Below are 50255 nucleotides of genomic sequence, written 5' to 3'. Positions count from 1 at the left end.
GTCCAACTCCGTCTGCTACGTCAAAGACGGCATGACCATCGGCGTCGGTGCCGGACAGCAGTCCCGTGTACACTGCACCCGCCTGGCCGGCAACAAAGCGGACATCTGGTGGCTCCGCCAGAACCCGAAAGTCCTGGCCCTGCCCTTCCGCGACGACGTGCGCCGTCCGAACCGGGACAATGCCATCGACGTCTACATTTCCGATGACTACGAAGACGTCCTGGCCGACGGCATCTGGCAGGATCTGTTCACGGAAAAACCGGAACCGCTCACACGGGAAGAAAAGAAAGCCTGGATTGCCCAGCTTCACGGTGTAGCCCTGGGCAGCGACGCCTTCTTCCCCTTTGGCGACAACATCGAACGGGCCCATCGTAGCGGTGTAGACTACATCGCCCAGGCCGGCGGCTCCATCCGTGACGACAACGTCATCGAAACCTGCGACAAATACGGCATAGCCATGGCCATGACCCACCTGCGCCTGTTCCATCACTAATATATATCATCTATGTAACATCGACACAGAACTCACGACTGGAAACGCTTCCAGCCGTGAGTTTTTTTGCATGCGGGAAAGGGATAGTTTCAAGTTTAAAGAAAAAGCCGCAGGGCCGGGATGGGTAGTAAAAAATGGAGCATTTCACTGATAAAAAGCTGACACTAACGCAGTGTTCTTAGTGTTGAGTAGAGAAATCCGTAATGATATAATAAATATAACTATTATATAGAAATGACTATATCGCATTTATGATGCAATGAGATACGGATATATACCGTTTTATACAAACATATTTCAGGTGATGTATATGACAGATACAATGGATATACAGAAAACAGGACTCAGTGAAGAATTAATAAAAGAAATAGGTACCATTGCCAGCAAATGGGGAGTGCAAAAAGTTATTCTTTTTGGGTCCCGGTCACGGGGAGATTATGGACGTGCCAGTGACATAGACCTTGCTGTCTCTGGGGGGGATTTCACACAATTCTGCCTGGATGTGGAGGAAAACACATGGACATTATTGAAATTTGATATCATTAATCTGGATAATCCATTGGAACCAGAATTTCGGACTATGATTCAGAAAGAAGGTGTCACGCTTTATGAAAAAATATGAAAATTTTTGTTCCAATCTGGCCGTACTGGCCAGTGCCGGAAAGGAAGATTTAGATAACGAATTTATACTCAGCGGCATTATCAACAAATTCTCCCTGCAATTTGAATTGACGTGGAAATTATTAAAGGAATTATTGAAATATGAAGGCCGTAATGCAGCTCATAGTGGTTCACCGCGGGAAATCATTAAGGAAGCGTACGCCGTCTATGATTTTGTCGATCCGGACATTTTCCTGGTGATGCTCAGAGATCGAAATGACATGACACATCTTTATGATGGTAAAGCAGCTAAGCGCCTGGTAACGAAGATTATCCAAGTATATATTCCTGCTTTCCAGAATCTAAAAAAACACATTGATGAACAATACGGAGACATACTTCCAGGCCTTTAATATCAGCTCTGGTACTGCTGACATGCCCACGAAGCTCATTATGGAGAGCTTTGTGGGTATTTTTTATGAAGCTGGAAAAATCAGCCTTGTACAAGAGTTTGCATGCAACTTAGTTGAACTATCAACCAAGTTACATGCAGCAAGGGAGTGGTGCTTGCAGGGATACTGTATGAAGGAAAAGCGGCGTACCCTTTTGAAGCTGGATGTGGTATAATAAAAACGAATTTTCAGGAAAAATGGAAAATCCGCCCCGCTGTGACAACCATGCGGGATAGCGGAAATTCTGAAGATGAGTATCACTGAAAATGCTATAAAATCAAGAAAATCAGAATCCGCCCCGCAAACCGCCTCGTAAACCTGCATAAATACAGGCTTCGTAAGGGGTGCTGTACATTACCTTAATCCCCGCAAGGGGACGGAAACGGAAATTGCGATTTGACTCTTGCCAATCATTGACCCTAATGTACATTACCTTCATCCCCGTAAGGGGACGAATATGTTATAATGAATAGAAACGGGGTCCATCTGGTATCATAGCGATTGTCAGAGCTTCGGATTACTTTAGTGACAGAGACTATAACTGGGAAACAGGGGAATTTGAAGATTTCCCTACGGTATGTGAATTAGGAAAAGAGGATTGGTAGAAGTGGGAAAGAAACTTTCTTTAGCCGTTGAAGTAGCTGAAAAATATCATGCTGATATGACTGATAAGGCGGGGAAAACTTATATGTGCCATTTAACGTCTGTTTCTAACGCGGTATTGCCTCTGGGAGAAGACTATGCTGTAGTCGGCATGTTGCATGACACGTTAGAGGATACGGAGATGACGAAGGAAACTCTTTTTTCCTTATTCGGAAAAGAGATAGCTGATGCCGTTTCTCTTTTGACCCATGATGATGCGGTCCCGTATCTGGACTATGTGCGGGGAGTAAAAAAATCCGGGAACGCACTGGCCATTGCTGTAAAAAAAGCAGATTTAAGAAATAATATGGATTTATCGCGTCTGCCGAAAGTGACAGACAAGGATTTGAAACGGGTAGAAAAATATAAGAAAGCCTATGCAATTCTGACAGGGGATGCGGTCTGATGATGACTGTAGAAGATATAAAAAACGCTGATATAGAGTCATTGGAAACGTGGTATGAAGACGATACCTGGAAACGTTTTCCTGAAGATGCTCAAAGAGAATTACTAGCTAGAATATGTGATTACAGGGTACGTAATTCGGGTGAATGGGATACCCCTATTGAAGAAGTGTTTAAAACTCCCAGGGTTCAGAAGATGATCAGGGAAGGCTTTTTTGATGGTATGGACGAGTACCTGATCGATAAGTAGAGGTATACCGGTTAACGGTTCAGAAATTCTACCGGTCAGAAAATAAACAGCCTAAAGAATATTAATAAATGTAGTAAAGTTTTACTAAAACAAGCATCTGTGAGAAATTGCAGGTGCTTGTTTACGTCCGTACCACTGAACGCCAGCTGCCAGCCGCTATCTGAGGCTCTTCCCCCTTCGATGAACGACCTACGAACTACGATCAACGGTCCTTCCCGGCCTACGGCCCTTTCCGCCTGCCAATTCCACTTCTTTCTCTGGCCTTACTATGGTACAATTATTTACATAATATGTTATGGGCATGGAGGAAATGATATGAAAGACATGTGGAGGAAACTGCCACTCAGGAAGAAAGTTGTTGTGCTGCTGACGTTGCTTTGCATTGGCCTGACCATCGGGTATCTGCCGGAGCCGTATCCCCATGTCCTGACGAAGGAGGAAATCAAGGAGGCCGAAGCGGTATCCCGCTCGCAGACGGAGGTGCTGGCCCACAATGTGTCCCTGACCGACCAGGCCGGTCATTCCGTGTCGATCCAGTCGCTATATAATAAGAAGCCCGTATTCCTGTATTTCTGGATGAGCTGGAGCGATATGGCCGCAAAAGAGCTGCCGGTTCTGGATGAGATGTACCGGGAGCAGGGCCGGGAGGTGTATTTTGTCGTCGTCTGCCTGGACCGGGGAGAGGCGGCGCGGCAGCAGATTGAGTCTGCCTGGCCGTACGATATGCCCTTGTATTTTGCCAGTATGGAAACGGCCGGTATATATAATGTATATGAAGTACCCCAGTGGTTCATGATTGGCCGCGGCGGGACGATCTTAGACAAGCATGCAGGCAGTCTGGACCGGAAGCAGCTGGCGTATTTGCTGGCCCGGAGCCTGAAATGAGGAGGATGTACTGTGACGAATATAGTGATAGCTTCAAATATTCATGGTTCGGCTTACTATTGCCGGCTGCTGATGGAAGCGGTGGAACGGGAACGGGCCGGACGGCTGCTGCTCCTGGGCGATATTTTGTATCATGGGCCGCGCAACGACCTTCCCCGGGAGTACGATCCCAGGGCGGTCATAGCCATGTTGTCCGGTCTTACGGTCCCCGTTTCTTCTGTACGGGGAAATTGTGATGCCGATGTCGATCAGATGGTACTGCCCTTTCCCATCCTGTCTGATTCGTGCCTGCTCCTCGTAGAGGATCGGACGATTTTTGCCACTCATGGCCATGTGTTCCACAAGGACCACCTGCCGCCCCTTTCCCCGGGCGATGTCCTCCTTCATGGCCACACGCACGTGCCGGCCTGGGAGGAGCTGGACGGAGGCGTATTGTACCTGAATCCCGGTTCGGCCGCTCTTCCCAAGGAAGACAGCCCTCATTCGTACCTGGTCCTTTCCGGCCGGGACGTGACCTGGAAAGAGATGGATGGTACGGTGTTCCACCGGCTGACGTTGTGAAGCGGGGAAAAATGGCACATTGCTCTGCCGTAAAGGATAGAAATGCGGTGTAAAACATGGTACAATATCATTTGTGCTTTGTAATTTGTCTGATTACATGATTTGCGATATTCAGTGAGAGGGGCTGCCGCCATGGCAGAACCGGAGGGGGATATACGATGGCAGATAAAAAAATGTATGAATTGGGGGCCGTGCGCTCCAAGTTTAGTGAATTATTCGAATATGGACAGGCCCAGGCGGCGAAAATCGGTTGGGAACATATTTATGATTTCAGTCTGGGAAATCCGTCGATTCCCGCACCGGATTGCGTCAAGGAAGCCATCATCGACATGCTCGATCATAAGACGAGCCGGGAAATCCACAGTTATACCAATGCCCGGGGCCTGCTGGAAGTACGCCAGTATCTGGCCGATTATATGAATGAAACTTATGATGCCGGCGTCGGACCGGACAATTTCCATCTCACCGTCGGGTCTTCGGCTTCCCTGGCGGTCATCATCCGGGCCCTGCAGGAAGATACGAGCGATGAGTTCATCGTCATTGCGCCGTTCTATCCGGAATACCGCATCTTCATCGAACCCATCGGATCCAAATGCGTCGTCGTTCCGCCCGATACGGAGCATTTCCAGTTGTCCATCGAAGGGGTGGCAAAGGCTATTACGCCGCATACGCGGGCGATTATCGTCAATTCGCCTAATAATCCGTCGGGGACAGTCTATTCGGAAGATACGATCCGCAGGCTGGCGGCCCTTTTGAAGGAGAAGTCGGCAGAAATCGGTCATCCTATTTTCCTTATTTCCGATGAACCGTACCGGGAAATCGTCTACGACAATCTCCCCATTCTCTATCTGCCGCATTATTATGACAATACGATCGTGACCTATTCGTACAGCAAGTCCCTGAGCCTGCCCGGTGAACGGATCGGCTATATCCTCGTGCCGCCGACGGTGGACGATCATGCATATCTCATGACGGCCATCCTGGGGACGGCCCGCATGTATGGCTATGTCTGCGCGCCCAGTACGTACCAGCGGGTCATTGCGGCCGTACGCGGGGCGACGGCGGACATCAGCGAGTACGACAAGAACCGTCATCTTATCTATGATAATCTGACGAAGATGGGCTACGACTGTGTTTATCCGTCGGGAGCGTTTTATTTGTTCGTAAAAGCGCCTGATGGAAATTCGCTGCAGTTCATGGAAAATGCCAAGAAATTTAATATCCTCCTGGTGGCAGCTGATGAGTTTGCCTGCCCGGGATATGCCCGCATTTCCTACTGCGTCGATGCCGATATGATCCGCCGCAGCCTGCCGGCATTCAAAAAGTTGCTGGCATTGTACAAATAGGAGGTACTTATGACTGATGTCATCATTATTGGCTCCGGCCCGGCCGGCGTTTCGGCTTCGCTCTATGCCCGGCGGGCAGGGCTGTCCGTAGAGGTGCTGTCCAAAGGCACGGGGGCCCTGGAAAAGGCGGAGCTCATTGAAAATTATTACGGATTTCCCGAACCGGTCAGCGGAGCTGAGCTGGCCAGCCGGGGGATAGCCGGGGCACGGCGCCTCGGCGTCCTTTTCAAGGAAGCGGAAGTCGTCTGGATCGGCATGGATGATACGCTGACTCATTTTGTCGTGGAAACGACGACGGAGAAAATCGAAACGCGCAGCATTATCCTGGCGACTGGTGCGGCCCGTCAGAGTCTTCCCATCCCGGGGCTCCGTGAGCTGGAAGGAAAGGGTGTCAGCTACTGTGCTATCTGCGATGCCTTTTTCTACCGGAAAAAGCCCGTCGTCGTCCTCGGCGGCGGAGAATACGCCCTGCACGAAGCGCAGGTGCTGCTGCCTGTTGCCTCTTCAGTCACACTTTGCACTAATGGCAGCGATGCGCCTGCCGGTGTACCGGAAGGGCTGGCTGTATGCACCCAGCCCGTAGAGGCCGTAGAAGGCACGGACCGCGTATCGGCAGTCCGTCTGGCGGATGGCAGCCAGATTGAAGCGGCCGGTGTATTTGTCGCCAGTGGTGTGGCAGGAAGTGCGGACCTGGCCCGTAAAATCGGGGCGCCCCTTTCGGGCTCGCATATCCTCGTCGATGAACACATGGCGACGGCCGTTCCAGGCCTGTTCGCCGCCGGCGATGCCACAGGTGGTCTGCTGCAGATTGCCAAGGCCGTGTACGAAGGAGCCCAGGCCGGTATCAGCGCAGCTGCCTATGTGCGCAAACAAAAAGGCATTTCGCAATAATAAGGCCTAAAAAGGAGCTGTCCTCACTGCGGCAGCTCCTTTCCCTTTATAAATTATTTAAAACGTAGTGAAATATTTTATGCTATCAGGTGAATATAGTGAATCAGCAGAATCGCATTTGGAACGGGAATTTTATTCTTATTACAGTAGGGAACGGCTTGTTGTTTGTCAATTTTCATATGCTCGTCCCGACCATTGCCATGTACGCCGCTTCCATCGGGTCCAGCGGCGGTGAAATCGGCATCATTGCCGGTATCTTCGCCCTGTCGGCCATCGTTGTGCGGCTGTTTACGGACGCCCTCGTAGGCAGACTGGGGAAGAAACGCTGTCTCTTCCTGGGACTTTTGACGTCCCTCGTCGCCACGGCGGGATACGGGCTGTTCCCGACATTCGGCGGACTTCTGACGGCCCGTATCCTCCATGGATTTGGCTTTGGGCTGTCTACGACGTTCGCGGCGGCCCTGGCCGTCGAGGTCATACCGCCGGAGCACCGCGGGGAAGGCGTCGGGTATTTCGGTCTGGGCAACACGATTTCCATGGGATCGGCACCGGCTGTCGGGGTGGCGGTCTTCTCGGCATTTCCGCCGCAGATATTGTTTGCCCTGGCTTCGGCGGCCTGTATCGTGTCCATGACCCTGTTCCTGCTGGCACGGGTTCCGGAACGGCCGGCAGGGCAGGTGAAGAAGGAACGGATTTCCCTTCTGCATCATTTCTTTGAAGAAGGGACGGCCGTGCCGGGCGTTATTTCCTTCCTCTTTGGCTTCGTCTATGCGTCGGTCAATACGTACCTGCCGCTCATGGCGGAAGAAGCGCACATCGCCTATGCCGGCCTGTTCTTTGTGTCTGGCACGTTATTCGTGTTTCTCTCCCGGGTAGTTGGCGGCAAAGTCTATGACCGTCACGGCCCGTTCTCCGTCATGTTTCCCGGCGTACTCCTGTACAGTGTTGCTATTTTCATGATCTGTACGGCTCATTCACCAATCTATCTGCTGTGTGGTTCGGTTTTCTATGGCCTGGGTGCCGGACTTCTCATGCCGGCCATCATGACCTGGCTGTTTAATGTGGTGGCTCCGGCGCGGCGCAGCAATGCCAGTGCGACCTATTACAACACCATGGACCTGGGAACATGCCTGGGCATTGTCCTCCTGGGGACCCTGGCCGGCCATGTGGGATACGTGGCTATCTTCTATGGCGTCCTGGCCGTCATGGGGCTGTACATTGCCTTTACGCTCTGGGCATGGAAAAGCGGCCATATGACGGACCGGCGCACGCCGCCATCAGGCTCTCCGGTGCCATAACTCGGACAGGGCTACGCCGCCCAGGACGAGGACGGCCCCCAGCCACTGTACGGCTGTCAGGACTTCGCCGAGGAGCAGTCCCGACAGGGCCAGGGCCGTCAGGGGTTCGATGTAGCCGCAGATGGAGACGGTCTGGGCAGACAGGTTTTGAATACCGGAGAAATAGAGAGAGTAGCCGATACCCGTATTGACGATGCCCAGGCAGAGAATGCAGGCGATGGCCGTGCCGTCCAGTGCGGCCGGGCCGGAGGACATGGTACAGGTCACGAGGCCTACGACAAGGGAGGCGACGAGCAGCTGACAGGCAGGAGATATGATCCCGCTTATGCCGGCTGTTTTTTTCATGGCGACGATGAGCAGGGCAAAGCACAGGGCGCACAGCAGGCCACACACGAGTCCCCATGAGAGGCCGTTGGCCTGAAAATCGGCGCCATTGATGCAGATCATGCCGCCGGTGACGATGATCATGCCGGCCACTTTGGGCAGGGTGAACGGTTCGTGAAAGACGAACCGTGACAGAATCATGATGAGGACGGGGCCGAAATAGCAGATGAGTGTGGCCAGGCTGACGCCGATCTGCTGGTAGGCTTCGTACAGGAAAAGCCAGTTCCCGGCCAGGAATATGCCCGACAGTACCAGCCAGACGAGGGAACGGCGCGGTGCCGTAAAGAGTACGTGCCACTGCCGGCGGCAGAGGGCCAGGATGAGCAGGAAGGTCCCGCCCAGGACCGTACGGCACAGTACGATTTCATAGCTCGATAAGGGAATATGACTGGCAATGATGCCGTTGGTGCCAAAGATGACCGTTGCCAGAATGAATTTGATATATGAGTCTTTCATTGTATCCTCCTATTATACCCGTGTTGTATTGTATACATTGTATTGTAGCAAAAAACAGGGGAAAAGGGTTAAGGGTTCATACATTTTTTTGTATTCTGTAAATTGTATACATAAGTAAAAGGAAAAAGAAATAGTGGTTTTACGTTTCAGTTATATCGTAAGTGTGATAAAATAGACCGTAGATGTACAAAAATCCCATACTACGAGAGGAAAGAAGCTGAGTATATGATGGATGTCTACAGCACGACTGAAAATTTTACGCGCCGCGCCCTCTGGGCCCAGATCGACCTCGACGCGGCCGCTCATAATATGCAGGTCATCCGCCGTCATGTCGGGCCGGATGTACGGATTGCGGCCGTTGTCAAGGCCAATGCCTATGGCCACGGTGCCGTCGAACTGGCCCGTACCTTTGCGGAAAACGGGGCCGACTGCTTTGCCGTTTCCAGTCTGGATGAAGCGGTGGAACTGCGCCGCTATGCGGGGATTACCAAGAATATATTCATCCTCGGCCATACGGACGGACGGAGGACGGAAGAACTCCTGGCCTATCATATTGAGCCGGCCGTGTTCAATCTGAAGAATGCCGAATACTTTTCGTCGGAAGCGTCCCGCCTGGGCCAGACCCTGCAGGTTCATATTGCCATTGATTCCGGTATGAGCCGTATCGGATTCCTGCCCGATGAGGAAAGCATTTCCGTCATCAAGGAAATTGCCGCCCTGCCGCGCATCGAAATCCGGGGGATATTCACTCATTTTGCCGTAGCCGATGAGAAGGACAAGACCTTTACGCATGAACAGTTCAAGCGGTTTATGTGGGTCTGCAGCCGCCTGGAAGATGAAGGAGTCCACATCCCCATCCGACACTGCTGCAACAGTGCGGCGACGCTGGAACTGCCCCGGTATCATCTCGACATGGTCCGTCCCGGCATCATCCAGTACGGCTGCCAGCCGAGCCATGACGTATCTCTTGCCGGGTTTGATTTCCGGCCGGTCATGTCCCTGCGCTGCTGCGTGGCCCACGTCAAGCTCATCGATGCCGGGGCCACCGTCAGCTATGGCCGTCATTTTACCTGTGACCAGCGTCGTAAGATAGCGACTCTTCCCGTCGGTTATGCCGATGGCTACATGCGGGCCTTGTCGGGGAAGGCGGAAGTCCTGTTCCACGGCCATCGCGTTCCCCAGGTGGGGACTATCTGCATGGACCAGTGCATGATCGATATTACGGGAGAAGCGAACTGCCGGGCCGGTGATGAAGTCGTATTATTTGGCCGTCAGGGCGATCAGTTCATCCCCATTGAAGAACTGGCCGACAAGGCTGGGACCATCAATTATGAAATCATGTGTAATATCAACCGCCGCGTGCCGCGGGTCTATATCCGCAATGGCAAGGTGGTGGAACGGGAAGAATATCTCTTTGACAAACCTTAAAAGTTTCGCAGGATAAACGATAAACCTAAAATAGAAACCTTGCAATCGGCAAGTATAAGGTATACTATAAAGATACAAGATACGTGCATATCCAGTATGCGCAGAGAGAAACAATCTAAATAAGGTGGTGCGTATTATGAATTGGGATGACAAGATTTCGAAAAACGTGCAGGTTATCAAGCCGTCGGGGATCCGTAAGTTCTTCGATATTGCCAATCAGATACCGGGCGTGCTGTCCCTGAGTATCGGCGAACCGGACTTTGCGGCACCGGACAAGGTATGCGAAGCGATGAAAGCCAGTATTGATGCCCGGCAGACCAGCTATACGGCCAATTCGGGCCTCATCGAACTGCGGCAGGAAATTGCAAAATTATTCCATGACCGCTATGGTGTCGATTACGATCCAGTCGATGAAATCATGGTTACCGTAGGGGCTTCGGAAGGGCTGACCATGGCTCTCCTGGCACTGACCGAACCGGGGGATGAAGTCATCATTCCTGATCCGGCGTACGTAGCCTATCCGGCTGCCGTAGAAGCTGCCGGTGGCGTTCCCGTTTTCGTGCCGACTTATGCCAAAGATGACTTCAAAGTGACGGCCGAAGCGCTGGAACAGGTCGTGACGCCGAAGACGAAAGCTCTCGTCATGGGCTACCCCAATAACCCGACGGGGACGGTCATGACCCGGGAAGAACTGCTGCCCATTGCGGAATTTGTCAAGAAACACGACCTGGTCGTCATGAGCGATGAAATCTACTGCGAACTCATATACGGCGATACGAAATTTACGTCCTTTGCCAACCTGCCGGATATGCGCGAACGGACGATTGTACTCAACGGCTTTTCCAAGGCCTACGCCATGACGGGCATGCGCCTGGGCTATGTCTGTGCCCCGCGGGACGGTCTGGCCAATATCCTGAAGCTGCACCAGTACATGATCATGTGTGCCAATACGCAGGCCCAGTACGGCGGCATCACCGCTCTCCGGGACTGCGCCGCTGACGTGGAATCCATGCGTCAGGAATACGATGCACGGCGCAAAGTCATTTATAAAGGCCTGGTCGATATGGGTCTTCCCGTTTTTGAACCGAAAGGCGCCTTTTACATCTTCCCCGATATCAGCTGCACGGGTATGAACAGCGAAGAATTCTGTGAAAAACTGGTCAAGGAAGAAAAAGTGGCCGTCGTTCCCGGCACGGCATTTGGTGCCTGCGGAGAAAATCATGTCCGCATTTCCTACGCTGCTTCCATGGAAACCATCAAGGAAGCATTGAAGCGGATGGCACGGTTCGTTGAAAAGTACAGGAAATAATATAGAATGATCAGAGGCCGCCCCGGGTTGCGTAACGGGGCGGCCTCTTTTGGGCCATGCAGGGATATGATACAATATATATAACGAGTTAGAGACCGACACGGGCCATCAGGTCTGTGGAAGAATTGGAACAGGGGAGGACGGAGTATATGGAAACGAAGTATTATCTCGGATTTGATGCAGGGACGCAGAGCGTAAAGGTAGCGGTATATGATGAAAACATGGAGGAAATTGTCATGGCGACGGCCAAGACGACCTTGTCCTATCCACAGCCCGGCTGGGTACAGATGGATATCGATGAATATTACCGCCTGATCAAGCAGTGCATGCGCGTCTGCAGCGACGGCATGAAGGAAAAGGGGATTTCTCCTTCGGGCGTGCGGGCCATCATGGGCGATGGCATCATCTGCGGCATTGCCTGCATAGATGAAGATGGCCATGCCCTGACGCCGTACATCAATTACCTCGACAGCCGGACAGCGGAAGATGTATCGCAGCTGAAAGAGCAGCATCTGGATATCTGGGCCAGGGAAACGGGCAATGCCGAACCGAACGTCATGTTCCCGGCCATGTTTGCCCGCTGGTTTTTGCAGAACGTGCCGGACGTACGGGAAAAGGGCGTCAAGTTCGTCCACAACTGCCCGTATATCCTCCTGCACCTGGCCGGCCTTTCCGGGAACGATGCCTTCATCGACTGGGGGACCATGTCCGGCTGGGGGCTCGGCTACGATGTGGTGAACAAGTGCTGGTCGGAGGAGCAGCTCCGTATCCTGGGCATTCCCCGGTCGTATATGCCGCGTATCGTAAAGCCCTGGGATATCATCGGCCATCTGTGTGAAGCCGATGCGGCGGAAACGGGATTTCCCGCTGGCATCCCCATCTGCGCCGGTGCTGGCGACACCATGGAATCGATGATGGGCAGCGGCATCCTGGAAGCCGGCCGGGCCGTCGATGTGGCCGGGACCTGTGCCATGTTTTGCGCGGCTACGGATGGCATTATTCCTGAACTGTCGGCGCCGGGTACGGGACTGGTCTTTAATTCGGGGACCCTTCCCGGCACGTATTTTTACTGGGGCATGGTGCGTACGGGAGGGCTGGCCCTGCGCTGGTTCAAGGATAACATTGCCCGCAAGGCCGATGATGATGCCTATTACGGAGAAATGGACGACCTGGCCCGGCGTCATCCCGCAGGCTGCGGCGGCGCCATGTTCATCCCGTACCTGACCGGTGGCAATGGCGATTATCCTAATGTACGCGGTACCTTTACGGGCCTGACCCTGGACGACGACCAGGGGGCGTTGTGGCGCTGCGTGCTGGAGGGCATCGGCTACGACTATATGGAAGTCACCGACCGCTATCGCAGCGCCGGTATTGATCTCACGCAGCTGACCATCACCGAAGGCGGCAGCCGCGACCGGCTGTGGAATCAGATCAAGGCCGATATGCTCGATACCCGTGTCGTGACCTTGAAGGTCGCCGGCGGGGCCGTGCCGACCAACTGCCTGGTGGCAGCCTTTGCCGCCGGGGATGTGACCGACCTGAAAACAGCGTTGCAGCAGCAGCTGGCCGTCAGGGAAGAGTTTGTGCCCTGCCGTGATCATACGGCCCTGTACCGGAACCAGTATGAACGCCGCAAGGGACTGTTGGAAGCCTTAAACAATATCAAAAATTTATAAAATAGTTCGTGAATGTGTACAAATTCACAAATAAGAACCGGATATTTTTCCGGTTCTTATTTTATTGTTATGTATGTTGTACATTACTGGTACAAAGTTATCTGGCCATGCCTAAAGTTCATTGATTTATGGAAATCGATGATTAAACAACATAAATGCATGGAAAAAGGCCGTTTTAATGCCGTATATAAAAGGTAAAATAGGCAATGATTCTGTAAAGTTATGAAAATGTCTGTTTTTTTAGTGGACTTTTTTTCCAAACGTGTTATACTATGAATGTAAGCAGTGCATCTTATATTTACCAAAAAGTGATTTTTTTTTGAGACAAAAAGTGAAAAAAATCACGCTAATAAAGGAGGAGTTTCAAATGTTCAAAAAAGTCATGGTTATTGGTGCAGGTACGATGGGTTCCGGTATTGCTCAGGTATTTGCTGAACACGGTGTAGATGTTATCCTGAACGATATCAAACAGGAATTCATCGATGGCGGCATGAAAAAAATCGACAAACAGCTGACCAGAAAAGTTACGAAAGGTAAAATGACGGAAGACCAGAAAGCTGAAATCATGGGCCGTCTGACCGGTATCGTAGAAATCACGGAAGACAACATGAAAGATGTTGAACTCGTTGTCGAAGCTGCTATCGAAGACGAAAAGATCAAATGCGGCATCTTCAAGAACCTCGATGAAAAATGCCCGGCTAATACAATCCTCGCTTCCAATACGTCTTCCCTGCCTATCACCAAGATTGCTACGGCTACGAAACGTCCGGAAAAAGTTATCGGCATGCACTTCTTCAATCCGGCTCCGGTCATGAAACTGGTCGAAATCATCAAAGGTATTGCAACTGACGATGCTACGACGAAAGCCGTTGTAGAATGCGCTGAAGGCCTTGGCAAATCCCCTGTTGAAGTTGAAGACTTCCCGGGCTTCGCTGCCAACCGTGTCGTCGTTCCGATGCTGAATGAAGCATGCTATGCCCTCATGGAAGGCGTTGCTTCCAAAGAAGGCATCGACGCTGTCTGCAAACTCGGCTACAACCATCCGATGGGACCGCTCGAACTGTGCGACCTGATTGGTAACGATGTCGTTCTCCACGTTATGGAAGTTCTCTATGAAGGCTTTGGCGATCCGAAATATCGTCCGTGCCCGCTCCTCCGTAAATACGTTGCTGCCGGCTGGCTCGGCCGCAAGACGGGCAAAGGCTTCTACGATTACAGCAAATAATGCCCGCTGGATAGCTTGATACTGACCTTAAGGAGGATTCTACCTATGGAATTTGAAAACATTCTCTTCACCGTAGAAGAAGGTATTGCTACAATTACGATCAACCGTCCGAAACAGGCTAACGCCCTGAACGCCGCTACGGTCCGTGATATTGAAAAAGCCGTTGACTACATTGCCGGCTCGAAAGACGTACAGGTAGTCATCATTACCGGTGCTGGCGACAAATTCTTCGTTGCTGGTGCAGATATCAAAGAAATGGCTGATTACAACCCGAAACAGGCTGGTGACTGGGGCACATATGGTGCTGGCGTCATCACCAAGATCGAAAGACTGCCACAGCCGGTTATCTGCGCTGTAAACGGCTATGCTCTGGGTGGCGGCTGCGAAATCTCCATGGCCTGCGATTTCCGTTATGCTTCGGATAACGCCGTATTCGGCCAGCCGGAAGTCGGCTTGGGCATCATCCCCGGCTTCGGTGGCACACAGCGTCTTGCCCGCCTCGTAGGTCCTGGCATGGCAAAAGAAATCATCCTGAGCAACCAGAATATTGATTCGGCTGAAGCTCTCCGCATCGGCCTGGTCAACAAAGTCGTTCCTCAGGCTGAATTAATGCCGGCTGCCATCAAGACCGCTAAGAAAATCATGAAACAGGGTCCTGTAGCAGTACAGATCGCTAAGAAAGCTATCAACAACGGCTTACAGTGCGACATCATTACAGGTATCCAGTTCGAAAGCAATGTCTTCGGCCTCTGCTTTGCTACAAAAGATCAGAAGGAAGGCATGAAAGCGTTCATGGAAAAACGTAAAGCCGATTTCAAAGGCGAATAACCGGTTTTTCTACAAGGTAATAAAAATACAGTGTCAGCGATGGCACTGTATTTTTTTTGACCATAAAAGTCAAAAGAATAGTATGAGAGAAAAATATTTTTGACTTTTTGACTTTTTTAGCCTAAAATCATTGACAAATCGGCTCAATCATGCTATCTTTTATATAGTTGTTAGCACACCAATAAAAAGAGTGCTAAAACAACGCGGCATCGAGGTGACAGGAAATGAATTTGGATGAAAGAAAACAAAAAATATTGCAAGCTATCATTCAGGATTACATCACGTCTGCCGAACCTGTCGGGTCCCGGACCATTGCCCGGAAGTATAATCTGGGCGTCAGTGCCGCAACGATCCGTAACGAAATGTTTGACCTGGAAATGATGGGCTATCTGGAACAGCCCCATACGTCGGCTGGCCGGATTCCATCCATTAAAGGGTATCGGTTCTACGTCGATTGCCTGGTGAAACCGGAAAAGGTGACAAATGATGAAAAGAAATTTGTCGAAACATGGTTTCAGGACAAGGTAAGCGATGTCGATCAGATATTTCAGAATACGGCGAAGGGACTGGCCAGGATTACGCACAATGTGACCCTCGTCATGACATCGCAGCAGCCCGGTTCCCGGCTGAAATACATACGGTTCCTGCCGCTGGATCACCGGCGCGCTATCATGATTGTCGTTACCGATTCCGGGCAGATTGAAAACTGTATTTATTCCAAACCGGATGGCGTCGATGTGGACGAACTCAACATCGTCGCTGAGAAATTGACGAATTTCCTGTCCGGCGTGCCCATGGCCAAAATCAACATGGACATGCTGCAGCAGTTCCACGACGATGTGGTAGATGACCTTGATTTGTACCGGACTGCTTTCCGCTCACTTCACAGGGCGTTCCGCCGTCAGCAGCAGTTGTATAAAGGCGGGACGATGGAACTCCTGAATAAGCCGGAGTTCAAGGATGTCGATAAGGCGAAAAGCCTGTTTACCATGCTGGAGGAACAGGATATTGTAGCCAATATCCTGCATGATGAGGGAGAACAAACGGACAAACCGGTAACGGTGCGTATCGGTGAAGAAACTAAATTATCTCCGATTAATGACTGCAGCATTATTGAAGCGACCTTTATGGCCAATGATGTAGTCCTCGGTAAGATTGCTGTTTTGGGACCGGCCCGCATGGAATATGCCCGGATCATTGGCTTACTCGATTTTATGAAACAGCATGTGACCCATATTCTGGAACATTACCAGGACGATAAATAGGAGGGATGCAGGTCATGAGTAAAGACAAGAAAAAAGAAGAAAAAGAAAAACAGACGACGACAGAGGCTGTGGAAGAAACGAAACAGCCGGCTGATGAAATAGCAGAAGAAACAGCGGCAGATGATGGTGCCGGTGCCGGACAGGCGGACAGCCAGAAGGCACAGCAGCCGGATGCCAGCGCACAGGCAGAGGCGGCAGCAGCGGAAATGAAATCGCGCTACTTGCGCCTCCAGGCCGATTTTGCCAATTTCAAGAAGCGGACTGCAACAGAAAAGCAGCAGATTTCTGAAGTCGTCAAAATGGATGTCCTCCAGAACATCCTGCCGGTCATCGATAATTTCGAACGGGCCCTGCAAGTGCCGCAGGATTCCCTTTCCGATGAGCTCAAATCGTTTGTAGATGGCTATACCATGATTTACAAACAGCTCATGACGGTTCTCGAAAAAGAAGGTGTTACGAAAATTGATGCCGTAGGCAAACCGTTTGATCCGAATTATCATCAGGCAGTCATGCGGGTCCCCAGCGATGAATACGACAATGACGTCGTTGTGGAAGTCCTGCAGGAAGGATATCTGCTGGGCGACAAGACATTGCGCCCGGCAATGGTTAAAGTTGCATTTAACGGTTAAGTATCGTAGAAAGTATAAGATTGGAGGAATTACTTATGTCTAAAGTAATTGGTATTGATTTAGGTACGACAAACTCGGTTGTAGCTGTTATGGAAGGCGGCGAACCGACGGTTATCACGAATACAGAAGGGTCCAGACTGACGCCGTCTGTCGTTGGTTTTTCCAAGACCGGTGAACGCCTGGTCGGCCAGTTGGCAAAACGTCAGGCTGTTTCCAACCCGGAAAACACGATTTCTTCCATTAAACGTCATATGGGTGAAAATTACACCGTCGATATCCAGGGCAAGAAATATACGCCTCAGGAAATTTCGGCCATGATCCTGCAGAAACTGAAGGAAGATGCCGAAAGCTATCTCGGTGAAAAAGTTACCCAGGCTGTCATCACCGTTCCGGCATACTTCAACGATGCCCAGCGTCAGGCCACGAAAGATGCTGGTAAAATCGCTGGCCTCGATGTACTCCGTATCGTCAACGAACCGACGGCTGCAGCCCTCGCTTATGGCCTGGATAAAGGCGGCGACGGCAAGATCCTCGTATTCGACCTCGGCGGTGGTACTTTCGATGTTTCCATCCTCGAATTGGGCGACGGCGTATTCGAAGTAAAGGCCACCAACGGGAATACCCACCTCGGCGGCGACGATTTCGATAATAAAGTCATGAACTGGATGATCAGTGAATTCAAGAGCCAGACCGGCATTGACCTGTCGCAGGATAAGATGGCTGAACAGCGTCTGAAAGAAGCTGCTGAAAAAGCCAAGATTGAATTGTCCACGGTCCTTTCGACCAACATCAACCTGCCGTTCATCACGGCCGATGCCACGGGCCCGAAACACCTCGACCTGACGCTGACCCGTGCTAAATTCAACGAACTGACGGAAGACCTCGTACAGGCTACGATGGAACCGACCCGTAAAGCTATCGCCGATTCAGGTTTCTCTATCAATGAAATCGACAAGATTATCCTCGTCGGTGGTTCCAGCCGTATCCCGGCTGTTCAGGAAGCCATCAAACAGGTACTGGGCAAAGAACCGAGCAAAGGTGTCAACCCCGATGAATGCGTTGCTGTCGGTGCTGCTATCCAGGCCGGTGTCCTCGTCGGCGATGTCAAAGACGTACTGCTCCTCGATGTAACGCCGTTGTCTCTGGGGATTGAAACGCTGGGCGGTGTCTTCACCAAGATCATCGACCGCAACACGACCATCCCGACTTCGGGAAGCCAGATTTTCTCGACAGCCGTTGATAACCAGCCGTCTGTCGATGTCCACGTCCTGCAGGGCGAACGGGAAATGGCCGCCGATAACAAGACACTGGGTCGTTTCGAACTGACCGGTATCCCCGCTGCTCCCCGTGGAGTACCCCGTATCGAAGTTACGTTCAATATCGATGCCAACGGTATCGTAAACGTAGCAGCCAAGGATTTGGGCACGGGCAAGGAACAGAAGATTACCATCAAATCGTCTTCCGGCCTTGACAAGAGCGAAATCGACCGCATGGTCAAGGAAGCCGCTGCCCACGAAGCAGAAGATAAGAAGCGCAAGGAAGCTATCGAAGCCAAGAACAATGCTGATTCCCTGATTTATCAGGCTGAAAAGACCATCAAGGATCTGGGCGACAAAGCCGATGCTTCCAAAGTTTCGGAAATCAAATCGAAGATTGCCGACCTCAAAGAAGCCGTCAAGACGAACGATGTCGATAAGATCAAAGCCGCTTCGGAAGCTCTGACCAAACCGCTCTACGATCTGACCAGCGATATGTACAAACAGGCCGATGCTCAGCAGCAGGCTGCCCAGCAGCAGGCCGGTGCACAGCAGAGTGCCGGTGCACAGCAGCAGGAAAACCAGAACGGTGAAAAAGTTGTCGATGCCGACTACAAAGTTGTCGATGACGACCAGAAGTAAGTTGTAAGTAAAGAGGGGCTGCCCATATGAGCAAAAAAGATTATTATGAAGTACTTGGCGTTCCCAGAGACGCCAGCGAAGCGGACATCAAAAAAGCGTTTCGCAAACTGGCAATAAAATATCATCCAGATAAAAACCGGGACAACCCTAAGGCTGCAGAAGAAAAGTTCAAGGAAGTCAACGAAGCCTACAGCGTCTTGTCCGATAAGAACAAGCGTGCCCAGTACGACCAGTTCGGCCCCGATGCGTTCCAGAATGGCGCAGGCGGAGCCGGCGGCTTCGGCCAGGGAGGCTTTGGCGGATTCGGCGGATTCGGTCAGGGCGGATTCAGCTCTGGCGGTTTCGGTGGATTTGGTGATATCTTTGATTCCTTCTTTGGCGGCCAGGGCAGCCGACAGTCTAATGGTCCGGAACGGGGAGCTGATCTCCGCTTCGATGTGGACATTACATTCAAACAGGCTGCCTTCGGGACGGAAATGGAAATCCAGGTGCCGAAGAATGAAACGTGTGAACATTGCCACGGCAACGGTGCCGAACCGGGCAGCAAGGTAGATACCTGTCCGGTCTGCCACGGCACAGGCCAGCAGCGGGTCGTACAGAATACGCCTTTTGGCCAGATGGTCAACGTCAGGACCTGTTCCCATTGTGGCGGGACTGGCAAGATTATCCATGAAAAATGCAAGAAATGTCACGGCGAAGGCACAGTGAAGGTACGCAAGAAACTGAAAATCAAGATTCCTGCTGGTGTCGATGATGGCGCACGCCTGCGCGTAGCCGGCGAAGGCGAACCGGGCGTACGCGGTGGTGGCCATGGCGATCTGTATGTGTACATATTCGTGCGCCGCGATCCGCAGTTTACCCGTCAGGGCAACGATGTCGTGTCCCAGCAGACTATTACCTTTGCACAGGCGGCGCTGGGCTGCACCATCCGCGTGGAAACCATCGACGGGCAGGTCGATCTGAAGGTGCCGGCCGGTACCCAGAGCGGCACTATTTTCCGGATCAAAGGGCACGGCGTACCCTATCTGGGCTCCAATGGCCGCCGGGGTGACCATCATGTGCAGGTCAACATTACGACGCCGAAGCGCATGAACGCCAAACAAAAAGAACTCCTGAAAGAATTTGCCCGGGCTGGTGGAGAAACCTGGGTGGGGGAGTCTAAAGAAGAAGGTTTCTTTGAAAAAGTAAAAAAGAAAGTGACCGACTTCATCCGCTCCATGAATAACTCCGGTACGATTGCCGGAAATGCATAATTTGCCACAGGACACTGCCGGTGCAGGTATCATCTGTACGGGCAGTGTTTTTGTTTTGTCCGGAAAATTTTTTTCCGGTCCGGCAGGATTTTTTCCCATGACGGAGAATATTATAATAAGGATAGTCTGTCTCTCACAGAGAGCCTTATTTCCATTACACGTTAGGAGGATCATACCATGTTTGCAGATAAAGACGATAAGAAGTTTACCCTGGCAGAAAAGAACGAAATCGGATTCAGAAAAGAATTGTATCAGAACCTTCTGGCCGAAGGCGAACAGGTACTGCTCGAATTCAACGCCCAGCGCAATGTAGTCGTGCTGACGGACCGGAAAATCATCGGCGTCCGCGTCGAAGCCTATACGGCACGGCACAAAGCGGCCCTGGTCATCCCGTACAGCAAGATTACGGCCTATTCGGCAGAAGTGAGCGATAATTCGGAAATGGATACGGAATTCAAAATCTGGGCTCCGTCCATTGACTGCTGCACCTTCCGCGTACTGGAAGACACCATCGACATGAAAGAAATCCTGCACATACTGGTCACGTATATCGGATAACAAAAACACTAAACGTCAAACACTAAACTTCAAACATCAAACTTCAAACATCAAACTCACCGGAAGGCTGTTGCATGACAGGTTTTGCTCCATGCAGCAGCCTTCTACGTTATCTTTCTATTTCCATGTGAAATATGCACTTGACAAGTATACTTATAAAGTGTACTATAATAGTTATATTTATATTTATGCGATAAGAAGGGTTGAACATGGGCGAACTGATTTCAAAAAACATACAAGGCGTTGTCGACAGCATCCTGGCGGACTACAATCACGACGGGCAGCGGGAAATCGATAAACTGGATATTTTCAATAAACCGAATAAAAAGGTCATTGTCGATATCATTACCAAACTGCTGCGGATCATTTATCCGGGATATATCAAAGACAAGACCTACCGCTTCTATGACATCGGCAACAATCTGACCGTCGTCATCGAAGATGTGGCCTATAATCTCTGCAAGCAGATTACCATCGCCCTGAAATATAAGGGGATGACCCAGAACGTCAAGATTGATAACGTGGAACAGCGGGCCGAACAGGCGACACTGACCCTGCTCAAGACAATTCCCAAAATCCGGGAATATATCGAAACGGATATCGAGGCGATTTACGAAGGCGATCCGGCAGCGGAAAGCAAGGCGGAAGTCATCTTTTCTTATCCCGGCCTGTTTGCCATTTCCGTCCACCGCGTGGCCCATATCCTGTATAAAATGCAGATTCCCATCATCCCCCGGGTCATGTCGGAATACGCTCATGGCATGACGGGCATTGAAATCAATCCCGGTGCAGAAATAGGGAAGTATTTCATGATCGACCACGGCACGGGCATCGTCATCGGGGAAACGACGGTAATCGGCGAACACGTCAAACTCTATCAGGGCGTTACCCTGGGGGCGCTTTCCCTGAAAGATGGCCGCAAGCTGGTCCACAAGAAGCGTCACCCGACCATTGAAGACCATGTGACCATTTATTCTGGTGCTTCCATCATGGGCGGCGATACGGTCATCGGCCACGATTCGGTCATCGGCGGCAACGTATTTATCACCAAATCGGTAGCGCCGGGGACCAAGGTCAGTGTCAAGAATCAGGAACTGCGCTTCGATGAAGATAAACAGGCCGTCAAGAACGTCGATGAAAACGACGAAACGTGGTTTTATATTATATAAGCGGTGTTCCTTTAGCGGTACAGAAACGGGGGAGGACCGGAAGAGCTGTCTCAGGACGGCTCTTTTTTCGTCGCCAGAAGGCGGGGAAAATATGGTATAATAGTAAATAAATCAGCGGACGGCAGGCGATGCATCCGGGCCGCCTGCTGGATGAATTGCCGAAGCAGACAGGAGAAAGATATGGAATATAAAGAAATAGATGTGTTTGTATCTCCGGAATTTACCGATGTAGTCTCTCTTATTTTGTGCGACTGTGGCAGCCAGGGATCGGTTATCCACGATGAGGAAACGTACGATGATCTGATTCGCATCACGGCCTATTTTCCGGCAGACGACGACAAGGCCGAACCGGCCGTCCGGCAGGGCATGAAGGCGCTGCAGGAACGGAATCCCCGCATGGGACGCTGGCATATCATGACCCGTAAGACGAGCGATTCCGACTGGCTGTACCGCTGGCAGGATTACTTTCACGCCACGAAGATTTCCCCCCGTCTCTGGGTATCGCCATCGTGGGAAACGGCTGAACCGGGGCCGGTCGAAGCGGTCATCCGCATCGACCCGGGTGTCGCCTTTGGCAGCGGCCTTCATGCGACGACGGCCATGTGCGTGTCTTATCTGGAACAGGTCATACAGCCGGGACAGCTCGTCTATGATATCGGGACCGGCACGGGAATCCTGGCGATTGCGGCGGCCCGGCTGGGTGCCGGTCATGTGACGGCCGTCGATCTCGACCAGAAGGCCGTGGATCAGGCTGTAGTCAACGTGGAACTCAATGAACTGAGCGACTGCGTGGAAGTCATGCACAGCGACCTCCTCGGCGCCATATCGGACAAGGGGGAGAAAGCCGATGTCGTCACGGCCAATCTGGTCACCAACGCCGTCCTATCCCTGCTGCCCGACCTGGGCAGCTATACCCATGCCGGTTCCTATGTCATCGTCAGCGGCATCATTGATGACCGCATAGGGGAAATACGGGACATGGCAGGACAGACGGGATATGAATGGGTGTCAGATACGCTGCAGGATGGCTGGTATGCCGTTTTGCTCAGGAGGAACTAATGCGCAAGGTATTCGTCAATTTTCCCATTACATCCGCTTTTTACTTGTCGGCGGACGATTCCCGCCACATCATTACGGTGCTGCGCAAACGCCAGGGGGACTCTATCGCTGTGACGGACGCAGCCGGCGTGACTTATGACTGCCGCATCCGTGAGGCCGACAGTCAGCGGGCGCTCCTCGAGCCCCTGGAGAAGACCGGGCAGAAAGACGGGTCTTCCGGCCGGGTGATCCTGGCGGCGGGACTACTCAAAAATGACAAGTTCGAATGGGTCGTCCAGAAGGCCGCCGAGCTGGGGGCCAGCATGATCGTTCCTGTACAAATGGAGCATTGTGTAGTAAAATTAAACGACACGCGCCGCAGGGACCGGCGCCTCCGCTGGCAGCGCATTGCCCAGGAAGCGGCCAAACAGTGCGGCCGCGATGATATACCGGAAGTAGCAGATGTCCTGTCTTTTCCAGAATTACTGAAAGCGTACGGAACGATGCCCTTTATCATTCCCTTTGAGAAAGAAACGCGGCCACTGCGCGATTGTTGTGCCGCCGTGCAGACCGGGGACGTGGTCATCTGCATCGGACCGGAAGGCGGATTTGCCAGGGAAGAAATAGAAAGGGCCGTTACGGAACTTGCCAGCTGCCAGACCGTTTCCCTCGGTCCCCGCATACTGCGGGCAGAGACGGCGGCCGTAGCGGCCCTTGCCATCATTATGTATGAAAGAGGATTCAGATAATGCCAACTATTGCCTTTGTGACCCTGGGATGCCGGGTCAACCAGTACGATACAGACAGTATGCGCGGCCTGTTTTTAAAGGAAGGCTATGAGGAACGGGATTTCCGCGATGCTGCCGATGTCTACGTCATCAATACCTGTTCGGTCACCCAGGTAGGTGAAAAAAAATCGCGGCAGCTCATCCGCCGTGCTAAGAAAGTCAATCCGTCAGCCGTCGTCGTTGTGACGGGATGTTATGCCCAGCTCAAGCCGGAGCTGTTGTCATCCATGCCCGACGTCGATGCCGTCATAGGCACCAACGAACGGCACCGCATCGTTCCCATGGTGCAGATGCTCCTGGGACGGGGCGGCGGGGCGGCTGTGACGGCCGTCCACGATGCCCGCAGCGCCGATGCCTTCGAGGAAATCCCTCTGTATCCCTCGGCAGTCGAACATACGCGGGCGGATCTCAAAATCCAGGAAGGGTGCAATAATTTCTGTTCGTACTGCATCATTCCCTACACCCGCGGCGCCCTGAAGTCACGCCAGCCCGATGCCATCATCGAAGAAGCCCGGCGGCTGACACAAGCGGGGTTCAAAGAACTGGTCCTGACCGGTATCCACCTCGGCGCCTACGGCAGGGAGCTGCCAGACCATCCGGGCCTGGCCCTGGTACTGCGGCGCCTCCTGGCAGAAACGGACGTACAGCGCATCCGCCTCGGGTCATTGGAATCTCTGGAAGTAGACGATGAGCTCATCCATGTCATGAATCAGTCGGACCGCATCTGCCCCCATCTGCACCTGCCCCTGCAATCGGGTTCTGACGCCATATTGAAAGCCATGAACCGCAAATATACAAAAGAGGAATTTATCCATCTTATAGAGACACTGCGCAGCCGTATCCACCACCTGACGGTCTCGACCGACCTCATCCTGGGATTTCCCGGTGAAACGGATGAGTTGTTTGAGGAAACACTGGAAACGCTACAGAAGCTCCGCTTTTCCCACATCCACGCCTTTCCCTATTCGCCCCGGCCGGGAACGCCCGCCGCGGCTATGGAAGACCAGGTAGATCCGGCCGTCAAGAAACGGCGGGTAGAAATCGTACAGGATCTGTCGGCCCGGCAGAAAGACCAGTGGCTGCAGGAGATGATTGGCCAGACCGTCCGGGTGCTGATTGAAAAACAGGAAGGCCCGGAAGGAGAAGGCTTTTCGGAAAACTATGAACGGGTCTGCGTCAGCGGCCTTGCACCCCATCAGGAAGGTTCCATCGTTCCCGTCGTGCTGACGGGAGCCTGCGACCATAGATTAACAGGCATCATTAAGGAGGAGATTTAAATGGAAGACTGCTTATTTTGCAAGATTGCTGCTGGTGAAATCCCCAGCACGAAAGTGTATGAAGACGACGATTTCTATGCCTTCAAAGATATTGCTCCCGTAGCACCGGTACACGTCCTGGTCATCCCCAAGAAACACATTGCCAGTATCGCCGCCCTGACGCCGGACGACGCCGACGTAGCCGGCAAGATGCTCTATGCCATCCAGAAAGTAGCCCAGGTACTGGGCCTCGACAAGGAAGGCTACCGCGTCGTCTACAACACGGGTGAAAAAGCAGGCCAGACGGTCCATCACATGCACGCCCACATTCTCGGCGGCAAGGAAATGGCATGGCCGGGAGTATAAGACCTGCCGGGGAAAATCCCGGGCCGGTCCGGCGGAGACACCGGAAGAGTTCCGCCCGCCGCAGACAGGTCGCTGGCGGAGGCAGGATGATACGCATCGTTTCCCTGCTGTTACTGGCGGCTATCATGGCTTTCCTTATATTCCATATGAGATGATCCATACGGCTGCAGTACGGCTGCGGCCGTATTTTACTGCCCCGGGGAAAGAACCGGCCCGGTGACGGCAGGTGTTTGTGTTTTTGTGTCGAATACTATACATAGCGGTTCTGTGTTGGCATACACAGGATAATCTGAAGTACGGGCAGGTGACGCATGTGTACATACGATATATACGCATTGAAAATTACCGGAATTTCCGGGATGTAGAAATGACGTTCCACGAAAAGGCGAACTATCTCGTCGGGGAAAATGCCATCGGCAAGAGCAGTTTCCTGAGGCTGCTGAAGCTCATGAGCGAAGGCTGCGGCATTACAGAAGATGACTATGATTCAGTACTGCAGCCTATCGTCATCACCCTGGAACTGCAGCTCCTCGACAGCGATAAAGAGGCCTTTGCCGACCTTCCGGAAGAGCATATGACCTCTATCCGGGTGCGCATGGAAAAAAACGTAGAGGAAATCTATCCCCGGCTCTATGATGAACAGACGGGGGAACAACTGCCGCTGGATGTCATCCGGCGCATCCGCTACGTGTCCTATTCTTCGTCCCTTCCCCAGGAATACGCGGCCCCGGCACGGGTATACCGGGCCATTGAAGACATGCTTACCTCGTGGGGACAGACGCAGATTGCGGAGTTTACGCCGGAACTGCAGAATTTCATCCGCCATGAAGCCCGGTACGGTCATTTCGATTCGTCTTATTACGTTGATATCTTCCTCTTGTCCTGTCTGTTGCGCCGGCAGGACCGGTCCCTGGCGGATAACATGAAATTCATTTCCCTCGTCGCCCTGGAACTGATTACCCAGATTTATATCATGTGCCAGAGCAAGGCCGTTCCCATCGAGCACAATCTGATCGTCGATGAAAAAGGACGGCGATGGCTTCCGCTCATCACGTCCATCGACGAACCGGAAATCCATCTTCATCCGTATATGCAGCGGTCTATCCTCCATTATTACAAGCAGCTCCTCAGCAACGAGGATCCCCGCTTTGCCGAACTGCTGAAGGGGTTGTTCCACATAGACGGCCTTCGGGGCCAGTTGTTCGTCGTCACCCATTCTACGGATGCCCTGGTCGATGACTACCGCAACATCGTCCGCTTTTACCGCCATGACGGCGGTCAGGTCCGGGCGGCCTGCGGGGCGACGATTCATTTCAGTGAAGAAATCGAAAAGCACCTGATCATGCACTTCCCCGAAGTGAAGGAAGCACTTTATTCGCGGAGTGTCATCATCGTGGAAGGGGAAACGGAGTATGGCTGTTTTTCTCTCTTCGGCACGACCCTGGGACTTCCCTTTGATTACTACGGCATCTGCCTGATTAATGCCCGCGGGGAAAGTTCCATTGCCAAGATCCGGAAATTGCTGCAATTCTTCCATATTCCCACGGTAGTGTTGTATGACGCCGATGTGAAAGGCAGCAAGGGGCATGAGAAGAATACGTTTTTCACCGACGGCATCTGCTTCGAAATGGATCTGGTGAAGACGATGATTTCCCACGGGAAACGGCGCGAGCTGGACCGCATCATCGATACGGCCAATGGCGAACATGCCCGTGCGACGACGGACATGCTCAAGAAGGCATGCCGCAAGCTCGACCTCAATTATCACGACTACCCGCCCCGCATGCTCTGGCATGTGAATCCCCGCAACCAGGATGCGCTCTGCGTCTACTATTTTTCCTGGCTGTACAGCAATAAGGGGGTCATCCTGGGACGGCTCATCGGCCAGTCCCTGAAAGCCGGACTCATTCCCCCGGCCTTTGTCCGTACCATCCGGGCGGCCGGCGACCTGGCACGGGTTACCCTCCGGCGGGAAGAAGAGGGTCGCCGCTATGAAGAGGAGAAAGAAGAACGGTAATATATATTTGACAGAGGATGTTAGGTAATGACGACACTGTTTATCGCTGAAAAACCGAGTATGGCCCGGGAACTGGCCCGCTGTCTGCCTCCACCGCAGCAGCGGGGCAATGGCTTCATCCGCACGGGCGGGGGTATCGTGACCTGGGCATACGGCCACGTCCTTCAGCAGGCGGAACCGCAGGACTACGATGGCCGTTATAAGACGTGGCGCGCAGAGGACCTGCCCATCATACCGCAGACGTGGAAACTTCTGGTCAGCCCGGCGAGTAAGGACCAGTTCCGGATCATCTGCCAGCTCATCGAACAGGCGGATACGCTGGTCAACGCCGGCGACCCGGACCGGGAAGGGCAGCTGCTCATCGATGAAATACTGGACTATATCGGCAATACAAAGCCCGTCCGGCGCATCCTCCTCAATGCCCTCGATGAAAAAAGCATTCATGAGTCCCTGGCGGATTTGCGGGATAACGGCGATTTCCGCCACCTGAAAGAATCGGCCCTGGCCCGCAGCCGGGCCGACTGGCTCATCGGTATGAACCTGTCCCGGGCGTACACCCTGGCGGCCCGCCGGCAGGGGCATAAGGTGGTCCTGCCCATTGGCCGGGTAAAGACGCCGACCCTGGCCCTGGTCGTGCGCCGCCAGCGGGAACTGGATGATTTCAAGCCCGTCACCTATTACGTCGTCAAGGCTGATTTCCGTCATCCAAACGGCCTGATTACGGCGCAGTGGCAGCCGAAGGATACGCAGGCCGGCCTCGACCCGGAAGGGCGGGTCATCGACAAGGCCCAGGCAGAGGAACTGCTCTCCAGGCTGGAGGCTGATCCCGGCGGGACGATTGCCGAACGGAAGAAGACGAAGAAAAAAGAAGCACAGCGACTGCCCTTATCCCTCTCGGCCCTTCAGGTACTGGCAGGCAGGCGCTACGGGTACAGCCCGCAGCAGGTCCTGGATACGGCCCAGCAGTTGTACGAACGGAAACTGACGACCTATCCCCGGTCTGATTGCGAATACCTGCCGCTTAACCAGCGTAAGGACGTGCCGCGCATACTGGACAACCTGCGGCAGATACAGGCAGGACAGCTGCCGGGCTGGGTTTCCGGCGCCGACCCGTCCATCAAGAGCCGGGCCTGGAACGACAGCAGGATTACAGCCCACCACGCCATCATTCCGACGACGGTGCGCTGCGATTTTGCCCATCTGAACGCAATGCAGCAGCATGTGTATTATCTCATTGCCCAGGCTTATATCGCCCAGTTCTATCCCCTGTACGAATACGATCAGACGAAGATTACCATCGAAGCGGCAGGAGAACAGTTCGCCGCCCATGGCAAAATCGTAACCCAGTGGGGATGGAAAGAGCTGTACCGCAACGATAAGAAGCAGGAAGACGACGAAGCCAAAGGAGACCTGCCGGCCGTCCGCAAGGGGGACAAGGTCCGCTATGAAAAGGGGAACGTCGATCAGAAGCAGACGAAGCCGCCGCCGCGGTTTACGGCGTCTACGCTTTTGGCTGCCATGAAGGAAATATATAAGTATGTTAAAGACGATTCCCTGAAGAAGAAACTGAAGGAAGTGCAGGGTATCGGCACGGAAGCGACGCGGGCCACCATCATCAGTGAGCTCATCCAGCGTAAATTTCTCGTCGAAGAGGGAAAGAAGAAATATCTGAAACCGACGGATATGGCCTATCTCCTCGTTGATGCCCTGCCCGATGCCATGGTCTATCCTGACGAAACGGCCATCTGGGAAGACCGGCTGTACAAGATGAGTGAGGGAAAGGACAGCCTCGATGCTTTCCTGGCCGATCAGATTGCCTTCCTGAAAACACTCATCGCCGCCGCAGGAAAAGCCGATATGGGCCGGCAGAAAGGCGAAGGCAGGCGCTGCCCGAAGTGCGGCAGCATGATGATCCTGCGCCATGGCAAGTACGGCGATTTTTACGGGTGCAGCCAGTATCCGTCCTGCCGGGCCACGGAGCCGGTGGAGGCGGCATCCCCGGCGGACATCGATAAGACCTACAAGTGCCCGCGCTGCCGGGATGGCTATTTCCAGAAGCGGGAAGGGCCGTATGGTGTCTACTGGACTTGCAGTACGCCATCGTGCCATACGCGGTGTGCCGATGTAGACGGCGTGCCCAGTCTCTATCATAACAAATAGCTTGCACAGGCTCTTTGTGCTGGGCTATAATAGACAAAACGGAACTACTACATTTCCTGAAGAAAGGTGAAATTATGATATTATCGGGCAAGGAAATCGTCAAACATCTGGGCAGGGAGATCATCATCACGCCCTTTCATCCGGAACGGGTCAACCCAAATAGCTACAATCTGTCCTTATACCACGAACTGATGGTGTACGATCATCACGAACTGGATATGGCCAAACCCAATCCGGCTTCCACTATTTACATCCCCAAATCGGGATATGTCCTCCAGCCCAATAAGCTCTATCTGGGCCGGACCAACGAATACACGAAGACCGATGGCTACATCCCCATGCTGGAAGGCCGTTCTTCCGTAGGACGTCTGGGCGTGTTCATCCACGTCACGGCGGGATTCGGCGATGTGGGATTTGCCGGCTACTGGACACTAGAAATCTTCTGCGTCCAGCCGATCCGCATTTATCCTGATGTGGAAATCTGCCAGATTTACTATCACGATATCGATGGAGAATACGATACTTATCACGGCGGCAAGTACCAGAACAATACGGGCATCCAGCCCAGCATGCTCTGGAAAGACTTTGAAAAGAAATAGCAGGTGAGAACATGTTGCGTGAAATTTCCTTACAGGATATACAGGGTTTTTGTATCGGCAGCAGTGAAGATGCGGCCGGAGGAACGGGATGCACCGTCCTCATTTGTCCCGATGGGGCGCCATGCGGACTGGACGTGCGCGGTGGCGGCCCGGCCAGCCGGGAGACGGAACTGCTCAATCCCCGGGCGGCAGCGGAACGCATCCATGCTGTACTCTTAAGCGGTGGCAGTGCCTTTGGCCTCAACGCGGCAGCCGGCGTCATGCAGTATCTGGAAGAACACGATATCGGCTTCGACACGCGGATCTGCAAGGTCCCTCTCGTACTGGCATCGTGTATTTACGATCTGGGCTGTGGCAGCAATGTGCGGCCTGATGCGGCCATGGGATATGAAGCCTGTGTACAGGCCGAACAGAATCATACCCTCATGGGCAATCACGGCGCCGGTACGGGAGCGACGGTCGGGAAATGCTGCGGCCCTTCCTATATGATGAAATCCGGCCTGGGAGCTTATGCCGTACAGACCGGGGACCTGCAGGTCGGCGCTGTCGTGGCCGTCAATGCCCTGGGCGACGTGCTCGGGGAAGACGGCCAGATCCTGGCAGGCATGCGCAGCCGTGAAGGCAGGGGATTTGCCGATACGCGCCGGGTGCTCCTGGAAGAATACGGCACGACGGACACGCTGTTCTCCCAGCGCCAGGCCGCCGGCGGGACGACCAACACGACTATCGGGGCCGTCGTGACCAACGGGGCCTTTGACAAGGCCCATATGGGAAAAATCGCAGCACTTGCCAGCAACGGTCTGGTGCGGACCATCCGGCCGGTCAATACGACGGCCGACGGCGATGCCCTGTACGCCCTCAGCGTAGGAAATGTGCCGGCAGAGCTCAACACCGTCGGCACCCTTGCTGCCTATGTGGTAGAACAGGCCATACGCCGGGCTGTCAGCCATGCCCAATCGGCATACGGCATTCCGTCCCTTCACGACTGGCCGCGATAAGACGGGGCGGCAGACGACGAACGACACTTCTCCCTTGACGGCACGGGCGATTTATGATACGATTACGCAGATGAGTATGAATGACAATCGCTGGCCTCCGGGTCAGAGGAAAGTCCGAGCTCCGCAGGGCAGGATGCCGGATAACGTCCGGCGAAGGTGACTTTAGGGATAGTGCCACAGAAATGTGTACCGCCGCGCAAGCGGTAAGGGTGGAACGGTGCGGTAAGAGCGCACCAGCAGTGCAGCAATGTACTGGCTAGGTAAACCCCATCTGGAGCAAGACCGAATAGGGAAGGGATGAAGCGGCCCGCTGATCTTCCGGGTTGTGTCGCTTGAACATGCTGGCAACAGTATGTCTAGATAGATGATTGTCGCTGCCGCAAGGCAGAACAAAACTCGGCTTACTGATTACTCATCATACTACGACAGGAAAAGGCTGTTGCACCATCTGCGGTGTGGCAGTCTTTTTTGGTGCGTTCTGCCGGTCTGGATGACCGGAGACAGCGTATTATCAGTATAAATTTCGTCAGGCATGACAAAATTTTTGTATACATTTTTTTGATACTTTACAATAGGCGTAGTGCATGATATCATGGCAGGAGGTAGTCGTTTAGCGACGTATACTACAGGCTTTAATTCAATAAAAGCGAGGGATATAAGTTGGCATTAATTGTGAAGAAATTTGGCGGCAGCTCAGTAGCCACGCCGGATAAGATGCGCGCTATCGTACAGCGCGTGCTCAAAGGATCCCAGCCCGATGACAAAATCGTCATCGTCGTATCAGCTATGGGTAAGTCAACGGATAAACTGATTGAACTGGCCAGCCAGATCACATCGAAAACATATGGCCGTGAAATGGATATGCTTCTTTCTACGGGGGAACAAGTCTCCATTGCGCTGATGGCCATGGCTTTCCAGGAAGCCGGCCACAAGTCGATTTCCTTTACGGGTGCCCAGGCGGGCATCACTACCAGTGACACCTTTAACAAGGGCCGTATCCTGGACATCCAGCCGGACCGCATCTTAAAAGCGCTGGATGAAGGAAATATCGTCATCGTCGCCGGGTTCCAGGGCATTACGGATTCGGGCGATATCACCACACTGGGCCGGGGCGGCTCGGATACGACGGCTGTCGCTATCGCCGGTGCCATCCATGCCGATGTGTGCGAAATCTACACAGACGTAGAAGGCATCTATACATCGGATCCCCGCGTCGTGCCCAATGCGCAGAAAATGAAAGAAATTACCTACGGAGAAATGCTGGAAATGGCCAAACTCGGCGCTGGCGTCATGCAGCCCCGGGCCGTTGAAATGGGCAGCCGTTTCAATATTCCCATCCATGTCCGTTCCACATTTTCCGAAAACGAAGGTACTATCATACAGGAGGCTTATTCCATGGAAATCAAACAGTATCTGATCCGCGGCGTCGCAGAAGATAAAAATGTTGCTAAAATCACCGTTCTGGGAATCCCCAACAAACCGGGCTACGCGTATAAATTGTTTGAAACACTGGCCAATGCCAACGTAGTTGTCGATATGATCGTCCAGAGTGTCCGCGTTGCCAACGAAGGCGTAACGGATATTACCTTTACGATTTCCCGGGATGAACTGGCGTCTGCCAAAGACGTACTGGAACAGATTAAAGGGATGATGCCTGTCGAAGATATCCTCATCGATGACAAGATGGCGAAAGTCTCCGTCGTCGGTGCCGGCATGGCCGGCCATCCGGGCATTGCTTCCGGCATGTTCGGCGTCCTGGGCAAAAACAATATCAACATTGAAATCATTTCCACTTCGGAAATCAGCATCACCTGCCTCATTTCTGAAGACCAGGTAGATACAGCTGTCCGTGCCATCCACTCCTATTTCTTTGACGAAAACTGAGGCATCCATGTCTGTGCTGGATAATTTTGTGGAAGAAATGCTTCAGGTAGAAGTCCCTAAACGCGTTCTTCTGGAACGCATGCTGCATGGCCTTCAGGTCGAAAAGCCGCCACAGTTCAAGATACCGGCGCCGCAGTATACGTTTGAATCCAATCTGCATGGCCTGCGGTATGATTATCAGAAAAAGGAAGTCACTATTTCGTATAAAGTGGCACCTAACGTATATGATGATGTGACCGTCGCCTTTGCCACGTTCAAGGTGCTGTTGGAAGGCATTGCCGTCTGTATCCGCATGCAGAAATGGTAAAGAGCATGGGTCAGAAGAGAGGCTGCCGCATTAAGGAAATACTTAATGCGACAGCCTCTTGTCGTTTTAAGCATCAAATCTCAAACTTCAAACAAGATTTAAAACGGGAACATGCCCGTCTGGGAGGACTCTGTATGACTTGTGGAGTAGATATTGTAGAAATCGGGCGCATAGAAAAACTGGTCTGTACCCGCGGCCAGTCCCTGCAGCGCTTATTTACGGAACAGGAAATTGCCTACTGCCGCAGCCGGGGAAAGGGACAGTATGCTTCCTTTGCCGCCATGTTTGCTGCCAAAGAGGCATTCTGGAAAGCCTGCCGCACGGGCTTCCGCAAAGGGGCCTGGACCGATGTGGAAGTGCGGCACGATGAGCTGGGCGCACCCTCCTTTGTCCTGCACGGAGCCTGTGCGGTACTGCTGGAGAAACGGGGGGAGTTGTCCTTGTCCCTGGCACATGACGGCCAGTATGCCATCGCCCAGGTTGTCTGGCTGTGACGATAATTCCTTAGAGTGGAGATTAAGTTTCTATTCCCGATGTGCTATAATAGAGGCGTTGAATTCATAGCACATAAAGGAGAAGATAGTGTGTACAAGAAATTTCTGATCTGGCCTCTTATTATCGTGGCCAGCCTGCTGCCCGTGGGAATTTCCCAAGGGGCATCTAAAACGAATATTACCAATGTCCGCGTCGTGACCCGCAACGATGCCGATACACCCTTTGTCCGTACCGTTCTGGATGTCACCGGGCCGGTCCAGCCGCGGTTTGCCATCGATAAAAGCGGCTACAATATCGTCGTCACGATTCCCAATACCAACCTGAGCCGGAGCATCAATCCCCGCCCCCAGGTAAATCAGAACGTCATTTCACGGCTGGAACTTGGAAATAAGGGCCCTCATGCGGAGGTCCGCATCCGCGTGCCCAAAGCGGTGAATACGAAAGATCTGAAAGTCTTTACGCTGGATGGCAATGCCAGACAGAAAATCAGCAACCGCGTCGTCATCGATGTGAACGACAAGTCAGGCAAGGTACAGCAATGGAGCCACTGGCACGATTCCAAAGACAGCATTTCCAAGCCGTTCAGTGAATCTATCAAAAAAGATTTTAAAGGGCGCAAACCCTTTGCCGGGCCGGGCAGGGGTGATATGATCTGGCCTGTGAAGGGCGTCATTACATCTCCCTTCGGATACCGCATCCATCCCATTTATGGCCGGCAGATCCTTCATTCCGGTATGGATATCGGCGTGGATTACGGTACACCAGTCAAGGCAGCCATGGGTGGCGTCGTCGTCGAAGCCGACTGGATCAGCGGCTATGGCAATGCCGTCGTCATTGATCACGGCAATGGCATGACGACCTTGTACGGCCATAATGAACGCCTCAATGTCATAACCGGGCAGAACGTAAAGCAGGGAGACATCATTGCTTATGCCGGTTCTACGGGAAATTCGACAGGGCCCCACGTCCATTTTGAAATCCGCGTCAATGGGGAAGCCGTTGATCCGGCGTTATACTTGTAATCACCTTAAGGAGGTTCTCATGCAAAAACTCAATACGGCGGCCCAGATGCGGCTCATGGACCAGACGGCCATGCACGGCCAGTATGCCATCGCGCCGGCGGTCCTCATGGAAAATGCCGGCCATGCCGTCGTTACCCATGCAGAAACAGCCGTTCATGGCTGGCAGGGTAAGGACGTTGTCATCTTGTGCGGCAAGGGAAATAACGGCGGAGACGGCTTTGTCATCGCCCGTCATCTGCTGAACCGTGGCGCCCGGGTATACGTCTATGTACTGGGAACGGTGGAATCGTATAGTCCGGAAGCCCGGGCTCATCTCCATACGCTGCAGGAACTGGCCGAGGAAGAAACGTGCCTCATCGATTACTTTGCGCCATCGGACAAGGCATGGGACAGGCTGTACCGGCGCCTGTCTTCCAGCCAGGTCGTCATCGACGCCATTCTGGGAACGGGATTCCACGGCACGCTGCGCATGCCCGTGAGCCGGATAGTCAATATGGTCAACGAAGTGGCCGCGTCGGGTACGCTCCGGGTCATTGCCGTCGATATCCCGACGGGCGTCAATGCCGATACGGGCGATGTCAGCGGCAGTGGCGATGAAGAGGCGGCCGGGCCGGTTTTTGCCGATATGACCGTCACCTTCGGTGTCTGGAAACGGGGACTGCTCCTGTATCCGGGACGCACTTGTTCCGGTGTTGTCGTCTGCGACGATATCGGCATGCCCCGGCCGCTTTTGACCGGACGGGAAGACGATGGGGCGTATATGCTGGAAGAAAGCGACATATCGGAAGTCCTGGTGCCGCGCAGTCCCGATTCCCATAAGGGAACGCATGGCACGGTCGCTATCGTGACCGGCAGCAGTGATATGGCCGGAGCGGCCCTGATGGCTGCCCGCGGCGCTCTTCGCAGCGGGGCAGGCAAGCTCTTTTTGCGGGTGCCGGCGCGTACGGCGCCTTACTGCATTGGCCGGCAGGCTGAAGCTATGGTGCGCGGCGTCGGAACGGGCAATCATTTTACGGCAGCCGATGCGGCAGAAATCATCGAAGAAAGCCGGAACTGGTCGGTACTGGCCATGGGACCGGGCATGGGAAAACAGGAAGATACCAGGATGTTCCTGAAAGAAGTCATTGCCCACACGTCGTGCCCGCTGGTACTTGATGCCGATGCCCTGAACCTTCTGGCAGGAGAACGGGATTTCATTGCACCTTACGGCGGACGCATCATCATGACGCCTCATCTGGCAGAGTTCAGCCGTCTCAGCGGACTGCCCCTGGCGGATATCAAAAAAGACTGTATCGCTGCAGCCAAACAGTTTGTCCGGGAATGGCAGGTAACGCTGGTCCTGAAAGGGGCGCCGACCGTCATCGTCTCGCCCAGGACACTCCACGCCTACGTCAATCCCGGCGGCAATGCCGGCATGGCCTGTGGCGGCATGGGAGATATCCTGACGGGCATGGTAGCGGCCCTGGCCGTACACGACGGCATGACCAGCCTGACCACGGCAGCCTGCGCGGCGGTGTGGCTCCATAGTGCCGCCGGCGATGTCTGCCATGACACGTATGGCTCCTATGGATTTTTGCCTATGGAAGTGGCCGATGCCGTTCCCCGGGTCATTACCCGCCTGGAAGACAACCGTCCGCTGCCCGTATTGCAGCGACCCCTGGTGACGGAGGCATAATTCGTGTATCCCTGTAAGGGAAAAGGACTGTTCCGTATCGCACTGATACTGGCGACAGTCCTTGTTTTTTGTCTGGCAGGCTGTGCATCACATACGCGCGATGACAGCAATCTGCACATTCACGTCCTGTCGGCCGGACAGGCAGATGCTGTACTCATACGGCATAAGACAGGTGATTTCCTCATCGACTGCGGGGACAGCGACGGCACGGACCGGCTTTTGTCCCAGCTGCAGCAGTTCCACGTGCGCCAACTGGAAGCGCTGATCCTGACCCACCCTCACGAAGACCATATTGGCGGTGCGCCGGTGTTATTAGAAACACTGCCGGTCGCCTGCATTTATGACAACGGGCAGAAATCGGATTCTCCCGTATATGCCCACTACCGTAAGATAGCTGCCCAAAAGGGGATTGCCTGTAAAACACTGCAGCGCGGACAGGTACTGTCCTGGACGGACGGGCTGACTCTGGAAATTGTATCGCCACCCGCACGGGGAGAACGGGGATACGGGGCGCTCCAGTCTTCCCAGGGCAGGGAGAATAATTTTTCTCTCGTCTGCCGCCTGGAATACGGGACTTTCTCTATGCTGTTCATGGGCGATGCGGAAAAGGAAAGTGAACGGGTCCTGCTGCAGTACATGACATCCGGGGTGCTGAGGACGACGATCCTGAAAAACGGCCACCACGGCAGCCGTACGGCCACGACAGAAGAACTGGTAAAAGAAGCGGCCCCGTCGGCAGCGGTCATTTCCTGCGGAGCTGGCAATTCCTTCGGATTTCCTCACAGGGAAGTCGTCTCTCTCCTTGCGGCATATCGTATACCCATCTATCGTACCGACCGGGACGGGACCATTTCGATTGATAGCGACGGTACATCCTATACGATAAAAACGGCACACGGAGATAGAACTTTGTGACGGATTTGTGATAATTCAGAACTTAAAATAGAGCAGGAGGTATGGTATAATAGTAACGTTCATTTGTAAAGGAGAAGATACAATTGCTGAAAAAATTATGTATGATACCGCTATTGGCGATTGCCTGCCTGCTGCCGCTCGTTTCCGTCCAGGCTGCCGCCAATACGGAAATTACCAGTGTCCGCGTAGCGACACGCAATGATGCCAATACACCCTTTGTCCGGACCGTCCTCGATGTGTCCAGAAAGGTCACGCCCCGTCTGTATATCGACAAGAGCGGCCGATACGTGACGGTTACGCTGCCAAATACGAAAATCGATAAAAATGTGCAGAAGCAGTACGATGCCAATTCCAATGTCGTATCCCGTATCTGGCTGACCCAGCGTTCGTCCGGTACGGACCTGAATATCAAGGTTCCACGCCAGGTCACGGCTCAGGATGTGAAGGTATTTACCCTGCCGGGAGATAAGAAAGCCAACCGCTCAGACCGGGTAGTCGTCGATGTCAATGACAAATCCGGTAAAGTAAAACAGTGGAAACACTGGGGCAATGAATCTATCGGCATTCATTCCTCGCAAAATACGAAGGGAACTAAAACGGGCGGTTCATCCGTTACGGTGCCATCCTACGGCGGCAGTGCCAGCTACAGCCTGACCAAGGGGCTGAAAGGCAAGACCATCTGCATAGATCCCGGCCACGGTGGCAGTGATACGGGAGCCCTCGGCGCGTTCAGCCAGGAAAAGAATATTACCCTGGCCATTTCCAAAAAAGTACAGACTCTCCTGCAGCAGGCCGGGGCCAACGTCATCATGACCCGCACGACCGATGTCGATGTGTATGCACCGAATGACGGGGCCGTAGAAGAACTGCAGGCCCGCTGCAATATCGCCAATGCGGCCAAGGCCGATGCCTTTGTCTGCATCCACATCGATTCTTACTCCTCGGCTGATGCCGGCGGCGTAACGGCTTATTACAACAGCAAGACATCCCATGATGCCGGCCTTGCCAAGTATATTCATAATCAGAATATGAAGGCGACGAATTTCCAGGACCGGGGCGTACGGACGGCTAATTTCTACGTCCTGCTCCACACGAACATGCCGGCAACCCTGCTGGAACTGGGCTTCATTTCCAATCCGGGTGAAGAAAAAGCCCTGAACTCGGAAGCACAGCAGCAGAACTTTGCCGAAAGCATCGTAAAAGGTCTGGCCGATTATTTCGATAACAACGGCATATAACAGACGGATAGCGCAACTGAACGATGGCAGATGCCCCTGTCAGTCCATGCGGAAAGCTGGACTGACAGGGGCATTTGTTTATGCTTGTTTTTTTAATTTATATATACTCATACCTTTCAATTTTTGCTATAATAAATAAATGAAATACGTTGCAGGTGCAATATACTGCAAGGAGGGGAAGGGTATGATCAAGCGCAATATAGTTCTCGTAGGCATGATGGGCAGTGGCAAAAGCCATATAGGACGCAAACTAGCCGTTCGTCTGGGATGGCAGTTTGTCGATACGGACCGCCGCATTGAACGCCAGATGGGACAGTCTATTGCTGACTTTTTTGAACGGGCAGGAGAAAAGGTGTTCCGTGAACGGGAAATCAATGTGCTGCAACAGGTCAGCCGCTACCATGAAGCGGTTATTTCTTTTGGCGGGAATTTCCCCATGAATATCGAAACATACCGTATCCTCCATCGTCATGGGTATATCGTGGCCCTCCGTTCCCAGCCGTACCGCGTGGAAGAGCGGGTGGGACGCCATATTGGCAAGAGGCCGACGGTAGACTATGACAATCTCCATGCTTTTGTAACGCGCATGGATGCCCAGTGGAAGCATGTATATCCGTACTGTGATTATGTCGTCGATACGACGGATTACAGTGCTGAAGAAATTGTAGATATTATTGTAAAACGAATTAAAGGAGACGATATAGTCTTCGTTTCCCGTGAGCCAAAGGAGGCAGATGGTCATCATGATAAATAAAATTGGTGTACTCACAAGTGGTGGTGATGCACCGGGCATGAATGCGGCTATCCGTGGCGTTACCCGGTATGCGATCGAAAAGGGACTGGAAGTCACGGGTATCATCCGGGGGTATGAAGGACTTTTAAGTCATGAAATCATGCCACTTAACCGCCGCAGTGTCGGTGCTATCATTCATCGCGGCGGTACGATGCTGCGCACGGCCCGCTGCCTGGAATTTTTGGAAGAAGAAACGCAGAAAAAAGCGGCAGACTATATCCGCGAACAGGAAATGGATGCGCTGGTCGTCATCGGTGGCGACGGATCGATGCGCGGTGCCCAGGCCCTGAGCCGTCTGGGAATCCCTACGATCGTCATCCCCGGTACGATTGATAACGATATGGGGGGGACGGAGTATACGGTCGGTTTCGACACGGCGGTCAATACGGTCCTGGAGTCGGTCAATAAGATCCGCGATACGGCCTTTTCCCATGACCGCGTCGCCGTCATTGAAGTCATGGGCCGGCATGCCGGATTTATCGCCCTGTATGCCGGGATGGCTGCCGGTGCGGAAGCGGTGCTGGTACCGGAACATGAAGTATCACTGGAAGACTTGTGCACGCACCTCAACGAATCTCACCGCATGAAGAAGATGAGCAGTATTGTCATCGTGGCCGAAGGGGCAGCCAAGGGAGCCGATGTGGTCGATTATATTAAGGGTCACACCTATCTGGAACCGACGCTGACAGTGCTGGGATATGTACAGCGCGGCGGTTCTCCGTCGGCAAAGGATGCCATCATGGCCAGTTTGTTTGCCGAAAAGGCCATAGACAGTCTGCTGGCCGGCACGTATAACTGCGTCATCGGGCAGATAGGCGAACGCATCGTCGCGACACCGTATACAGAAGCAGAACGGCTTCATTTCCCACTCGATGAAAATATGTACCGCCTGGTCCTGGCACTGGGAAGATAAGGCAGACGGATGTAACAGGCCGGCAGGCAGCGCCGCGTCCCGGAGACATCCCACATTTTATCCCGGGCAATTACTGGACGGCAGTATCCCCTGTACAGGGAAAGCCGCGGACCCGGAACGAGGCGTAGCCTGTACCTTAGCCTGGTACAGGCATCCGATGCAGAAGCTCCCGTGATTCTGCATCTTTCTTCAGCTATCATAGTTGAAAGCTCAACTATGATAGCCCTGGCACAGTGGGGCGAGTGCTTTTATGATTTTTTTGGAATGGCTGGAAATTTCTTTATGCTAACCGCCAAGTAAAAGTGATGTCAAGCATTTTTGAAAATGTTTCGAAAAAAGCTATTTATTAGCCCCAAATTATAGGGCTTAGAAGAGAGAGTTTTATAATTTTATAGTATTAATATTACAACATGAGTCGTGGTATTTCCGTTGATGTATAATGTTTTTGAGCGGCAATATACTGTTCAAAGGAGGCTCGTTTCCACGGATGGCTCATGGTCTAAGGCAAAGATGGATTCTCCTTAGGAATCCTCATCAATCGATGGGGATTTTTTGCATTGATAGGTGAACACAGTACGCCTATCGGTAAAGATTTCATGTTGCATTCGTTTCTTTTTTGCTTTGGTTGCTTTGGGAGACAGGATATACCGGTTCTCTAAGATAGAGGTCAGGGCTGAAACAGAAATACAGATATGTTCCTGCTGTTCCAGAATCTCCTGAAAATGGGTAAAATTGGCATCAGAATAGTCGTTTTCGTACAGTTGAACGGATAGATTCTTTGACGGAGTCCGGGATGGTATGGGCTGGTTTACGGCCCTTATTGCCATGACGGAAGGCCGCTTTTCCTTCTTGGTGATAACGGATGATCAGCCGGTTAATCGTCCTGCGTGTACACCCAAGGACCAGAGCGGCTCGACTTGGAATTAGCAAAGGAATACAAAAAGTAAGAATATGTCGTAGAGTACTGGAATGGGCGGATGGTGCAATGCCTGTACAGTACGGTGTCGTTTGTTCGCTGGCGGATGAAAAAAGTCAGGGAAAAAGGCCTCTATCCACTTGATAAGCAACTACGACTGAAATCCTATCACGGTTTTTCACTTTGCTTCCACGGAAGATGAACAGTCATGGGAACTAGCCGGATGGGTAAATGAACGGTCATTACGGATTAAACAAGACGATGGTGATCAGCAACGATGATAGTAAAAAATATGGCTATGAGGCTTTCTAGGAACTGGTAGCAGGGGCAGTGGCATGAATACTAACGGGATGTATATTATGTACACTGTTGTAGAACCATCCAACCAATGACAGATACCGGGTGAAGTCAAACTGATAAAGCCCGGAACGTGTGAGGCAGGACATCGTATATACAGCTATCGCATGAAACATCAGAGACGGAGCTAAAGTCATGAAGAGGCGGAAGCCATGGACACTTGCCCCGTAAATACTATCGGTTTACATCATTGTATATGATAACGTGCAGATATGATATAATAGACCTGATTATAGACTAAGAGATAGCAAGGTGATCAGGTGTTTGTTTACAGTAAGCATTCTTCTGGAACGCATAAAATTTATCATATGGAACAATGCCCTGTGGTCCGTCGGATCGGGGAATCCCACCTTGGCTATTTTTATACCGCCCAGGAAGCGGAAGATAAGGGATACCGCCTGTGTAAAGTGTGTCAGCGTCAGCAGATGAAAAAACTGCACATGGCTTATTAAATATTCGCAGACTAAAAAGAGAATCCTGATTTATCATGGTCCTTTTGTCCACAAGAACTTAATACGCGGTGAAGCCGGTACGATGAAAAAATTTCATGTGCAACCCTTATATTTCCGCTCACTGGAAGATACGATTCTGGCAATCTATGACCATCTGGCATCCTATGCTGTGCGTTCAGATATACCAAGTTTTATCAAAGACAGAGTCTGGAAATTAATGAGGCACGGCCGTCCGGGATTTAGCGGAGGAAAAAGGAAGAAAAAGAAGAAGCAGCAGCCGTGGCATTATACGGTCACCAGGAAATCCATTTTAGAATGTACAGACTGGCGTGGATAACGGAGTCTTCACGCTATGAGGGATTGAGGAATGTTGTTTTATGTCGGACTGGATTTATGATGAGGAGGGGTTGATTATGAAAAAAATGGTCGGCGTGATGCCGCTCTGGGATGATGAAAAGGAAAGTATCTGGATGTTGCCGGCATATATGGAAGGCTTGAAAGCGGCAGGGATGGATTCTTTTATTTTCCCTATGACGCAGGATGAGGATGAAGTGAAACGGCTTGTCGGGCTTTGTGACCAGATCCTGCTGACCGGGGGACACGATGTCAATCCTTCGCTGTATCAGGAGGAACCGGTGAATGCATCGGTTGAATGGAATGAGACGAGAGATGTGATGGAAGAGAGGGTCATATCCCATGCACTGGCTCAGGATATGCCTGTCCTGGGAATCTGCCGGGGACTGCAGATCCTGAATGTGGCACTGGGAGGTACGTTATACCAGGACCTGCCGCTGCAGCATCCGTCAGACACGGATCATCATATGACGCCTCCCTATGACCGGCCTGTTCATACGGTCCGGGTCCTGCGGGACACGCCGCTTTATGATCTGTTGCAGACGGAGCATATGGGCGTCAACAGCATTCATCACCAGGCTATACGGAAACTGGCACCGGATTTGCGGGAAATGGCCCTATCGGAGGATGGCCTTGTAGAAGCCGTCTATATGCCGGGGAAACGCTTTGTATGGGCCGTCCAGTGGCATCCGGAATATGGGTTCCCCTCTCATGAGGACTGCCGTGCCATTTTCCGTGCATTTTCCCGGGCATGATGTCCTGCTGGATAGTGCCGGATGCATGGCAGGAATCCTGTTTGTTTTCTGCATCCGTATGGTGCACCGGCTGATGAAACGGTAACGGAATCCCCTATCGGCCGGTCAGTGGGTAAGATATTCATACAGCCTGGTTTCGACCGGGACATCCAGCTTGAACTGGAAATTGACGACTGGCAGGGTTTTCCCATCATTGCCAGTCATTTCTTTTTGTAGTGGTCTGGCGACTACCGCGAGGTCTCCCAGATAGTAGAAATCGGTGCCTTCGCTGTCACTTTTTTTGACAAAGAGCAGTTTCCGCGTCAGTGGCGACTGGATTTTGGGAACTTCTCTGGAATCCAGCCGGACACGGGACCGGGTCATCCAGCTGAAGCGGCCGGGCGCGATGAACTGGTCTTCGTATTTGGTGCTTTCGGAAATATCGTCGCTCTTTTTATAGGTGACAAAAATCGGGCAGGTGCGCCGTCCCGTCGTTTCAAAATCGCTGTCATCGACGATGGCATAGCCATTGAGCGTCCCTTCGCGGTTCGTCTTATAATTGAGCAGGCGCGATACGTCTTTACGGGAGTATTTTCCATAGCGGACGAATCCGCCGGCATAGGCCTGGCCGTCGGTCTGCTTGTGGAATTGGTATATGCCATAGGCCAGACAATCGTTCAAATAGGTCAGAAATTCGCTGTTTTTTATGAGGAACTTCATCTGGGGCGTCAGGACGAACTGATCTTCCTTGAGCGATACGAGGGCAATGTGCCGGTATTTTTTCTGGGCCGTCTGTGTAAAAAAGTGCAGGGACAGGACATTTTCGATGCCGGCAATCGTTTTTTCCGATGTTTCATAGCCACAGGTATGACGTATATACGCCCGGAGATCGCCTATAGAAAGGGAAGGATGGGATAAGAGATACTGCAGGATCCACAATTCCTCCAGCCGTTTGCCGTTGGCCAGTTCCAGACTGACCAGTTTCAGCACGGCTTCATGGTCTTCCGTGAGCGTTGCCGGTGTCTTATCGATGCTTTGGGCGTAGGCGAAATAGGACTGACTTTTTTTGACATATAAGTACGGATCTTTATCCCCAAGCCTTACGAAATCCATCATGAGCGGCCGCCGTCCCAGACGGTATTTCAAATCTTTATAAGACTGCTTTAGTTCCTGCGCATCGGCCAGCCATTTCCGGTTGTTGATGGCTTCGTATATTTTTTCTTTGACGACATCCTGGAAATGGACAGAGGTGGAACCGGGCAGGAAATTCTGTGACATCGTACGCCGCACATCGTCCTTGTTGTAGGTGCGGTCTCCGTAGAGGGCGATAGGCAGAAGAAAATTGTTTTTGTAATTGCCGATGAAATCGAGGACTTCCAGATAGCGTTTATGGGGGAATTTGCGCAGGCCGCGGCCCAATTGCTGGACGAAGATGATGGCCGACTGGGTAGGGCGCAGCATGATGATCTGGTCGATTGAGGGAATATCGACCCCTTCGTTGAATATATCGCGGGTCAGGATATACTCGAGATAGTCGGGCGTCGTATCCGGACTGCCTTCGAGGCGGCGGATGGCATCATCCCTCATTTCCGGGGTAGAATCACCGCTGAGTGCTATGGCCCGGCGGCCATGCTTTTGCAATAAGCCGGCCAGTATGCGGGCTTCTTCGACGCGGCTGCAGAATATAAGACAGCGCAGGCGGTTTCCATCACACCCGTAATAAGAAGAGTAGTACAGGATATGGCGGACCCGTTCTTCGCAGGTCAGATCCTGTATGGTGGCGGATTCATCCAGTAGTTCCCCGTTTACGGAAATATCGGCAATGCCGTGATAGTGGAACGGTACCAGCATATTTTCCGCCAATGCCTGATGGAGACGGATTTCATAGGCGATGTGGTGATGAAACAGTTCGTAGATATCGAAATCGTCGGACCGTTCCGGCGTGGCCGTCATGCCCAGCCAGAACCGGGGTTTGAAATAGTGGAATATCCGTTGGTAGGAAGCCGCTCCGGCACGGTGTACTTCATCGACGACAATATAATCAAACGAGTCCGGAGAGAATTTTGTATATACGTCAGGCTGGGAAAGGGTCTGGATCGTACAGAAGAGGTAAGGTGCATTCCAGTCTTTCTGATTGCCGGATAACAGGCCCGTATCTTCCCAATCACACCAGACGGTTTCATAACTCCGGCGGGCCGCTTTGGCGATGAGTTCCCGGTGGACGACGAATAAGAAACGCTTTGGCTGGAAGATGCGCACGTCAAAAGCAGACAGGTAGGTTTTGCCTGTCCCCGTTGCCGAAATGAGGAGCCCTCTGTCAGCGCCCTGGTCGCGCAGCTGTCGGAGTCCCTGCAGGGCTTCCTTCTGCATGGCATTGGGATTGATGGTCTGCATGCGTGCCAGATGGGTATGCCGGGGCCTGTTACAGGTGTATACACGTTCGTACGCGTTGATCCAGTTTTCATCGACGGGGACGGCTTCCTCCCAAAGCGTATCGAATTCCGAACGCATCTGCCGGATGAGGCCGCCATCTTTGGATGAGGTGAAAAAGACATTCCATTCCTGGTTTGTCGTCAGGGCGGAGGCCGTGAGGTTGCTGCTGCCCAGGATCATCGTGTAGTTTTCCTGAGTCCGGTTGGGCAGATGGAACAGATAGCCTTTGGCGTGGAAGCCGTGGTCTTCCGTGACCATGCGGAGATCGATGGATGATGGCGGACAGAGATAGGTCTGCAGGGTGAGCAGGTCGCGAAGGGCGTCGGGTTCAGTGAAGTTCAGATACTGGGAAGCCAGGATATAGCCTTTGACCGGACGGTCTTTATATTCCAGCAGCACATCTTTCAGGCAGGCAATGCCTGATTTGGTGATAAAGGCTACGGAAAAATAAAACTCATCGCAATAAGAAAGCTGCGTAACCAGTGTATCCAGCACTTTCGTCTTTTGTGCGCGGTTATTGGTCACAATACGGGGAACATACCGTGAATCCGCTTTCGTATTATAATCGATAAAACCTTCGCGTAAACAATTTTCCAGTACATTGCCTGTTGTCATCGTGGAGCACCCTTTACTATTTAATCCGGTTTCGATTCAGAAACTAATTTTTCCATGATAGGCTGATCGGCTGCCGCCCAGTCCAGGGATGGCAGTTCCTGCGGCGGAAGCCAGCATGACGCAATATGCTCTTTGCGGATAAATTCCGGTGAAGAGAGGGGACAATAGAAGGCATGCATGGTAATGGCAAAATCGGGGTACTGATGATGGACCGTCATATATAAGTCACTTTCCTTGATGGTCGTATGAATGTTCATTTCTTCCCGTAATTCCCGTTCTAGTGCGGCGTGCCGTGATTCTCCCGGTTCTATTTTTCCGCCAGGAAATTCATATTTGAACGATACATAAGGATACTTCCCTTTTCCCCGCTGCATGCAGAGAATGTTTCCATTATACGTCAGAATAGCCGCTACGACTTCCAATTGTTTCATCAGTTCGTCACCTTTCCTGTCAATTATTCTGGATCTATTATACTATTTCTTGTTTATCGATACCAGAGCAGAAAAAATGCCTGTGCCTATATGGATTTTTAGCTGCCAGGATAGGAATTGCCATAGACTTGACTAAATATATATGACAGGCTTATACAAACGGTATTCAGAAAACGGGGAACGTCATATACGAAATGTTCTTCTGTCTTTGTGAGATAGACAATATAGCAGTGTGAAAGTATTAAATATAGTAAATTAATACCCTTGTTTTCTTAAAATATTTCACAATAAGCCAAATAAAATAGAAGTTCTGAATATGCGTTTTGGTAATTAATTGAGATAAAACAAAACATTTTTCACAATAATTAATTGATATTTGTAATTTCGCAATAGACATATCAAATAAGGCATTGTTTTATGCATATTCTATAAAATTTAAAAATAATTGGAATAATATTAGTATTAGCATTTATAATTTAAAATAAATGCTTTACAAAATAATGAAAATGACGTAAAATCAAGCTATAAAGAATATAAACGCATTTAATTAATGCGTTTATATTCTAGCTGGCCGGACAAAAAATAAAAACTGTATGATTTTCATGTACGCGTACAAAGAATAAAAAAGCGCTAAGATGATATATTGAAAAAGAATTATCTTTCGATTATCAAATCTTATTTTCTTTACTATGTCGTATTCGTATTATTTAATGAATATTTATGTGATTGGAGTGAAAACATATGGAACATGATAAGCTGATGGAACGATATAATGATGACATCATCCGCCTGCGCAGGGAGTTTCACCGGCATCCGGAACTCAGTTTCGAGGAGACAGAAACTACGCGGAGGATAGCATCTGTTCTGGATGAATGGGGAATTCCGTATCAGATTAATGAAGAAAAACATACAGGACTGGTTGCCAGGATTTCCGGTGCCCATCCTGGAAAAGCGGTGGCTCTCCGGGCCGATATAGATGCTCTTCCTGTAACGGAAAAAACAGGACTTCCTTTTGCTTCGGAAGTTCCCGGACGGATGCATGCCTGCGGTCATGATAATCATATTGCCATGCTCCTGGGAGCGGCACGGATGCTGCTTGATATAAGAGATCAAATATATGGCGATGTCTATCTGGTATTTCAGCCGGCAGAGGAAGCTGGCAAAGGCGCGGTCTATATGAAGAAATTTGGTGACTGGTTTGCGAAAATAGGGGCCATTTTCGGTGCCCATATCTGGAGCAGCGTACCGGCTGGTACCGTTGCCATCCGCACTGGCCCATTCATGGCGGCGGCAGATAAATTTACTATCCGCATTCACGGAGTCCAGTCTCACGGTTCCCAGCCCTGGTCCGGCGTCGATGCCATCGTGGTCGGTTCGGCTATTGTTACGAATCTCCAGTCCATTGTATCCCGTCAGCTCTATGCCATTGATCCGGTCGTCGTGACGGTCGGTAAATTCCAGGGTGGCGATCGCTGGAATATTGTGAGCGGCGAAGCCGTACTGGAAGGGACAACGCGGTATTTCCGCCGCGAAATCGGCCCGGAACTGAAGGAACGGATGGAACGCATTGTAGAAGAAACAGCCAAAGCCTATGGCGCCACGGCAGAATTAGACTATCAGTTCCTCATTCTGCCCACCATTAATGACGATGCCTGTACGGCCATTGCCCGCCAGGCTGTGACGGAAGTGCTGGGACCCGATGCCATTCAGGAAAGTGATCTGGTCATGGGCGGAGAAGACTTTGCATTTTATCAGGAAGACAAACCGGGATGTTTCATATTTGTAGGTACCCATAATCCCGATTGTAACGCAACCTATCCGAATCACAGCAATTATTTTACCTCTGATGAATCAGTTCTTGCCGGCGGTGCACGGGTATATGCCCAGATGGCCATTGACTGGCTGAAACAAAATAGCTGATACAGAATCATGGAGATACAAGGCTGCTGCGGTGGGGATCGTCTGGCAGCCGGAACATACAAGAAAGGGTGATTGTATGTATAACTTTGCTTTAGCTTTTACCATCTGTGCTATATTTTATATTGCCGGGGAATGGGTAGACAAACTTACTCATGCCTGGGTGCCATCTGTCTTTGTTACGGCTATTCTGATGCTGCTGGGTTACTGGTTTATCCTGCCGTATAATCTGATTACAGATAGTGTACTGCTGCCGTTTGGTGCTACACTGGGCCTGTTCCTGTTACTGGTCCATATGGGAACGGTACTCAGCCTGAAACAGCTTATGATGCAATGGCGGACCATTGTCATCTGTCTTGCCGGTCTGATCGGGATGTGTACGGCCTGCTGGTTCCTGTGCCCCCTGTTTATGGACCGGACCCTCATGATTACGGGACTTCCGGCTCTGACCGGCGGGATTGTCGCGGCTACGATCATGCAGCAGGCTGCTGCCAAGGCAGGACTCGTGACGGCGGCTGTCTTTGCCATTACGATATATTGTGTACAAGGTTTTGCCGGCTATCCTCTGACGGCGGTTTGCCTTAAAACGTACGGAAAACAACAATTGAAATTATTCCGGGCCGGAAAAATCACCATGAGTGAAGCCGATAAACATGCCGTAGAAAATGCCAACGCCGCCGTAGGTGTCAGTCATGCCAAAACGATTCTGCCACAGCTGCCGGCTCAGTTCGATACGACTGTTGTAAAATTAGGAAAGCTGGGATTTGTCGCATGGCTGGCGACCCTGGCTGGTTCGGCGACGGGAATTTCCGGTGCTATCTGGGCTCTTGTGTTTGGTGTCGTCTTCTGTACCATTGGTTTCCTCGACCGCGATGCCCTGAACAAAGCGAATTCGTACGGCATTTGCATGTTTGCACTGATGATGTTCATATTTGATGGCCTGAAAGACTGCACACAGGAAATGTTGTTATCCATTATCGGGCCCATGTTCGTCCTGATTATCATCGGCGTTATCGGCATGGCTATCATTGCCTTTATTGCCGCTCGTGTTCTTCATATTTCGTTTTACCTGGCATTTGCCAATGGACTTACTGCCCTGTATGGTTTCCCGCCCAATATCATCATTACGGAATCGACCTGTGATTCTCTGGCAACGTCTCCTGAAGAAAAGGAATTCCTTATGAGTCGTATGTTCCCGTCCATGCTGGTAGGTGGTTTCGTAACGGTTACCATTACCTCGGTCGTACTGGCCGGAACATTTGCTTCCTTCTTATAACAGAATCATTTGCTCATACAGAGCCGTTCATAAAGAAAAAGGAGCTGGCCTGTGATATGCTTTCCGTCAGTACGGCGGTATACATATCGGCAGGTACAGCTCCCTTTTTAGCTGTATCGGTTGTAAGATAGTTTTCCGGATTGGGTCAGCAGACGTGCATAGTCCAGATGGCCCCGGGCGGGATTGGCATCGTGGGACAGGTAGTCCTGGTAATAAGCAAGACCCCGGTCTTTCTGATTCAGCGCAATATACTTCCGGCTGATGATGTAACTGAGCATCCTGTCCTTTTTCCATTCCGGATGTGCCTCAACCAGTATCTGCATATGATGAACGGCTTTGTCTTTCTGTCCCGTCATATATTCGTATATCTTCTTTTAACCTGATCCGCCAGAAGTCCTCCACCTCT

General features: G+C 52.0%; 49 protein-coding genes and 1 other RNA gene. 44 read left to right on the top strand and 6 right to left on the bottom strand.

Features of this window, described 5'->3' with window-relative positions; translation table 11 throughout:
• The 10 genes from B2U90_RS12485 to B2U90_RS12440 form a co-directional block, all read left to right on the top strand.
• The coding region (locus B2U90_RS12485) for an IMP cyclohydrolase (RefSeq protein ID WP_292017941.1) at positions 1-493 on the top strand (493 nt) is incomplete at its 5' end.
• A gap of 310 nt (positions 494-803) precedes the next feature.
• Positions 804-1115, top strand: a complete 312-nt coding sequence (locus tag B2U90_RS12480; protein ID WP_075582170.1) for a nucleotidyltransferase family protein — start codon at positions 804-806, stop codon at positions 1113-1115.
• Entirely contained in the window at positions 1102-1506 is a 405-nt protein-coding gene (locus B2U90_RS12475; protein WP_075582171.1) for an HI0074 family nucleotidyltransferase substrate-binding subunit, read from the top strand. The genes B2U90_RS12480 and B2U90_RS12475 overlap by 14 nt, the downstream gene beginning before the upstream one ends.
• 646 nt (positions 1507-2152) lie before the next feature.
• Positions 2153-2593 (top strand): HD domain-containing protein, encoded by a 441-nt coding sequence (locus B2U90_RS12470; protein ID WP_070807783.1) that lies wholly within the window; start codon positions 2153-2155, stop codon positions 2591-2593.
• Positions 2593-2841, top strand: a complete 249-nt coding sequence (locus B2U90_RS12465) for a hypothetical protein (protein ID WP_292017940.1) — start codon at positions 2593-2595, stop codon at positions 2839-2841. Before B2U90_RS12470 ends, B2U90_RS12465 begins: the two co-directional genes overlap by 1 nt.
• A gap of 315 nt (positions 2842-3156) precedes the next feature.
• Positions 3157-3726, top strand: a complete 570-nt coding sequence (locus tag B2U90_RS12460) for a TlpA family protein disulfide reductase (RefSeq protein ID WP_292017939.1) — start codon at positions 3157-3159, stop codon at positions 3724-3726.
• Positions 3727-3738: 12 nt separating this feature from the next.
• Positions 3739-4287, top strand: coding sequence for a phosphodiesterase (gene yfcE / locus B2U90_RS12455; protein ID WP_292017938.1), 549 nt, complete (start codon positions 3739-3741; stop codon positions 4285-4287).
• Positions 4288-4445: 158 nt separating this feature from the next.
• Entirely contained in the window at positions 4446-5633 is a 1188-nt protein-coding gene (locus B2U90_RS12450; RefSeq protein ID WP_075582180.1) for a pyridoxal phosphate-dependent aminotransferase, read from the top strand.
• Positions 5634-5642: 9 nt separating this feature from the next.
• The gene (locus B2U90_RS12445) at positions 5643-6524 is read left to right on the top strand and encodes an NAD(P)/FAD-dependent oxidoreductase (RefSeq protein ID WP_059077301.1); all 882 of its coding nucleotides are present in this window, start codon (positions 5643-5645) and stop codon (positions 6522-6524) included.
• A 98-nt stretch (positions 6525-6622) separates the two neighbouring features.
• Positions 6623-7822, top strand: coding sequence for an MFS transporter (locus tag B2U90_RS12440; protein ID WP_292017937.1), 1200 nt, complete (start codon positions 6623-6625; stop codon positions 7820-7822).
• On the opposite strand, the gene B2U90_RS12435 is transcribed toward B2U90_RS12440, so the two are convergent.
• Positions 7802-8662, bottom strand: coding sequence for a DMT family transporter (locus tag B2U90_RS12435; RefSeq protein ID WP_113856184.1), 861 nt, complete (start codon positions 8660-8662; stop codon positions 7802-7804). The two genes, B2U90_RS12440 and B2U90_RS12435, sit on opposite strands and share 21 nt — an antisense overlap.
• 225 nt (positions 8663-8887) lie before the next feature.
• Between B2U90_RS12435 and alr the strand changes: the two genes are divergently transcribed.
• The 29 genes from alr to pfkA all read left to right on the top strand — a co-directional run bounded on the left by alr (position 8888) and on the right by pfkA (position 40364).
• Entirely contained in the window at positions 8888-10090 is a 1203-nt protein-coding gene (gene alr, locus B2U90_RS12430; RefSeq protein WP_292017936.1) for an alanine racemase, read from the top strand.
• A 136-nt stretch (positions 10091-10226) separates the two neighbouring features.
• Complete coding sequence (locus tag B2U90_RS12425; RefSeq protein WP_292017935.1) at positions 10227-11399, top strand: pyridoxal phosphate-dependent aminotransferase; 1173 nt, start codon at positions 10227-10229, stop codon at positions 11397-11399.
• Between the two features lie 149 nt (positions 11400-11548).
• Entirely contained in the window at positions 11549-13075 is a 1527-nt protein-coding gene (locus B2U90_RS12420; protein WP_150824366.1) for an FGGY-family carbohydrate kinase, read from the top strand.
• Positions 13076-13442: 367 nt separating this feature from the next.
• Entirely contained in the window at positions 13443-14300 is an 858-nt protein-coding gene (locus B2U90_RS12415; protein WP_059077296.1) for a 3-hydroxybutyryl-CoA dehydrogenase, read from the top strand.
• A 45-nt stretch (positions 14301-14345) separates the two neighbouring features.
• Positions 14346-15128 (top strand): enoyl-CoA hydratase-related protein, encoded by a 783-nt coding sequence (locus B2U90_RS12410; protein ID WP_059077295.1) that lies wholly within the window; start codon positions 14346-14348, stop codon positions 15126-15128.
• 224 nt (positions 15129-15352) lie between these two features.
• Positions 15353-16393, top strand: coding sequence for a heat-inducible transcriptional repressor HrcA (hrcA, locus tag B2U90_RS12405; protein ID WP_059077294.1), 1041 nt, complete (start codon positions 15353-15355; stop codon positions 16391-16393).
• A 14-nt stretch (positions 16394-16407) separates the two neighbouring features.
• The gene (grpE, locus tag B2U90_RS12400; RefSeq protein WP_059077293.1) at positions 16408-17022 is read left to right on the top strand and encodes a nucleotide exchange factor GrpE; all 615 of its coding nucleotides are present in this window, start codon (positions 16408-16410) and stop codon (positions 17020-17022) included.
• A gap of 35 nt (positions 17023-17057) precedes the next feature.
• Entirely contained in the window at positions 17058-18920 is a 1863-nt protein-coding gene (gene dnaK, locus B2U90_RS12395) for a molecular chaperone DnaK (RefSeq protein WP_059077292.1), read from the top strand.
• A 26-nt stretch (positions 18921-18946) separates the two neighbouring features.
• A complete protein-coding gene (dnaJ, locus tag B2U90_RS12390) occupies positions 18947-20173 on the top strand; it encodes a molecular chaperone DnaJ (RefSeq protein WP_059077291.1) in 1227 nt (408 codons plus the stop codon).
• Between the two features lie 177 nt (positions 20174-20350).
• Positions 20351-20731, top strand: coding sequence for a PH domain-containing protein (locus tag B2U90_RS12385; protein WP_059077290.1), 381 nt, complete (start codon positions 20351-20353; stop codon positions 20729-20731).
• 209 nt (positions 20732-20940) lie between these two features.
• Complete coding sequence (gene epsC / locus B2U90_RS12380) at positions 20941-21900, top strand: serine O-acetyltransferase EpsC (RefSeq protein ID WP_059077289.1); 960 nt, start codon at positions 20941-20943, stop codon at positions 21898-21900.
• Positions 21901-22080: 180 nt separating this feature from the next.
• On the top strand, positions 22081-22959 hold the full coding sequence (locus B2U90_RS12375; RefSeq protein WP_059077288.1) for a 50S ribosomal protein L11 methyltransferase: 879 nt from the start codon (positions 22081-22083) through the stop codon (positions 22957-22959).
• Entirely contained in the window at positions 22959-23687 is a 729-nt protein-coding gene (locus B2U90_RS12370) for an RsmE family RNA methyltransferase (protein WP_113856176.1), read from the top strand. Before B2U90_RS12375 ends, B2U90_RS12370 begins: the two co-directional genes overlap by 1 nt.
• A complete protein-coding gene (gene mtaB, locus B2U90_RS12365; RefSeq protein WP_059077286.1) occupies positions 23687-25003 on the top strand; it encodes a tRNA (N(6)-L-threonylcarbamoyladenosine(37)-C(2))-methylthiotransferase MtaB in 1317 nt (438 codons plus the stop codon). The genes B2U90_RS12370 and mtaB overlap by 1 nt, the downstream gene beginning before the upstream one ends.
• A complete protein-coding gene (locus B2U90_RS12360; RefSeq protein ID WP_059077285.1) occupies positions 25004-25348 on the top strand; it encodes a histidine triad nucleotide-binding protein in 345 nt (114 codons plus the stop codon).
• Between the two features lie 313 nt (positions 25349-25661).
• Positions 25662-27365 carry an ATP-dependent nuclease gene (locus B2U90_RS12355; RefSeq protein WP_059077284.1) on the top strand — a complete coding sequence of 568 codons (1704 nt, stop codon included), beginning with the start codon at positions 25662-25664 and terminating at the stop codon, positions 27363-27365.
• A gap of 27 nt (positions 27366-27392) precedes the next feature.
• Positions 27393-29525, top strand: a complete 2133-nt coding sequence (locus B2U90_RS12350; RefSeq protein WP_292017934.1) for a DNA topoisomerase 3 — start codon at positions 27393-27395, stop codon at positions 29523-29525.
• A gap of 74 nt (positions 29526-29599) precedes the next feature.
• Positions 29600-30124 carry a dCTP deaminase gene (gene dcd / locus B2U90_RS12345; protein WP_059077282.1) on the top strand — a complete coding sequence of 175 codons (525 nt, stop codon included), beginning with the start codon at positions 29600-29602 and terminating at the stop codon, positions 30122-30124.
• 11 nt (positions 30125-30135) lie between these two features.
• Complete coding sequence (locus tag B2U90_RS12340; protein ID WP_292017933.1) at positions 30136-31122, top strand: P1 family peptidase; 987 nt, start codon at positions 30136-30138, stop codon at positions 31120-31122.
• Between the two features lie 71 nt (positions 31123-31193).
• An RNA gene (gene rnpB, locus B2U90_RS12335) (RNase P RNA component class A) lies at positions 31194-31541 on the top strand.
• Positions 31542-31782: 241 nt separating this feature from the next.
• The gene (locus tag B2U90_RS12330) at positions 31783-33006 is read left to right on the top strand and encodes an aspartate kinase (protein WP_292017932.1); all 1224 of its coding nucleotides are present in this window, start codon (positions 31783-31785) and stop codon (positions 33004-33006) included.
• A gap of 7 nt (positions 33007-33013) precedes the next feature.
• Entirely contained in the window at positions 33014-33313 is a 300-nt protein-coding gene (locus tag B2U90_RS12325) for a hypothetical protein (RefSeq protein WP_059077279.1), read from the top strand.
• 134 nt (positions 33314-33447) lie between these two features.
• Positions 33448-33807, top strand: coding sequence for a holo-ACP synthase (gene acpS / locus B2U90_RS12320; protein ID WP_292017931.1), 360 nt, complete (start codon positions 33448-33450; stop codon positions 33805-33807).
• Between the two features lie 90 nt (positions 33808-33897).
• On the top strand, positions 33898-34830 hold the full coding sequence (locus tag B2U90_RS12315; protein WP_292017930.1) for a M23 family metallopeptidase: 933 nt from the start codon (positions 33898-33900) through the stop codon (positions 34828-34830).
• Positions 34831-34849: 19 nt separating this feature from the next.
• A complete protein-coding gene (locus tag B2U90_RS12310) occupies positions 34850-36505 on the top strand; it encodes an NAD(P)H-hydrate dehydratase (protein ID WP_292017929.1) in 1656 nt (551 codons plus the stop codon).
• Between the two features lie 3 nt (positions 36506-36508).
• Positions 36509-37420, top strand: coding sequence for a ComEC/Rec2 family competence protein (locus B2U90_RS12305; RefSeq protein ID WP_292017928.1), 912 nt, complete (start codon positions 36509-36511; stop codon positions 37418-37420).
• A gap of 83 nt (positions 37421-37503) precedes the next feature.
• Entirely contained in the window at positions 37504-38658 is a 1155-nt protein-coding gene (locus B2U90_RS12300; protein WP_257536535.1) for an N-acetylmuramoyl-L-alanine amidase family protein, read from the top strand.
• 184 nt (positions 38659-38842) lie between these two features.
• On the top strand, positions 38843-39412 hold the full coding sequence (locus B2U90_RS12295) for a shikimate kinase (RefSeq protein WP_059077275.1): 570 nt from the start codon (positions 38843-38845) through the stop codon (positions 39410-39412).
• On the top strand, positions 39402-40364 hold the full coding sequence (gene pfkA / locus B2U90_RS12290; protein ID WP_075582517.1) for a 6-phosphofructokinase: 963 nt from the start codon (positions 39402-39404) through the stop codon (positions 40362-40364). Before B2U90_RS12295 ends, pfkA begins: the two co-directional genes overlap by 11 nt.
• A gap of 521 nt (positions 40365-40885) precedes the next feature.
• Here the strand turns inward: pfkA and B2U90_RS12285 are convergent.
• Together B2U90_RS12285 and B2U90_RS12585 are read right to left on the bottom strand one after the other, a co-directional pair.
• A complete protein-coding gene (locus B2U90_RS12285) occupies positions 40886-41191 on the bottom strand; it encodes a hypothetical protein (protein WP_292017927.1) in 306 nt (101 codons plus the stop codon).
• Entirely contained in the window at positions 41103-41294 is a 192-nt protein-coding gene (locus B2U90_RS12585; RefSeq protein WP_162816265.1) for a helix-turn-helix domain-containing protein, read from the bottom strand. The genes B2U90_RS12285 and B2U90_RS12585 overlap by 89 nt, the downstream gene beginning before the upstream one ends.
• A gap of 603 nt (positions 41295-41897) precedes the next feature.
• On the opposite strand from B2U90_RS12585, the gene B2U90_RS12280 reads away from it, so the two are divergent.
• The 3 genes from B2U90_RS12280 to B2U90_RS12270 all read left to right on the top strand — a co-directional run bounded on the left by B2U90_RS12280 (position 41898) and on the right by B2U90_RS12270 (position 43198).
• On the top strand, positions 41898-42089 hold the full coding sequence (locus tag B2U90_RS12280; RefSeq protein ID WP_292017926.1) for an Ada metal-binding domain-containing protein: 192 nt from the start codon (positions 41898-41900) through the stop codon (positions 42087-42089).
• An 82-nt stretch (positions 42090-42171) separates the two neighbouring features.
• Positions 42172-42426 (top strand): hypothetical protein, encoded by a 255-nt coding sequence (locus B2U90_RS12275; RefSeq protein ID WP_292017925.1) that lies wholly within the window; start codon positions 42172-42174, stop codon positions 42424-42426.
• A 76-nt stretch (positions 42427-42502) separates the two neighbouring features.
• Positions 42503-43198, top strand: a complete 696-nt coding sequence (locus B2U90_RS12270; protein ID WP_113856084.1) for a gamma-glutamyl-gamma-aminobutyrate hydrolase family protein — start codon at positions 42503-42505, stop codon at positions 43196-43198.
• A gap of 105 nt (positions 43199-43303) precedes the next feature.
• Here the strand turns inward: B2U90_RS12270 and B2U90_RS12265 are convergent, their stop codons facing one another.
• Complete coding sequence (locus tag B2U90_RS12265) at positions 43304-46225, bottom strand: DUF3427 domain-containing protein (RefSeq protein ID WP_292017924.1); 2922 nt, start codon at positions 46223-46225, stop codon at positions 43304-43306.
• 20 nt (positions 46226-46245) lie between these two features.
• Entirely contained in the window at positions 46246-46656 is a 411-nt protein-coding gene (locus B2U90_RS12260; protein ID WP_170087890.1) for a (deoxy)nucleoside triphosphate pyrophosphohydrolase, read from the bottom strand.
• A 741-nt stretch (positions 46657-47397) separates the two neighbouring features.
• Between B2U90_RS12260 and B2U90_RS12255 the strand changes: the two genes are divergently transcribed.
• Together B2U90_RS12255 and B2U90_RS12250 are read left to right on the top strand one after the other, a co-directional pair.
• Positions 47398-48576, top strand: a complete 1179-nt coding sequence (locus B2U90_RS12255) for a M20 metallopeptidase family protein (RefSeq protein WP_113856081.1) — start codon at positions 47398-47400, stop codon at positions 48574-48576.
• A gap of 76 nt (positions 48577-48652) precedes the next feature.
• On the top strand, positions 48653-49849 hold the full coding sequence (locus tag B2U90_RS12250; protein WP_075582197.1) for a hypothetical protein: 1197 nt from the start codon (positions 48653-48655) through the stop codon (positions 49847-49849).
• A 107-nt stretch (positions 49850-49956) separates the two neighbouring features.
• Here the strand turns inward: B2U90_RS12250 and B2U90_RS12245 are convergent, their stop codons facing one another.
• Entirely contained in the window at positions 49957-50205 is a 249-nt protein-coding gene (locus B2U90_RS12245; RefSeq protein WP_292017923.1) for a hypothetical protein, read from the bottom strand.
• Positions 50206-50255: the final 50 nt, after the last annotated feature.

Source organism: Megasphaera sp. UBA4233, from assembly GCF_002395615.1.
In the GTDB taxonomy this organism is placed as follows: Bacteria; Bacillota; Negativicutes; order Veillonellales; family Megasphaeraceae; genus Megasphaera; species Megasphaera hexanoica.
The sequence above is the reverse complement of the archived record's forward strand: the minus strand, read 5'-3'. Positions and strand labels throughout refer to the sequence as shown.

Bases quoted from the DNA above. Each gene is read 5' to 3' on its own strand.
- dcd (WP_059077282.1), top strand. From the start codon at position 29,600: ATGATATTATCGGGCAAGGAAATCGTCAAACATCTGGGCAGGGAGATC.
- B2U90_RS12360 (WP_059077285.1), top strand. From the start codon at position 25,004: ATGGAAGACTGCTTATTTTGCAAGATTGCTGCTGGTGAAATCCCCAGC.
- B2U90_RS12415 (WP_059077296.1), top strand. From the start codon at position 13,443: ATGTTCAAAAAAGTCATGGTTATTGGTGCAGGTACGATGGGTTCCGGT.
- B2U90_RS12465 (WP_292017940.1), top strand. From the start codon at position 2,593: ATGATGACTGTAGAAGATATAAAAAACGCTGATATAGAGTCATTGGAA.
- B2U90_RS12310 (WP_292017929.1), top strand. From the start codon at position 34,850: ATGCAAAAACTCAATACGGCGGCCCAGATGCGGCTCATGGACCAGACG.
- B2U90_RS12340 (WP_292017933.1), top strand. From the start codon at position 30,136: ATGTTGCGTGAAATTTCCTTACAGGATATACAGGGTTTTTGTATCGGC.
- B2U90_RS12350 (WP_292017934.1), top strand. From the start codon at position 27,393: ATGACGACACTGTTTATCGCTGAAAAACCGAGTATGGCCCGGGAACTG.
- B2U90_RS12285 (WP_292017927.1), bottom strand. From the start codon at position 41,191: ATGGCAATAAGGGCCGTAAACCAGCCCATACCATCCCGGACTCCGTCA.
- B2U90_RS12250 (WP_075582197.1), top strand. From the start codon at position 48,653: ATGTATAACTTTGCTTTAGCTTTTACCATCTGTGCTATATTTTATATT.
- epsC (WP_059077289.1), top strand. From the start codon at position 20,941: ATGGGCGAACTGATTTCAAAAAACATACAAGGCGTTGTCGACAGCATC.
- B2U90_RS12445 (WP_059077301.1), top strand. From the start codon at position 5,643: ATGACTGATGTCATCATTATTGGCTCCGGCCCGGCCGGCGTTTCGGCT.
- pfkA (WP_075582517.1), top strand. From the start codon at position 39,402: ATGATAAATAAAATTGGTGTACTCACAAGTGGTGGTGATGCACCGGGC.
- grpE (WP_059077293.1), top strand. From the start codon at position 16,408: ATGAGTAAAGACAAGAAAAAAGAAGAAAAAGAAAAACAGACGACGACA.
- B2U90_RS12425 (WP_292017935.1), top strand. From the start codon at position 10,227: ATGAATTGGGATGACAAGATTTCGAAAAACGTGCAGGTTATCAAGCCG.
- B2U90_RS12275 (WP_292017925.1), top strand. From the start codon at position 42,172: ATGAAAAAATTTCATGTGCAACCCTTATATTTCCGCTCACTGGAAGAT.
- B2U90_RS12245 (WP_292017923.1), bottom strand. From the start codon at position 50,205: ATGACGGGACAGAAAGACAAAGCCGTTCATCATATGCAGATACTGGTT.
- B2U90_RS12375 (WP_059077288.1), top strand. From the start codon at position 22,081: ATGGAATATAAAGAAATAGATGTGTTTGTATCTCCGGAATTTACCGAT.
- B2U90_RS12260 (WP_170087890.1), bottom strand. From the start codon at position 46,656: ATGAAACAATTGGAAGTCGTAGCGGCTATTCTGACGTATAATGGAAAC.
- B2U90_RS12410 (WP_059077295.1), top strand. From the start codon at position 14,346: ATGGAATTTGAAAACATTCTCTTCACCGTAGAAGAAGGTATTGCTACA.
- dnaK (WP_059077292.1), top strand. From the start codon at position 17,058: ATGTCTAAAGTAATTGGTATTGATTTAGGTACGACAAACTCGGTTGTA.
- B2U90_RS12265 (WP_292017924.1), bottom strand. From the start codon at position 46,225: ATGACAACAGGCAATGTACTGGAAAATTGTTTACGCGAAGGTTTTATC.
- B2U90_RS12480 (WP_075582170.1), top strand. From the start codon at position 804: ATGACAGATACAATGGATATACAGAAAACAGGACTCAGTGAAGAATTA.
- acpS (WP_292017931.1), top strand. From the start codon at position 33,448: ATGACTTGTGGAGTAGATATTGTAGAAATCGGGCGCATAGAAAAACTG.
- B2U90_RS12385 (WP_059077290.1), top strand. From the start codon at position 20,351: ATGTTTGCAGATAAAGACGATAAGAAGTTTACCCTGGCAGAAAAGAAC.
- B2U90_RS12450 (WP_075582180.1), top strand. From the start codon at position 4,446: ATGGCAGATAAAAAAATGTATGAATTGGGGGCCGTGCGCTCCAAGTTT.
- B2U90_RS12325 (WP_059077279.1), top strand. From the start codon at position 33,014: ATGTCTGTGCTGGATAATTTTGTGGAAGAAATGCTTCAGGTAGAAGTC.
- alr (WP_292017936.1), top strand. From the start codon at position 8,888: ATGATGGATGTCTACAGCACGACTGAAAATTTTACGCGCCGCGCCCTC.
- B2U90_RS12475 (WP_075582171.1), top strand. From the start codon at position 1,102: ATGAAAAAATATGAAAATTTTTGTTCCAATCTGGCCGTACTGGCCAGT.
- dnaJ (WP_059077291.1), top strand. From the start codon at position 18,947: ATGAGCAAAAAAGATTATTATGAAGTACTTGGCGTTCCCAGAGACGCC.
- B2U90_RS12370 (WP_113856176.1), top strand. From the start codon at position 22,959: ATGCGCAAGGTATTCGTCAATTTTCCCATTACATCCGCTTTTTACTTG.
- mtaB (WP_059077286.1), top strand. From the start codon at position 23,687: ATGCCAACTATTGCCTTTGTGACCCTGGGATGCCGGGTCAACCAGTAC.
- B2U90_RS12295 (WP_059077275.1), top strand. From the start codon at position 38,843: ATGATCAAGCGCAATATAGTTCTCGTAGGCATGATGGGCAGTGGCAAA.
- hrcA (WP_059077294.1), top strand. From the start codon at position 15,353: ATGAATTTGGATGAAAGAAAACAAAAAATATTGCAAGCTATCATTCAG.
- B2U90_RS12270 (WP_113856084.1), top strand. From the start codon at position 42,503: ATGAAAAAAATGGTCGGCGTGATGCCGCTCTGGGATGATGAAAAGGAA.
- B2U90_RS12420 (WP_150824366.1), top strand. From the start codon at position 11,549: ATGGAAACGAAGTATTATCTCGGATTTGATGCAGGGACGCAGAGCGTA.
- B2U90_RS12255 (WP_113856081.1), top strand. From the start codon at position 47,398: ATGGAACATGATAAGCTGATGGAACGATATAATGATGACATCATCCGC.
- B2U90_RS12435 (WP_113856184.1), bottom strand. From the start codon at position 8,662: ATGAAAGACTCATATATCAAATTCATTCTGGCAACGGTCATCTTTGGC.
- B2U90_RS12460 (WP_292017939.1), top strand. From the start codon at position 3,157: ATGAAAGACATGTGGAGGAAACTGCCACTCAGGAAGAAAGTTGTTGTG.